The organism is Polynucleobacter rarus, assembly GCF_003072505.1.
Classification (GTDB): Bacteria; Pseudomonadota; Gammaproteobacteria; order Burkholderiales; family Burkholderiaceae; genus Polynucleobacter; species Polynucleobacter rarus.
Genome location: NZ_NTGB01000001.1, coordinates 2,947,071 through 3,004,741, shown reverse-complemented (window position 1 = coordinate 3,004,741; position 57,671 = coordinate 2,947,071). Strand labels below are relative to the sequence as shown.

Genomic DNA, 57,671 nt, shown 5'->3' with positions numbered 1-57,671 from the left:
ATGGAGCAATTAAAAAGTCTAGGTGTAAACAAAATCAATGCTGACATCAGCTTGGATATGACCGCCTATAACCCTTCAGTAAAAGAATCTGCTCCCAATGATGGCGAAGAATCTAAATCTTATAATGTTTCTCCAAATCCTTTGTTGTATTCGTTTCAAACCATTTCTTTTCACCTAAGTGCAACTAAAAAAAATGTAGCTATTTCTTACACTCCCTTGCTCGCTAATTTTAAGGTAAATAATCGCCTTAAAATTTTTCAAGGCGATTGTATCGACTGGAGAAAAAATATTAAGCTTTCCTTATTTCAAGAAGATGATGAACAATGGGCTGCAAATTTTGATGGAAAACTACCAAGTAAATGTAATGATGTATTGTTCAATATCGTATCAATTCCCAATGATCAATTTTTCAAAATGGGCTTTATTTCCGTCTGGGAGTCAGTAGGTGGGACATGGCTAAAAAAACCAAACTTCCAAAACAATAAAGTTCCAAATGATACGCCGCTTATTTTAGAGTTTGCCGGTACATCGTTAAATGAAGCTGTGGTTGATACCAATAAGTTTTCTAATAACGTCATGGCTCGGCATATTTTTTTAACTCCGGCATTAGAGAATAATAAATTACAAGTATCGACGCTTGACGCAATTTCTCAAACACAAAAATGGCTAAAGGAACATCAATTTAATATGTCAGAATTGATATTGGAAAATGGCTCAGGTTTATCTGACATTGAAAGAATATCGTCTCAACATATGAACGATTTACTGAGATATGCCGCCACCTCGAAACATAACGATATTTTTATTAATTCTTTACCCATTGCTGGCGTTGATGGCACGATGCGCCATCGCTTAGTCAATCAATTCAAAAATTTCGTCAATAACGTTTTGCAAAAAAATACCTCACAAAGCACCGTTCCATTACCTGAAAAACTCCAACAAAGTGGTGCTTATATAAAAACTGGTTCGCTTCGTAATGTGCGTTCAATCGCTGGATTTGTGGTGAGTAAAAGCGGAAAAATATACGCAATTTCTAGCATGGTGAATCATATCAAAGCCAATGAAGGATTAAACATTGTGAATGACGCCTTAATCGTTTGGCTGTCTGAAGATGGTCCACTGAAAATCTCTGCCGATACTAAGACTTCCCAGATCCCTTAGCGGCCCGCTTTAATCGGTCTCTAATTGCATCCCATTGACTATCTAATGGTAAAGCTCGAATGTAAATAGTTTGATAGGATTTTTTATCCAGTTCTCTTAACAGACCATAAATTATTTTAGCTAAGTCTTTGGGATTACTCGGTATTGGGCGAACCTGAATGTTTTGTAAACTTGTTAAATCCTCATCCATCATACTCAGCCAAATACTATTTTCATTTTGCTCAAAAACCATCCCTACTAAGGGCTGCTCTATGATTTTTAATGGTGTCATCGGGGCATAATGTGCTAAATGACTGCCAGAATGTGCCACCAGTTTATCAATTACTTTTCCTACTAGAAGACCCGTTTTATCCTCAATATCTTTCACAGTAATCATCCCAGGACGCAAAATCCTGAGACCATGAGTATCGATATTTGTCAGATCAATAATGGTCGACTCAATACCTATCTCACAATCGCCAGCATCAACAATGACAAGATCAAACTCATTTGAAAATGAACGAGTTATCGGACTAAATTCTTCATAAACATGCTGCGCATTGGTTGGAGAAATTTTACCGAATCGATTTGCTGATGGTGCAGCAATACCAGTGCCTAATTCTTTTAATATTTCTATGGCAGTTTTTTGATTAGGGCATCTTAATCCAACGGTCTCATTACCACCAGTTACTTCTTTAATAACACCTTTGGCTTTCTGAAGAATCATGGTTAAAGGGCCTGGCCAAAAAGCTTGGGCTAAACGTAAAGCCTCGTTAGGGATGTCTCTAGCCCATGGTTCAAACTGGTTCAGCCAATGAAAATCCGTGTTTTCTTTTGCTGGAGGAATATGCACAATTAAAGGGTGATTTGATGGGCGGCCTTTTAACTGAAATATTTTTTCAACGGCTTTAGGATGGTCTGCTCTTGCACCTAATCCATACACTGTTTCAGTTGGAAAGCCAATCAATCCATCATGCTTTAGGTGATCTACACTTTTTGAAATATCAATTGATGTGTAACCAATTATTTCAATATTCATTCTATTGGAATACCTAAAATTTCCATTGCAAGGATTGCGTCTGACTTGGCTGACTCAATATTGTCAGCTAAAAAATTAATATGTCCCATTTTTCTAGCCAATTTTGGCTCAGTCTTGCCGTATAGATGTAATTTAGCACTTGGTATAGATAGGACTTTATCCCAAGCAGGTTGAATCATTTGATTGTTTTTATCAAACCAGATATCACCTAGTAAATTTAACATCACCACGGGTTGTATTAAGTCTGTTTTTCCAAGTGGTAATCTGGCTAAAGTCCTCACTTGTTGTTCAAACTGACTGGTAAAACAGGAGTCTAAAGTATGATGGCCTGAATTATGAGGTCTAGGGGCGATTTCATTCACAATCAAGGTACCATCCCCTAAAACAAAATACTCAACGCATAAAACTCCAACATAGTCCAATTCGCGGATAATTATTTTAGTGGCCTCTAAGATTTCATTTTTCTGCTCTTCAGTTAATGACGGGGCCGGTACAATACTTAAATGAAGAATGCCATTTCTGTGTTCATTTTGCGCAATCGGAAAGATAGCAACCTCATTATCAAAGGCTCTGGCCACAATGGCAGATACCTCAAAAGCAAGATTAAGTTTTTTCTCTAAAATGCACTCAACCTGACCTAGTTCAACCCATGCATTTTCTAACTCTTGGGAGCCTTTTACAGTCTTTTGACCCTTACCGTCATATCCTAATCTGGTAGTTTTTAAAATAGCTGGGAACATTTCGGTTGCAATACTCTTACAATCCTCTGGACGCGTAATAAGGCAATAGGGGGCCGTCTGAATCCCCGTTTTATTTGCACAGTTACTTAAAAAAGCCTTTTCAGCAGTTCGATTTTGGGCAATAGATACTGGCTGGCTGATTGGGGCGACATAAACATTTTGTTCAATTAACCAATCTAAGACTTTTGCAGGCACATTCTCAAACTCCGTGCTCGCAGCAACACAAGTTTTTGCAAACTCAGCCAATCCAACCTCATTTAAATAATCTGCCCGAATAAACTTTTGAGCAATCTTACCTGCTGGGCTATCTTCATCTGGGTCAAGAACGCAAACTGGATAGCCTAAATCTTGGGCCGCTTGAGAAAAGTAACGGCCTAACTGACCGCCACCTAAAATGCCAAGCCAACTAGGGGGAAAAAAAGGATTCATTGAAAAAAGAAAACGAATGTTAATTTAATTGCATTGCACGAGCTTTATCAGACTGGGCAATTCTAAAGTCAACCAGTTGATTTGCCAGCTCAGAATTACTTAGAGCTAACATCGCTACCACATGTAAAGCGGCATTCGCGGCTCCAGCTTCCCCAATGGCAAAAGTTGCAACCGGGATACCTTTGGGCATTTGCACAATAGAATATAAAGAATCTTGACCCCTCAGATATTTACTGGGAACTGGTACGCCATATACAGGCACAATGGTCTTGGCGGCCAACATACCAGGTAAGTGGGCAGCTCCACCAGCTCCTGCAATAATTGCAAGAAGTCCTCTTTCTTTAGCTTCTTCAGCATAAGAAAACATCTCATCAGGCATTCTGTGAGCAGATAAAACCTTACATTCGTGTGGAATGTTGAACTCTTGAAGAATTTTAGAAGCCTCTGACATGACTTCCCAATCAGAATTTGAGCCCATGACTACCCCAACTTTAACGGGTGGCATGTCTTTTATCATCGTATCTGTCATGGGACTCGATCCTCAGTAATCTGAATAGAAGCCTACTATTCTAACTGAATACTTCATTCATTCGCTATTAATGCGTTAGCACATCCAATGCTTCTTGATATTTTTGAGCAGTTTTCTCGATTACTTCTTGAGGCAACTTCGGTGCAGGTGCTTTTTTGTCCCAATGACTACCGTTTATCAAGACCTGTTCTAGCCAATCTCTCACAAACTGTTTGTCATAGGATGGCGGGTTTTCGCCTACTACATAAGAACTTGCTGGCCAAAATCTTGAAGAATCCGCCGTCAAAATCTCATCCATTAGAACTAATTGTCCGGCCTCATCTAAACCGAACTCAAATTTAGTGTCAGCAATAATAATACCTTTCGTAGCAGCGTATTTAGAAGCCTCTACGTATAAGCGAATACTTACTTCTTTTATTTTGGCTGCTAGTTCAGAACCTATTTTATCTACCACTTGAGCGTAGGAAATATTCTCATCGTGATCTCCAACATCTGCCTTTGCAGCAGGTGTAAAGATTGGTTCTGGTAACTTCTCGGAATTTTGTAGTCCAACAGGTAAGGTGACTCCACAGACTGAACCTGTAGCTTGATAATCTTTCCAACCACTACCTGATAAATAACCCCTTACAACAGCCTCTACCATAATCGGTTTTAATCTTTTGGTTACGATGGCTCGTCCTAGCACTTGATTCACCTCATCTGGACTCACTACTGACTCTGGAGTAATCCCAGTTAAGTGATTAGGAATAATCCAGGCAAGTTTTTCAAACCAAAAATTAGCCATCTGATTGAGGACTATACCTTTTCCAGGAATAGGATCCTGCATTACCACATCAAATGCTGATAGACGATCTGTGGTGACCATCAGCAATCGATCATCTCCAACAGCGTAAATGTCCCTCACTTTACCTTTTGAGATCTGCGGCAAGGATTTAATCGAAGTTTCAAATAAAGCGCTCATTAACGTACAACCTGAGTAAGTTCTCCAGAGTTATATCTTTGAACCATTTTATCGAGTGAAATCGGTTTAATTTTGCCAGCCTGTCCCTCGCAACCAAAGGCAATATATCTAGCCAAGCATATTTGTTTCGCAGCCTCTCTAGCTGGTTTGAGATAATCACGCGGATCAAATTTTCCAGGATTTTCAAATAAATAACGGCGAATTGCACCAGTCATAGCTAGACGAATATCAGTATCAATGTTGATCTTGCGAACACCATTACGGATTCCCTCTTGAATTTCTTCAACAGGTACCCCATAAGTTTCTTTCATATCTCCACCGAATTCACGAATTTCAGCTAGTAACTCCTGTGGCACACTTGAAGAACCATGCATCACCAAATGCGTATTAGGAATGCGAGCATGAATTTCCCGGATACGCGCAATTGCCAAGGTATCTCCAGTTGGCTTTTTACTAAACTTATAAGCTCCATGACTTGTTCCAATTGCAATTGCTAAGGCATCGCACTGCGTTTGACTCACAAAATCAGCTGCTTGCTCAACGTCTGTTAAAAGTTGCTCACGCGTCATTGTTCCTTCTGCGCCGTGACCATCTTCTTTGTCACCCATCATCGTTTCGAGTGAGCCGAGGACGCCTAATTCTGCTTCGACAGTAACGCCAATAGAATGAGAAAACTTCACAACTTCCTTAGAAACCGCCAAATTATATTCATAAGGAGCGACGGATTTACCATCTGCCATTAAAGACCCATCCATCATGACGCTAGTAAAACCACTTTTAATTGCGGCCATACATACTGCTGGACTTTGGCCATGATCTTGATGCATTACTAAAGGGACATGAGGATAGGCTTCTACCGCAGCTTCTATTAAATGTCTTAGGAAAGATTCTCCAGCATATTTTCTGGCGCCAGCTGATGCTTGCATGATTACTGGGGCACCAACTTCATCAGCCGCTGACATGATGGCTTGAACTTGTTCCAGATTATTGACGTTAAAAGCTGGTAGTCCGTAGCCAAACTCTGCTGCGTGATCTAAAAGTTGTCTCATTGATACTAAAGGCATAATTTCTCCAAATTAATTATTTCACTTTGATAATTTTAAGTGTATTTGTTCCACCAGGTTGTCCCATCGGTTCCCCGATCGTTAATGTAACCATATCGCCAGACTCTACGACGCCCTTTGAGCTCAAAAGATGTTCTACTTGATGCAACGCCACATCCCGATTACTACTTATTTCTAAGTGAAGAGGAATCACATTTCGATACATACAAAGTGCTCTTTGGGTTTTGACTTTTTGTGTCAATGCAAAAATAGGAATATCAATTTTATGGCGACTCATCCACAAAACAGTAGATCCTGACTCAGTCAAAGCTGCAATTGCTTTCACTTTTAAATGAAAAGAGGTAAAAAGGGCCCCTAAAGCAATGGATTGATCGATTCGAGTAAAGGTTTGATCTAAAAAATCCGCGTCTAAACTAACATGTTGTGACTTTTCTGCTTCCAAACAAATAGCTGACATTTGTTCTACAGTTTTCACGGGATATTGTCCGGCAGCTGTTTCTGCTGACAACATCACCGCATCGGTGCCATCTAAGACAGCATTGGCCACATCACTGACCTCTGCCCTAGTAGGAATCGGACTATTAATCATCGACTCCATCATTTGGGTAGCAGTGATCACAAATTTATCTTGTTTATTGGCAAGAAAAATCATTCGCTTTTGTAAAGCAGGCACAGCTGCATTACCTACCTCGACAGCTAAATCACCCCGTGCAACCATGATTCCATCGGAGGCATCGATGATCCCCTCTAAAACGCCTGGCATAATTGCTTCCGCTCTTTCAATCTTCGCAATTAAGCGAATCTCTTTATTCAAGGGCTGGGCAACTACATTCGCTAGAGATCTTGCGAAATGCATATCATCTGCATTTTTAGGAAAACTAATCGCAATGTAATCAACATCCATCTCAATAGCCGTCACCAAATCTTCTTTATCTTTTTCGGTGAGTGCTGGCGCTGTCAAACCACCACCAGCTCGATTAATTCCCTTGTTATTAGAAAGTTCACCACCCATCTCAACCAGCGTGTGAATACAGACCCCAACTACTTTTTGAACCTTTAAAACGATTAAGCCATCATTTAATAGCAGTAAGTCCCCCGCATGAACATCTTTGGGTAGATCTTTGTAATCAAGTCCTACGCGTAGCTCATCACCCAATTTACAATCGGCATCAAGGATAAACTCTCGACCTTGCTCAAGTTGTATTTTCCCATTTAAGAATTTACCAACGCGGATTTTAGGACCTTGTAAATCTGCCATGATGGCAATTTCACGATCAATTTCTTTAGAAAGTGAGCGGATTAAATTTGCACGTTGGCGATGATCTTCTGCCACACCATGCGAAAAATTGAGCCGAACAACATCAACCCCGGCTAGAAGCATTTGTTTCAGAACATCCCTATCGCTGGAAGCTGGTCCTAAAGTTGCAACAATTTTTGTAGCTCGGTTAAGTTTCAAACTGAAACCCTTTCTTGTAAAATTTGAATTGCTGGTAAGGTTTTTCCTTCTAAAAACTCTAAAAAAGCCCCTCCCCCAGTAGAAATATAATCAACTTGCTTTTCGATCCCATACTTTGCAATTGCGGCTAAAGTATCACCGCCACCGGCAATTGAAAAACCTGGACTATGTGCAACTGCTGCAGCGAGCATTTTAGTGCCACCACCAAACTGATCAATTTCGAAAACTCCGACCGGTCCATTCCAGACAATTGTTCCCGCATGAGCAATTATTGAAGATAATTCAGCCGCAAATTTAGGTCCAATATCTAAAATCATGTCATCACTTGCAACATCAGATGCGGCCACAATATTGGCTCGGGCTAAAGGTGAAAGCTCATTCGCCACTACAACATCTTGTGGAATCGGGACGCTAGCCCCCCGCTCAGCCATCATCTGCATAATCGCCTTTGCTTCACCAACTAAATCTGTTTCTGCTAAAGATTTACCGATATTAATGCCAGCTGCTAGCATAAATGTATTGGCAATGCCCCCGCCCACAATTAACTGATCAACCTTGGTTGAAAGAGATTTTAATATGGTCAGCTTAGAAGATACTTTAGAGCCAGCAACAATTGCAACCAGAGGCCTTTTAGGCTCATTCAGTGCCTTTGCTAAAGCATCTATCTCAGCTTCCATCAAAGGGCCTGCGCAGCTCAAAGGTGCAAATTTAGCCATGCCATGGGTGGTAGCTTCCGCACGATGAGCTGTGCCAAAAGCATCGTTAACATAAACATCACAGAGTAAAGCCATTTTCTTTGCTAAGTCTTCGTTATCTTTTTTCTCACCAATGTTCCCACGACAATTTTCAAGTAGTACAACTTCGCCAGGATTGACTTCAAAATTACCGTCTACCCAGTCAGTTATTAACGCAACCTTGCGGCCAAGTAACTCGGCAAGCCGATCAGCCACCGGTCCTAATGAATCCTCCGGCTTTAAAGCTCCTTCGGTAGGGCGCCCGAGATGAGAGGTTACCATTACTGCGGCACCCTCATTGAGACAAGCTTGAATCGCTGGAATGGAAGCTTTGATGCGAGTATCTTCTGTAATTTTTCCAGTTAAGTCTTGTGGAACATTTAAATCTGCTCGAATAAAGACCCTTTTTCCCTTAATTTGATGATTTGCAACTAAATCGGATAATCGATTGAACTTAGGAAAAGTTGAATTTGGCATAGTTTTTATTTGGAGAAGAATCGGAAATGTATAATTTTAATCTAATTGCCATCTTACAACTTTTCAATGAAACCTTAGGCAGAATTTAACTTTTATTGAAATTTAGCAATCCAATTAGCACTGTTTTACAATAGTAAGATATATAACAAAATCTGGGTAAATATTATGTCAATGTCTGATCGTGATGGGTTTATTTGGTTTGATGGCAAACTTGTTCCTTGGCGTGAGGCGAACATTCACGTTTTAACCCATAGCCTTCACTATGGAATGGCAGTATTTGAAGGCGTCAGATGTTACGAGACCGACGCTGGACCTGCAGTTTTTCGTTTAGATCAACATACTAAACGGCTATTTAACTCAGCAAAAATCTTTCAAATGCAGTTACCGTATACCCAAGAGGAAATTATTGCTGCTCAGTTAGAGGTAATTAGAGCAAATGATTTAAGTTCCTGTTATTTAAGACCACTTGCTTGGATTGGTTCTGAAAAGCTTGGTATTTCCCCGAAGGGTAATACCATCAATATGTCTATTTCTGCATGGAAATGGGGCGCCTACCTAGGGGAAGATGGCCTGAACAAAGGTATTCGGGTAAAGACCTCTTCTTTTAGTCGGCATCATGTGAATGTCTCCTTAGTTAGAGCAAAGGCCTCCGGTTATTACATCAATTCAATCCTAGCTAACCAAGAAGTCACCGCTCACGGATATGATGAAGCTTTGTTATTGGATACAGATGGATATGTGTCAGAAGGATCTGGGGAAAATGTTTTTATTGTGAGTGATGGAGTGTTGATTACCCCTGACTTAGCAAGTTGTCTCGCTGGAATCACCCGTGACGCCATCATTAAGATTGCGACTGATTTGGGAATTACAGTTAAAGAAAAGCGTATTACGCGCGATGAAATGTACTGTGCAGATGAAGCTTTCTTCACTGGAACAGCGGCTGAAGTGACGCCAATTCGTGAGCTAGATGACCGAATTATTGGTAACGGTGGACGTGGTCCAATGACAGAAAAAATTCAATCTCTGTTTTTTGATATCGTAAAAGGTAAAAACGACCAATATCGTTCTTGGTTAACGATGGTCTAAATAATTAAGATGATCAAAAATACTACTCCTATTGAAGTGACTAACAGTGATTTACCTTTGCACTGTCCTATGAACCAAACTCCAGTTTGGAACTTACATCCAAAGGTTTTTTTGGATATAGGCCATACTGGAGAAGCGAAGTGTCCATACTGTGGCGCTTCATATCGCTTGAAAGCTGGCGTTAAAGTAGGTCATTAAATTGTCAAAACAACGCGTTTTGATCATCGCCCCAAATTGGATCGGCGATGCTGTAATGTCACTTCCATTAATAAAAAAAATTAAAGATTCTGATTGTCAAATTGATGTTTTGGTTACGCCTTGGGTAGCTCCAGTTTATGAAGCTTGCGAAGATGTAAATCAGGTAATCAGTGGCAACTTCTTGCATGGCAAACTACAATTACCTCTTCGTTGGAAGATAAGCCGACTTCTTAAAAAATCTGGCTACAGCTCTTGTTACATTCTCCCCAATAGTTGGAAATCTTTAATTATTCCTATCTTTGCTGGTATTTCCAAAAAAATTGCATACGTTGGTGAATCGAGAACTATTTTCCTTAGTCGTGCCTTACCTAATCCGGATAGAACGAGTCGTCCCTCTATGGTGGGTCATTATTTATCTCTTGCATCAGAGAAATTATCGGTCGATTCCAACAACCTATCAGATCAATTTACTCCACATCTGACAATCAAACCTCATATTTTGATTGCCTCTAAACAAGTTTTAGCCAATTACCTACCAAATTGTTCACGTTTTTTTATTTTGGCACCAGGGGCCGAATTTGGTCCCGCCAAACAATGGCCATCAAAGCACTTTGGGAATGTGGCGAATCTACTCCTTGATCAATATAAAGATTCTGGTATTTTAATTTTGGGCAGCAAGAAAGATTCAAGCATTGCGGATCAAATTCTCTATGGATTACATTCGCAGCATTTGTCTCGTATCCAAAATCTTTGTGGAAAAATACCCCTGATTGAAGCCATGGGGCTATTGAGTATGGCCAAGGGTTTGATTTCGAATGACTCCGGAATGATGCACATTGGTGCCGCCTTACAAATTCCTCAAATTGCAATCTTTGGCTCTAGCGACCCATCACATACCCCTCCCCTTTCAAAAAAAGCCTCTATTATGTATTTAGGGCTTGACTGCAGTCCTTGTCACCAAAGAAAATGTCCCCTTGGACATACTAACTGTTTAGTTCAAATTTCACCTGATTCTGTTTTTAAACAATTTAATATTGCTTTAGCCACTGAAGGATAAGATATGTTTCGCCAAACTCGCTTGTTTCATGATGTGGATGAAGTCTTAGAGAATTGGTATCTTGCATTACGCGAAGGTGATTTGGAGACTGCTCTGTCCTTGTGGTTCGACGAAGACACTATTACGTGCATCTTACCGGACGGTGTTCGACTTAACGGTCACAGTGAATTACGCGAAGGATTTAAAGACTTAATGGGTCGATCATTAAATCTTGATACGATTACCTCCACGAGCCATTCCTATTTAGGAACCACCTTTGTGGATAGCACTGAGGCTGTTCGTTTTAATGATTCCTCTGTGGATCCTAAATTTTTTATCCACATGACGATTATCTTAGTTCAAGGAGCAATGGGTTGGAGAATTGCTCATATGCATACAAGTATTGTCGATAGCCAGTTAATTACATCACCGGTCTTATCTGGTGACCACGGATTTCATTAATAGTGGATCAGTCCACCATCTCCGCGATTGCAAAATGGCCTGATGTTCCCTATTGCTATGGTTGGCTTTTTTTAGATCGTCGCGGGTCTTTTCGGATTCGTAATGAATATTCTCAAAAGCATCATTTGCCAGGTGAGCTCATTAAACATGCTGGGATGTGCGATTCGATTCGGAAAAATATATACATCGATCCGCACAATCAGTACTTTTTTCAAAATGGCCCCCAAAGGGTTTATCTGAGCTTAGCTTACTGTCCTTACGTTGTTCGGTTCATTCCAAGTCAACAATATGATTGGGTGTTACAAAATCACCTATCTCAGGAAATTCATCCTACTCGATGTTTTTTGGATGAAAAAGGGAATATTCTTTTAGAATTTATTGCTTCCATCATACAATGCTCGAACACCTCTCAATTGAGTTTTACTGAAACTCAAATTCGATCTATCGCACTATTACATGATCATGATTTAAATATTTTTTCCGAATTAAGTCAAATGAATATTGCTAACTGTGGAGTGATTGGAGTTTTTAAATGGAGGAGTTTAGACATCCCAATTGAGCCGATTATTGGCCACGAAGTGGCTAAAGAATTTCATTTCAAACAAACACCAATTCCCGCTTAGGGTCGTCTTTCTAATCGACCGCTTTCTATGAGGTCCTCTTTATAAAGCATTTCGATTTGCCTCTTCCTAGCTTCTAACTCTGACGATTGGTAAAAATTATTTCCGCTCATTTCACTGGCTATTTTCAATTGCTGAATAGCTGCTGGTAAAGCGCCTTCTGCAACATACTTTTCCGCCACGGTGGCATGATAAAGCGCTAACTTGTTTTCCTGTTGATATATTTTTGCTAGGTAATTCCACCATAATGAATCAGATTTATCTGATTTTGTCTTATTCTCTAACCAAGTCATTGCTTCTTTATTTTTACCCCCTGAAAGCAGAGACTCGATATAAAGGACATTTACAGATCGATAGTTCGAATAGGTTTTTAATAATGACTGGGTTGTACTTGAGACTTGATTGAAGTTCCCTTGTAGCATTGCAATTTGAATGCCAGTAATTTCAAAAAATATAGTTGATTTTTTTAATTGAAGATTACTCTGTTCAATACTATTAGCAAACTCTCGGCTTTTTTTCAGTAGTAATGTGGCTTCTTGACTCTTTTTTTCTGCTAATGCTAAATTAGCTAAACCATAATACCCTTGCATATTTTTTATCAAGGACTTCGAATTAGTTTGTTCTTGAAAGAATTGTTTCGTCTCTACAATCTCAGAGGGTCCTCCCTCTTGTTCAATTTTTGCTAAAGTTTGTGCAAGATAGAATTCGATTGAAATATTAGGCTTTCCCGGCTCCTGATCGCGTATGCGATTTTGCATATCTGCTGCACGCTCTAAGGATAGGGGATGAGTGCGGACGTAGGCAGGTATTCCACTATCTGAAATACTGGTTGCTTTTTGCATCTTCTGGAAAAAGCCAGGCATACCACTTACGTCAAATCCGCTCGCTTGCAAAATTTGAAAGCCGATTCGATCCGCTTCTCTTTCTGCACTTCTCGAATAGGACAATTGATTTTGAATTGCTAAAGCCTGCCCCCCTACTGCCATACCTTGAGCAGCATTAGGATTATTTTTCACAGCCAGGGCGGCTAGAAGCATTGCTGCCAAAATAAGTGTAGAGCTTTCCCGACCAAAGCCCATGCCTCTGGCAATATGCTTTTGAGTTACGTGACCAATTTCATGTCCAAGAACTGAGGCAAACTCTGACTCGCTTTCAGCTAGGCCTAGAAGGCCCGTGTGGATACCAATGTATCCACCTGGTAAGGCAAATGCGTTAATGGTTTTATCTCTGACTACGAAGAACTCAAAGCTGGGTGCAAATGGGCCTGAAGCGTCAGCACCTGATATTTTTTGACTTCTTGCACTACTCACTAGGCTTTGTCCTAATTGATTAATGTAATCGTACATTAACCAATTATTTGAATAATCCGGATCTTTCCGAATTTCTCTGATAATTTTTTCACCCAATTTTTTTTCATCTATTTCAGATAGATTACCGGATGAATTATCCCCAAGATCAGGGAGAAGAATCGGCAGGGTCCCGCCTAATTCAGGTTCTACTATTTTTGAATTTATCGTATTATTGGGACTTTGAATTGTTACTTGATTTTGACTATAGGCAACAATAGGGTAAAGTAGTTGGATAAACAATACACTATTAATAACTAAGTAAATTACACAATTTTTCATCATCTTATTTTTTATACGAAGATCCTAATCGATAATGCTTACTCACTTTAATCAAACTGGTGACGCCCATATGGTAGATGTTGGCACCAAAACTCCAAGTACTCGTATAGCTGTTGCTACTGGTCAAATTACAATGCTGCAAAATACCTTAGATTTGATTATTGCAGGAAATCACAAAAAGGGGGATGTTCTTGGAATTGCTAGAATCGCCGGCATTATGGCTGCCAAGCAAACAAGTTCATTGATTCCCCTATGTCACCCAATCAATTTAACTAATGTTACGGTTGATTTCGAAATTTTACTAGAACAATGCTCAGTTCGATGTAATGCCAAAGCTCAAACTATTGGTCAAACAGGGGTTGAAATGGAGGCGCTCACCGCAGTCCAAATTTCACTACTGACAATCTACGATATGTGCAAAGCTGTTGACCGTGGAATGGTAATGGGTGATGTGAAGTTACTTGAAAAAAGTGGTGGTAAATCTGGGGATTGGAAGATCATTTAATCAGACTTTTAATTCTCACCTTGAATAGCAAAATATTTTGTCCTTTAAACTGAATTCACACTAAGAAAATTGAATGCTTCTCGCCATCTTACTTTTTAACGTAGCCGTATCACTTTTTTTGACTACGCTTTTAGTGAGTTTGCTGCATACTCGAAAAAAGAATTCTTACATAAAAGAAATAAGTAATTTCCTTCTGCTTTCCTTAGTTTTTAACTTTTTATTAATTATTATTCGTGTTTCATCTTTTATTTTTGAAAAATCTGACGTTATTGCTTCTCCCTTTTCTAGTAATTTATTTATTGTTAATGCCATACTTTACTTCGGCTCTAGGGCTAGTCTTGCGATTTTTTTTAAGAACGTTCACACAAAATTTGACACTCTTGATACAAAAAAATTTATTCGCATTATCTTAGGCTTACTATTCCTTTTCTTCTTAACCTCATTATTTATTAGCAATTTAACTCATTTAGTTATTTTTGCAATCGTTATTCATTTTATGGGTTGCTATTGGGTCTTTCACGAAATCTATTTATTAAAAAAGTCTAATAAAAATTCTTTCATCAACTGGGCTTTTCTAGCAGTTATTGTTGAAACAACTGTACTGTTATTTGTACTTTTATTTTTAATATACTCTTCATTTAATCCCGAATTTAAGTCATTTAATCTAGCATTTAACGCAATACCTTTCTTTGTTCTTAAAGGCTCATTATTAACTGCGGACTTAATTATTTTTGTATTTATTAATGCTTTTTTATTGGAAGAGGTTTACGAGCTATCAATTCGAACTAATGATGAGAATATTCTGATTAAAAATTTATTGATTCAGCAAACTGCACTCACTGATGCGATTCAAAAATCAAATAAATTTATTGTTTCAGGAGCCCTGTCAGCATCCATAGCTCACGAACTGAGTCATCCCTTGGCTAGTATTCAAACTAATGCTGAAATTTTGAAACTCCAGCTAAATGCACAAAAATTATTTTCAGGTGATATTGAATACACCGTTACAAAAATTTTACGCGATAATCAAAGAGCCGGATCTACTTTAAAGGCTTTAAAAAACTTATTCTCTAACAAACAAGAACTCATTCAATTAAATCTGAATGATATTATTAAAATTTGTTTAGACTTAGTAAGCTCGCTGGTAAGTAAAGAAAATATTCATCTCAATTTACATTTTGATTATTCGATACCCCCAATTACAGCCAATCCCCAAGAGTTACAGCAGGTGCTGTTAAATTTATTAAATAATGCAATTCAAGCTATTCAAAAATCAGATAATATTGATGCTGAAATTACTATTAATACTCTAGTTGAGGGAAATTTTATCGTGTTATCCATATTGGACAATGCGGGAGGATTACCAATAGAAATTGTGGGAACAATTTTTGAGCCCTTTCGAACCACTAAAAAAGAAGGAATGGGGTTCGGTTTATGGTTGTCAAAGTTTATCATTGAGAAGAATTTTGGAAGTATTGAGTTACAAAATACACCTGGTGTCAGTGCTAAGTTCCTTATTAAATTTCCTATTTTTGACACCACCCCCTAACAGGGGATAACAATTATTCTCATAAATTGAAATAATGATTTATTTAATAGTTATTGGAAACATAGAATGAACCCAGATCTTAATCAAAGATCCTTTTTAAGTGATTCTAATCATGTTGTTTTATTAGAAGATGACGATTTTTTACGTGTTGATTTAAAGTCTCTTTTAGAGTTAGCTGGCTACGTTGTTCACTCGTATAGTAATCCTCTCGAGTTTTTAAGCACTCCTTTTAACTTTGCACCTGCAGTAATTGTTTCAGATATGCGAATGCCCGGCTTATCAGGTGTGAACTTACAATCGGCACTTTTAGAAATTAATCGTCTCATACCATTTATATTTATCAGTGGTGAGAGTACTGATTATCAAATTATTCAAAGTATGAAGCAGGGGGCAATTGATTTTTTAATCAAACCCTTTAATAGTGATCAATTATTTACAGCAATTAATAAGGGGATTGAACTTGATAGGGCGTTTATTCGAGAGATCATTTTTCAAAAAGACAAAGCTTTTATTCTAAAAAAACTATCGCCTCGTGAAAGCCAAGTTTATGAACTCTTAAAGAAGGGTTATAGCAATTCTGAGCTTTCACAAACTTTAGGAATCTCTTTAGAGACAACTAAACAATATAAGCAAGAGGTGATGCGCAAACTTGAACTCAAATCTTTGTCTGAACTCATTAAATTTTCTTCCCAACTAAAATAAACTAACTCAATTACTCCAGTGGTTTCTTTGTTGGTCAGATTCTGACATTATTCTAGTTAACTATTTTAACTAGTGATTTAGAAAATAGCGATATCTAGAACTATCTTCTCACTTCAATCATTATTTCTTTCTTTTCGATAAATGCGAAATCCCAAAATGATTTATATTTTGCAATTTTAGGGGCTTCATTGATAAGTAATTTTTCTTTTGCTATCCATGATTTTAATAATAAGGTTCGTTCAATTATTCTTTCATTACTAAAAAAGCCTGGAAGTTTAATGGTTGCGAAATATTTTTCATTAAAACGATTTATTTTTATATCTTGTTGAACCGTTATTTGATCTGTTAACTTATCGCTTTCATTTTGTAAATAAAACTCGAATCTCCATTTTTCCTTTTCTAATGGTTGCATAATTACATACGGAAGTGCTTCCTGTTCAGAACTTGCTCTTTTTAAGTTATTTTTATTTAAATAAATTGAAATTTTATTTAGAGCGTTTAATAAAGCCTTTTCTCGGCATCCTGTTTCTATAATTTCAACCATAGTCGAGGATGTATATTTCCTCAGTTCAAACATATCAAAAGCTTTAATTAATTTATAGCTTGTTTCGTTTAAGATTTGATCCTTAATTTGGTATGTAATGTTTTGCATTTGCCATTTAATCAAGAATTTTTAATTTCAACAATTCCCTCATTCATGGGATATCTTTTTTATTTTTTATCGCTATAAATCTTATCTCTATATGCAAAAAGAGCTAGCCCTAATTCAATCACTAGCTCCCCTAAGATTTGGTAATTTGAATCTTTTTATCTACATTCTGAGGGTAATAACTTAATAGATAAGGTTGAGCCATTTCCTTTACATGACCAAGCACCACCCCATTGTTCTAGAGGTTTTTTATTTCCTAAATCAACCGCAGCAGTTTCTACTCTCGGGTTATTTGATGGATAAAGTATTAAAAGGTTTTTATCTACAGGTGCAACGGCATCAGAAAATTCAATCAAAATTGCCCCAGTATCTTCAATCGTCATTTCTTTGACACTATTGGTCGGTTTAAATTTAAACGAGTTTTTTGTTGCATCAACCATAGAACTTGGACCATTTGCTGCATAGGTCTCAGATACAATAATTTTTGCGCTAGAAGCTAGACTCATACCCTCAGCAACTCTTCCCCTTGCAATGTACTCTTGATATTGTGGCACTGCAATTGAAGCTAAAATTGCAATAATAGCGACTACAACCATTAACTCAATTAAGGTAAAACCACCTTCAAATTGGGATTGATTTTTTACGATTTGTTTCATGCTTTCTCCTTGGTTTAAAGAAAACAGTTTGCCAAATATGCATTTAAATCATGAGCCTTTTCATGTCGGAACTTTCTTTTAATTCCTAAGATGAATCCTACAAAGAAAAAGGGAGAACTAGTTCTCCCTTTTTCTAATTTGAATTGAGCTTAAATCGTAGCTTTAATTACTCTGGTGTTTTCTTTTTAAAGCGTATCCAATAATTAGAACTAGGGCAATGCCTAAAGCAGGAAGAACCCAATGTAAAAAGCTTGGTGCTGACTCAAAAAAGCCAACTAATGAAGGATCAGTTAGAACCATTTCTCCGGCCAATAATCCAAGTAGTGCCGCTCCTAAAACCACAATGAACGGGAACTTATCCATGATTTTTAAAAGTATCGTACTTCCAAAAATGATCAAAGGGATACTCAAGGCTAATCCAATTAAAATTAACGTGATACGAGCTTCTTCAGGGGCTTTATTAGCCACTCCGACTACTGCTATGACGTTGTCTAAACTCATCACTAGATCGGCAATTAAGATGGTTTTAATTGCGCTAAAAAGGTTTGAAGAGCCTTCTATCCCATCTTCATCGTCATCACTCTCAGACAACAACTGAACTCCAATATAAATCAATAAAACTGCACCGATGATTTTTAAATAAGGAAGAGTTAATAACGTAACTGCCGTGAGTGTAAGAATTACACGTAAAATAATAGCAGCTGCGCTTCCCCAGAAAATTGCTTTGCTTTGAAGCTCTTTGGGTAAATTTCTTGATGCCATTGCAATGACTACAGCATTATCTCCAGACAGAATAATGTTCGTAAACATAATCATACCTAGAGCTATCCAAGTACTTTGAGCGGTAATATCGATCACTTTAATCTCCTAATTATTTAAATATTCGGGATATCATAGCCTAAATTTACCTACATATTAAATATGTAGGCAATAAAAAAGGGAGTTTCCTCCCATATTTATTACTTCAGACTCATTCTATATTAATGACTTCAAGATGCGTGCCATTTCAGATGGATTTTTTGTTACCTTGAATCCACACTCTTCCATAACAGCAAGTTTTGCATCAGCTGTATCTGCACCACCAGAAATTAAAGCGCCGGCATGGCCCATTCTTTTTCCAGCAGGAGCTGTAACTCCGGCGATAAAGCCAACAATTGGTTTTTTCATGTTGTCTTTACACCAACGCGCTGCATCAGCCTCGTCAGGACCACCGATCTCACCAATCATGATTACTGCATCAGTATCAGGATCATCATTAAATGCTTTCATCACATCAATATGCTTCAAGCCATTAATTGGATCTCCACCGATTCCTACAGCTGAAGATTGACCTAAACCGATCTCTGTTAGCTGAGCAACAGCTTCATAAGTTAACGTGCCTGAACGGCTAACAACACCAATACGTCCTTTACGGTGAATGTGACCTGGCATAATTCCAATCTTAATTTCTTCTGGAGTAATTAATCCTGGGCAATTAGGTCCGAGCAATAATGTTTTTTTACCGCCCTTGGCTTCTTTTTCTTTCATGCGATTTCTGAGTTCTAACATATCTCGAACTGGAATACCTTCAGTAATACAGATAGCTAAATCTAGGTCAGCTTCTACAGCTTCCCATATTGCAGCAGCTGCACCTGCTGGTGGTACATAAATGACCGAAACTGTCGCGCCTGTTTGATGGGCAGCTTCTTTTACAGATCCAAAAATTGGAATTTGAAAAATTGTTTCACCAGCTTTTTTAGGGTTAACACCTGCGACGAAGCATTCTTTTCCATTTGCATATTCTTGACATTTTTCAGTATGAAACTGGCCTGTTTTACCGGTGATACCTTGGGTAATTACACGTGTATTTTTATTAATAAAGATTGACATATCTATTCCTTAGTTATTCTTATTTAACAGAAGCAACAACTTTTGTGGCAGCTTCGGCCATAGTATCTGCACTAATAATAGGCAAACCAGATTCTGCTAGCATTTTCTTACCAATTTCTTCATTTGTTCCCTTCATACGAACAACTAAAGGTACTGATAGGTTGACCGCTTTACAGGCTGTAATCACTCCAGAAGCAATGACATCACAACGCATAATGCCACCGAAAATGTTTACTAAAATTGCCTTAACTTTTTCGTTTTTAAGCATGATCTTAAATGCTTCAGTAACTTTTTCAGCTGTTGCTCCGCCGCCTACGTCTAAAAAGTTTGCTGGTTCACCACCAAATAACTTGATTGTATCCATCGTTGCCATTGCTAAACCGGCACCGTTAACTAAGCAACCAATATTGCCATCTAGGGATATGTAAGCTAAGTCAAATTTAGACGCTTCAATTTCTGCAGGATCTTCTTCAGCTTCATCACGGTAAGCTACGATTTCAGGATGTCTAAACAAGGCATTTGGATCAAAATTAAACTTTGCGTCTAAAGCCTTAATATTTCCGTTACCTTCAAGAATCAAAGGATTAATTTCTACCAATGATGCATCGGTTTGCATATAAGTCTTAAATAGATTTACTAAAACTTCTTTTGCTTGACCCTGTGATGCTTCTGGAACTCCAATGCCTTTCACTAAGTTACTAGCTTGGTCATCGGTCATACCAATTAATGGATTAACAAATTCTTTAATAATTTTTTCAGGTGTATGAGCAGCTACTTCCTCAATATCCATACCACCTTCGCTTGACGCCATTACTACCACTTTTTGTGATTCACGATCTGTCAGGATACCAACGTAATACTCTTTTTTAATATCAGCACCATCTTCGATAAGAAGACGTCTAACTAATTGTCCTTCAGGCCCAGTTTGATGTGTCTTTAACATCATCCCTAAAATATCAGTCGAATACTTTCTTACTTCTTCTAGGCTCTTTGCGACTTTAACACCACCACCTTTTCCACGTCCACCTGCATGAATTTGAGCTTTAACCACCCATACTGGTCCACCTAGTTTTTCTGCTGCAGCAACAGCTTCGTCGACGTTAAATACGGGTATGCCATTTGGTACTGGAATATTAAATTGGCGAAGTAATTCTTTGCCTTGATATTCGTGGATTTTCATGAAGTCTTCCTTTTAGTGAACAAGTTTTGGTAATGATAAATGGTTTGAATGAAATTAATACGTCAAAATGTGTCAAAGTAGTGTTTTATCAATTTAAGTTTTAAACATCTTCCTTAAATCCATACCATGTAGGATGATATTTTTTTACTACTTCACCATTCACGTTCCAACTGTGACAGCCATTAAACTGGAATGGTAGCTTTTGTTTTGGCACTCGATTTGGATCGTAAGGAACAGTAACTGGAAATACCTCATTCACAAATGCTTGGTAAACAGCAGTTGGTATAATCGAACTCAGTTCATTAATATGGGTACATCCATTGATTCCCCCCATTCTTTCTCTAACGGCATTCCTAAATCCCTTTGACAGGTTAAGACCCACTAATTTCGAATAGTCTGGAAGGATTTGTTCACAGTGACCGGGATAAGGACGTGCCAACATTTCGGCTTCAGCGAACAGAATTTCCATTTTGGTATTAATGGTTAAAAAGATCTTCATGAAGTGCACTGGTTCCCCTTTTTTCAAGTGAACAACCACTAGATTAAAGTCTTTCCCTTTAGTATCAATTACTTGCGCTTCAACATCCCATAGTCCGTCGTCTCTTTTAAAGACTTTAATATCAAATTCACGGTGGTGAATTAACTGACGGTTAGGGTTTTTCTCTATTTGATTTTGTGACATCCCGATAGTCTAACATTTTCAACGGACTAACTGAGATGTTTTCCTTTTACGATACCCATAACAATCTCGTGAGAAAAGCCTCGACTAACTAGAAATCTAATTTGTTTTGCTAACTCGTTTGGCTCTTTAGTGACTTGACCAAACTTTCTTTCCCATATTTCATAACACCTTTGGGGCTCTGATTCTCTCAATTTTTCTATTTCTGTTTTTAATATTTCTGAATCCAACTGATGTTGCTGAAGTACTTGGGAAATTTTGCGCATACCAAATTTTTTGGATTTGCTAGCAATGAAACTTTCGGTAAAACGTTGATTAGATAGATAACCTTTATCTATCAACTTTTTAATAACCTCATCCAACTCCTCCTCGGAGATGGCATGGGGTGATAGCTTTTTTCTGAGTTCAAATTGACTGTGATCACGATTTGACAAATACTTAATTGCTCGTCCAATTAGACTTATTTTTGAACGAGCATTTTCACTATTTTGCACAGATGAATCTTTAAGCTTCTGGTGGTTCTACTTCATCTACCTCAGCGCCAGCTATTACCGACTTTGAAGATTTAGTACTTAGTTTTTCCCTAATTAAGCCTTCAATTTCCTTACTTAAAGCAGGGTTAGCCTTTAAGAAATCTCTTGCATTATCTTTACCTTGTCCAATTTTTTCACCCTTGTAGCTGTACCAAGAACCAGATTTATCGACAATGTCGGCTTCTACGCCCATGTCAATAATTTCACCTTCTCTAGAGATTCCTGTTCCGTACATGATGTCAAATATTGCCTCCCTAAATGGGGGAGATACTTTGTTCTTCACCACTTTTACACGTGTTTCATTACCAATATTCTCATCACCTTTTTTAATACTCCCAATCCTTCTGATGTCTAATCGCATGGATGCGTAAAATTTAAGGGCATTCCCACCAGTCGTGGTTTCTGGAGAGCCAAACATGACTCCAATTTTCATACGAATTTGATTAATAAAAATAATCATAGAATTCGTACGTTTTATCGTTCCAGTTAATTTGCGAAGTGCTTGAGACATTAATCGTGCTTGAAGCCCAGGTAATGAATCCCCCATCTCTCCTTCAATTTCTGCTTTGGGCACTAATGCTGCGACTGAGTCAATCACGATCAAATCAATCGATCCAGATCTCACCAGGGCATCTGCGATTTCGAGCGCTTGTTCCCCAGTATCTGGTTGAGAAATAAGTAGATTATTTACATCAACACCAAGCTTTGATGCATATTGGACATCCAAAGCATGTTCAGCATCAATAAAAGCACAAGTACCCCCCAGTTTTTGCATCTCTGCAACAGCATGTAGGGTTAAGGTAGTTTTTCCTGAAGACTCTGGACCATAAATTTCGATGACTCGACCTCTAGCTAAACCACCAACTCCTAAAGCAATATCAAGCCCTAAAGATCCGGTCGAAACAACTTGGATATCTTGCGCAATTTCAGCGTCTCCAAGTCTCATAATGGAGCCCTTGCCGAATTGCTTTTCAATCTGAGCTAAAGCGGCACTTAACGCTTTTTGTTTTTCGCTAGAAAGTCCGTTAAATTCCGGATTACTTGAAGCTGAAGAGGAGGAGGAGGCAGGATTAGTGACTTTGGATTTCTTATCTTCCATTTTTTTTCCAATCATTCGATTTTCTTTCCCATTTAATGTTATTTGCTTATTTCGATACTGTATATAAAAACAGTTTTTTATACAAGCATCTTTTTCGATTTTTTCTCTTTATTTTTCCTTCATTTTCAATATACAACATGAAGGGGCTATTTTTATCTGAATTGTTCGTAAGATATTTCTTACTGTTTACTAATCATCAAGTCAATTTTTTGATTTCTTAATTTTTTAAGGTTTTTTTTTACAATTTTCCCCTTATTTCATAAGGTTTTACCCTAAATTGAAAGCTTTTTTAATCTTTAACTTGGGATAATGACTTTGCTTTTCCATAATTTTAATTTAACAGTAGGAGTTAAACATGACAGCAACAACTTCAGTTGGTTCAGGTAAAGCTGCGCCAATGTCTGCAGAAGAGCGCAAGGTTATTATTGCGTCTTCTTTGGGCACAGTATTTGAATGGTATGATTTTTACCTATATGGATCACTTGCCGCAATTATTGCAAAACAATTTTTCTCAGGCTTAGATGATGGTTCTGCTTTTATTTTTGCACTGTTAGCTTTTGCAGCAGGTTTTATCGTTCGCCCATTCGGTGCTTTAGTATTCGGCCGTTTAGGTGATTTAATTGGTCGTAAATATACCTTCTTGGTTACCATCGTAATTATGGGAGCTTCTACTTTTTTCGTAGGAATTCTTCCCAACTATGCCAGCATTGGTGTAGCAGCTCCGGTCCTCTTAATTGCCTTACGCCTGTTACAAGGTTTAGCATTAGGTGGTGAGTACGGAGGTGCGGCAACTTATGTTGCAGAGCATGCCCCCGCTGGTAAACGTGGTGCTTATACTTCTTGGATTCAAACTACAGCTACAGTAGGTTTATTTCTATCCCTAATTGTCATCTTGATCACTCGTGAAGTAACTGGTGCAAATTTCGAAGTTTGGGGATGGAGAGTTCCATTTATTCTTTCTGTTCTGTTACTTGCTGTTTCCCTTTATATTCGTTTGCAAATGGCTGAATCACCAGCGTTTCAAAAAATGAAAAACGAAGGCAAACTTTCCAAATCTCCTTTAGGTGAGTCTTTTGGACAATGGGCTAATCTCAAAATAGTTATTTTGGCTCTATTTGGTTTAGTTGCCGGTCAAGCAGTTGTTTGGTATACAGGTCAGTTCTATGCTCTCTTCTTCATGACCCAAGTTCTTAAAGTGGATGCATATACAGCAAACATCATGATTGCCATCGCTCTTCTTATCGGCACACCATTTTTCCTATTCTTTGGTACTTTGTCAGACAAGATCGGTCGTAAATTAGTGATTATGCTTGGTCTGTTGTTAGCTATCATTACTTACTTGCCTAATACGCCAGTCTCAATTTTCAACAACTTAACCCATTACGCTAATCCAAAATTGGAAAAAGCAATGGCAACCTCACCAGCCGCAATCACTGTCGATCCTGCTGAATGTACTTTCCAATTTAACCCAACAGGTACAGCGAAGTTTACTAGCTCATGTGACATTGCTAAGCAGGTGATGGCAAGTAACTCAGCCAGTTACTCTACAATGACAGGTCCTGCTGGAACTGTAGCGAAAGTGAAGATTGGTGAAACAGAAATTGAATCTTATTCTTCTAAAGGTTTAAGTAAGGATGAAGCAAAGGCAAAGGACGGCGCATTTAAAAAGAGTATTCGTGATGCATTGAACGCAGCTGGTTATCCTACAAAGGCTGATACTGCGGAGATGAATAAGCCAATGGTTCTCTTGCTTTTAGTTATCCTTGTGATTTATGTAACGATGGTTTATGGTCCGATTGCAGCTTATCTCGTTGAAATGTTCCCAACAAGAATTCGCTACACATCCATGTCTTTACCATACCACATTGGTAACGGATGGTTTGGTGGTTTACTACCAACAATTGCGTTTGCCTTAGTTGCACAAAACGGTAATATTTACCATGGTTTATGGTATCCAATTATTGTTGCTTCAGTGACTTTAGTAATAGGATCACTATTCTTACGTGAAACTAAAGATGTAGATATCTATGCAAATGATTAATTAATTATTTGTGTATTACTAAAACCGGCTCTTTGTAGCCGGTTTTTTTTAATCTGTTTTTTATACTTGTAAATTTCTGGCTGAAGATGTTTGTAATGCGCTTTTGATTGTCATGTCGAAAGAACATCCTTCTTCCGTTTGTAATGTAAAGATGTGCCATTGGAAAATTTCTGCGCCAATAGCTAAGCAACTACAAGGAAGTGTAGCGGAGATTATTTCGTTTAGTTGTCAGCGTCGTTTAGCCGTCAGCGCTAAAGAAAATTAATTAGGATTTACTTCTATCAGAATTTCATTTCTTCGCCAAAAAGGCAATGTCCATGGGGGATTGTATCTTGCAAGTTTAGGCAACCCAATAGCGGTTAACTTTTCTCTAGCCATCCATGCTTTTAAATAAGTCGTATTTTCAGCCACTGTTTCATCACCAGTAAATCCTGAAAATTTTGTTACTGCATAAAACTTTTCGGGAACTAGGACAATTTTGACTTCGTCATTGTTTGGCTTTGGTAATGTTTCCAAAGTGTATTGGCTTGGCATCACAAACTGAATATTCCAGTTATTTTTACTGTTTGTTGCTTGGATTCCTACGGGTGCTGTCATTTCAATTTTGATGGGCTCAGTGATGACAGGAACTGTCATATCAATTTTCGACTGTTTACCAACACCTGAGTTGTTACCAAAAATAAAATCTGCTATTTTTCGAAACCCGGCTGAAGATGCTTCACTGCGATCACCGGCCACTGTAACTTCGGCAATAATTAACTGGGGATATTTTCTTAATTCAAACGAATCAAAACTTCTTAATTGTTCAAATTTTGGTTCTTCTATAGCCATAACTTCCTGTACATTATTTATCGTCATTAGTGCTAAAAACATAAACAGATGCAAAATTGTCTTATTTGGCATTTGATTCTGTAATTTGACTATCTTAATTTAATGAACTTTGTTTCATAATTTGGATTATATTACATCAGCGTTTGAGCTCGTTACACTTTACCCCATGCCCCACATTAGTGCAATACGGTAAGTAATAAAAGAGGCTAAGTAAGCCAAGGCAAATAAATAACTGAGCATAATCAGTGGAATTTTATAACCACCGGTTTCCCTTTTTACTGCTGCTATGGTTGACAAGCACTGAGGTGCAAAGACAAACCAGGCTAGTAGAGATAATGCTGTAGCCAAACTCCACTGATGAGAAATAATAGGTATTAAAGCCTCTGAGTCCTGTTGAGCATTACTAGATAATGCATATACGGTACTTAGAGAGCTAACAATGACTTCCCGTGCTGCCATGCCAGGTATTAATGCAATACTTATTTCCCAATTAAAGCCAATTGGTTCAAATACTTTTGCTAGTAACTTACCTAGCATCCCAGCAAAACTATACTCAATTGCAGGTCTGGTAGCACCTAGTGGCGCTGCCGGATAACTTGCTAAAAACCAAAGTCCAATGGTAAGCGCCATTAAAGTACCACCGACCCGGTTTAAAAAAATGAGTACTCTTTGCCAAAGTCCAATCAGGATATTTTTAAACCCAGGTAAATGATACTCAGGTAACTCCATCAACAGAGGATGAACTTGAGATTTATTGCCAGTAAAACGTTTTAAAATCCAAGCGATAACTAACGCTCCTACGATACCACTTAAATACAAAATAAATAATACAAAGCCTTGTAAACCCACTCCCATCCCTAAATTTTTGTCAGGAATAAAAGCGGCAATTAATAGTGAATAGACTGGTAACCTTGCAGAGCAGGTCATGAGGGGTGCTATTAAGATAGTCACGATACGATCCCTCGTATTCGAAATCGTGCGGGTTGCCATTATTCCTGGAATAGCACAAGCAAAGCTTGACAACAAAGGGATGAAAGATCTTCCTGAAAGACCGACCGAACCCATTAGGCGGTCTAATAAATACGCGGCCCGGGGTAAATAACCACTCTCCTCTAAAACTAATATAAAGAAAAATAAAATTAGGATTTGAGGCAAGAAAACAATTACACCACCCGCTCCTGCAATGACACCATTTACGATGAGACTTCTAACCCAACCTTCAGGTAACAATTCCCCAATCAAGTCACCAACCCACTCCGTCGCATCTTTAATCAGCTCCATTGGGAATGCGGCCCAAGAGAAAACTGCCTGAAACACTAAAAATAAAATGACCATTAATAAGAATGGTCCCAAAATTGGATGGAGTAAAAACTTATCAAGCCTATCACTTAGGGGATCTAGGATAATCTTATCGAGATCTAAACGCTTTAAGATTCCTTGAACGATTTGATTATCAGCTTCGACTCTAGGGGTGCTATCAAGTTCAACATTTGCCTGTAAAGCTTTTAATCCTTGTTTACTAAAATCCATATTGCTAAACATTTGTCGTAAATTGTCATCTCCTCTTGTTTTGACGCCAATTGAGGTGACCACCGGAAGCTCTAACTCTTCAGATAAACGGGCGACATTGATCTCAATACCTCGTTTTTTAGCTAAATCAATCATGTTTAAAACTACAATACAAGGTAAGCCCATTCTTTTAACTGCGAGTACTAGCCTTAAATTTCTTCTTAAATTAGTAGCATCGAGTACACAAAGAACTAAGTCCGGCTTTTTTTCACCTTCAGCTCTGCCTGCTAACACATTACAAGTTATCCGCTCATCTAATGAACGTGGATACAAACTATAGACGCCTGGCAAATCTAAAATGCGTACAAACTTTTCTCCACTTAAAAATAATTTTCCTTCTTTACGCTCAACTGTTACTCCCGCGTAATTAGCGACCTTTTGTTTACCGCCGGTTAGTAAGTTAAACAAGGAGGTTTTGCCACTATTAGGATTGCCAACTAAAGCAATCAATGGCTCTTTAGGATAAAAGTTGACTTTAGATTCAGACATAAGATTAAAGAGGTTCGACCTCAACCAGGGCCGCTTCATTTTTTCTGAGAGCAAAAGTAGAGGTGCCAACTCGAATCATCATTGGATCTCCGCCAAGAATGTTTCTTCTTAAAACACTCACCTGTTCACCCGGTATGAAACCAATATCTTCAAGTTGATGTATCAATTCAGTAGATTGCGGTAAAGAGTGAATTCTCTTTACACGTAAGATTTGTCCATTAGTTGCTTGATCTAGATTCATTTCTCAAATTTTTTTATATTTAACACTAATTATAATCCAAACGAGAATCGTTATCATTTACAATGGCTAAATCTAGAAATTTAACTTAAAGAAATTTCTAAGTTACATCCGCAAGGCATAATAGTGCCTATTACTTAAAGTCTTGAAATCCCCCCATATATGATTCAGTTACGAAATGTCGTCCTAAGACGAGGTGTAAAGGTTATTTTGGACCAAGCCAACTTAACTATTAATCCAGCGGAAAAAGTTGGTCTAGTCGGACGCAATGGCGCAGGTAAGTCTTCATTATTTGCTTTACTTAACACCTCCCTTCACGAAGATGGTGGTGATTTTAGTATTCCAACCCAATGGCGGATGGCACAAGTTGCACAAAATATGCCGGAAACAGATGAAAGTGCTACAACTTTCGTAATTGAGGGTGATACCGATTTAGTAGCTGCCCAACTTGAAGTAGATGCCGCAGAATTGAGCGGAGATGGTGACAGAATGGCGAATGCCTACATGCACTATTATGATTGTGGCGCACATGACGCCCCAGCGAGAGCACAATCATTAATCCTTGGGCTTGGCTTTAAATTAAGCGAACTGAACAATCCAGTAAATAGTTTTTCTGGTGGATGGCGGATGCGCCTTCAATTAGCAAGGGCATTGATGTGTCCCTCTGAACTATTACTTCTTGATGAACCTACCAACCATTTAGATTTAGATGCATTAGTTTGGCTTGAGGCTTGGTTAAAAAAATACACAGGCACAATGATTGTGATTAGCCACGATCGTGAATTTTTAGATTCCATTACCAATGTAACTGTTCACATCGAACATGCCAAACTAAATCGCTACGGTGGAAATTACAGTTCTTTTGAAGAGCAACGTGCGGAACAGATGGCGCTTCAGCAAAGTGCTTTCTCAAAGCAACAAGAAAAAATTGCCCATTTACAAAAATTTATTGCCCGTTTTAAAGCAAAAGCTAGTAAAGCTAAGCAAGCACAAAGTCGAGTAAAAGCTCTCGACCGTATGGAAAAAATTGCCCCGCTCTTGGCGGAAGCTGATTTTACTTTTGAGTTTAAAGAGCCAGCTAATCTTCCAAACCCCATGCTATCGATTCAGGATGCATCTTTTGGTTATCCAGCTTCCCCTGAAAGTGGCAGTTCAATACCTACCACCATCATTAAACATGTAAGTAAGTCTGTACTTGCTGGGCAGCGCATAGGCGTATTAGGCGCCAATGGTCAAGGAAAATCAACTGTTGTGAAAACTATTGCGAGAACGCTCAAGCCCATCGCCGGAGACATTGTTGAGGGTAAGGGCTTAAATATTGGTTACTTTGCTCAGCAAGAACTCGACGTTCTAAATCCGAGTGATAATCCGCTTGAACATATGATTGCACTGGTCAAGAAGACAACTTCGGAAGGAAACTTAAGTGGTCAACCAACTAGGGAACAAGATCTAAGAGCATTTTTAGGCATGTTTAACTTTAGTGGTGACATGATCTTTCAAACTGTAGGTACCATGAGCGGCGGAGAAAAAGCGCGTTTAGTGCTTTGCATGATAGTTTGGCAACGTCCTAACTTACTACTTTTAGATGAACCAACGAACCATTTAGACCTTGCTACTCGTGAAGCTCTCTCAATGGCCTTGAATGAGTTCGAAGGTACTGTAATGTTAGTGAGTCATGACCGCGCCCTTCTCAGAGCGGTCTGTGATGAGTTTTGGATGGTTTCCAAAGGTGGTATCGCTCCATTTGATGGTGATCTCGAAGATTATCAAAGATACCTACTTGATGAGGCCAAACGTCAAAGGGAACTTGCCAAAAAAGAGGTTCAAACACCCGTTGCAGCAGTCGCTCCTAAAACAATTGAACCGACTCCAGTAGTTAAAAAATCATTTGTTTCTCCAGAGCAAAAAAAGATTCAAAAAGAATTAGAAAAAGTGAATGAAAAAATTGAGAAGCTAACCTTGGAACGTAAGCATCTTCACGAACAACTTGAAACGCTTACGAATCTAGAGGAAATTACAACAACAGGGAAAAAAATTGGGGCGTTAGAAGAGGACTTGTCAAAACTAGAAGAAAGTTGGTTATCTCTTAGTGAGTCATTAGAAGCTTGATTTGAAATTGCACTAAATATTAATGATCACATGCCCTATCTTGTTCCCGCTCTCAATCGCTAAATGGGAGTCGACAACCTGATCTAGTGAAAACTCCTCAGCAATCGCAAAAAATGGCTTTTTGACTGCAAGCCATTTATTAATGTCAGAAATAATCGTCTCTCTTTGCTCAGGGGTAATGGTATAGATTAAGGTAAATTTTAATGTGATATTTTTCGACATTAAAGCACCAATTGGCAACGGCATCGTTGGAGCAGCCACGTAGGCGTACATCACACTCGTGCCACCCGGTTTCAGTATTTGGGCATTCAGGTGTAAGTTCGCACCAAAATCCACCTCAATCACACGATCAACACCTTGTTGATTGGTAATTTCGTTTACCCGTTGCACAATGTCTTCTGTTTTATAGTTGAGGACAAAGTCGGCGCCAGCACGTTTTGCATGTTCCGCTTTGATATCTGAACTCACTGTGGTTAGTACTGTTGCACCACCCCATTTAGCCAACTGAATTGCGTAGTTGGCAACTACGCCAGCTCCTCCGGCCACTAGGACAATTTTTCCTTGTAAATCTCCATCAGAAAATAAACAACGATGAGCTGTCATTACGGGAATACCTAAACAAGCGCCCTCTTGAAAACTCAAGTCCTCTGATAGTGGTACTACCATCCAGTCTTCTAACAAACAATATTCAGCTGCAGTGCCATGAGGTCTCAAAAAAGCCGCATTAAATACCCATACTCTTTGACCAATTTGAAAGGATGTAACGCCGTCTCCCACTTCATGGATTGTGCCAGCTCCATCACTGCCAGGAATCTGCCAACTATCAGTCAATGCCCGCGACGTACCCGACCTTAGCTTAGTATCAGATGGATTCATACCACAGGAAGCCATCTTCACTACAACTTGTTTAGTTCCAGGTCTAGGTAAAGCTAATTGCTCTACTTTTAAAACATCAATAGCTTTACCGAACCCATGGTACGTGGCGGCTTTCATCATCATTAATTAATTGGTTTCATATAAAATTTTCTAAACTTAATAATACCGCTGCCATACTGCAATGCGATAAAGCCATCTTTTAATTTTTCATTCCGTGCATTCACCGTCTCAACGCCGTTAAATTTAACGATCAATTGACTACCGTTTGCAGTAATTTCCATTGTGTTCCACTGACCACCAGCCTTAGGATATGGTGATGTCACCTTAGCAACATCAACAATCGCACCTGTACCGTAGGAAGGATCAGGTCTTGCATCCCAAATATTGACTTCATAGCAACTGACTGCATCAATTTTTTCAGGATTTTGACAACGGATAAAGACGCCGCTATTAGTTTGACTATCAGCCCAAAACTCAGTGTAAATATGGAAATTTTGATACTTCACTTTCGTTACCAAATAGCTAGGTAATTTACTCGTAAGGAAATCCGCCTGAATTGAGCCTCCTTGTAAACGCCAATTGGCATTACCTACTAAATTCCAATCGTTCAAGTTTTTACCATCCTCATACACTTTCTGAACTGTTGGATCATTTGCATTGAAATGACTACACGAGATTAAAAATAAACATGAGCTTGCAAGAGTAATTGCTCTAATAAACTTTCGATACATTATTGTCTCCTTTGTATGATTTATATAACTTTAGTTATCTTACCTCTTACCTGATTAGTTAGGCTTGATTTTTGTTTAAATTAACGTATCCGTAGGACATATTAGTTCGATTCGGACCATCTTTTTCATAGATATTTTTAGCTTGTAGAATTTTGTCTCCAGCTAACTCTGCACGTTGCTTTGCTGAGTAATTATAAATTCTGGCATTGTTTTCGCCAAAAATGGCATTCTTCACGGGCCCGTTTGCCTCGCCTAGTGGTTTATAGCCGTATCTTCTTCTTATTTCCTCAGGGATTTCCAAGCGACGGAATGCTTCAATTTGCCATTGTGGTGAACCTGTCCAAATAGCATCGGTTCCCCAAACGACATTAGTTTGACCAAGCCCCCTAATTAATTGCCCCATCATCACAGCTGATAAACGTGGATCAACAATCGTGGTTTGAGCAAATAACTGACCTACGTCAGCGTAAACATTTTTAACACCGTACTTTGTAGGGACTTCAGCTAAATCAGTAATCCAGTCAATCCGTCCAGTCTTTTCAAATTGCTCCCATGCATCTTCAGCCTTACCCCCACCAGCATAACGATAACCACCGTGGTAAATAATGAAGTTTAGTTGTGGCCAGTCCTTCGCTGCTTTACCTACATCGCTTACATTGACATAGTTCAATAGATGAGGGAATTTACTTTCCATTGAGGGAGGAAATAGTCCTTTGTGGATGCAAACATTTTTTAACCCCGCTTTGACAAATTTCTCATAGGCCGGATATACAAGTTTCTCATCATCAAGCCGCCAAGGGTGCTTTGATAGATCTTTATGGGTGTTATCACCGATCGTGTAACCTTTGAAAGAATCAGGTTTTAGTACTTCGATTGCACGGTCAATTTCATCCATCCAACCGTCATATCCTGGTGTAAAAATAGCATGCGCAAATGCTCTTTTAGAACCAGAGATGGAATTAATGGTGGCTCTAGCATTTGCTTTCATATCATTTGTTAAAAACCAATCCCCTTCGATTTCTGAGGGTGCACCACTGATACAACATACTTTCGTATCACTATCTAAATACATTTCCTTCAAGTAATTTGCAAACTTCAAATCATCAATGGTTTGAGGTTTGTCAACGAGAGCAGGATTCCACCCTGCTTTTCCTACAGCCAATCGTTGTTGTAAAAAGGATTGGATTTTTGTATCATCCCTTAAAAAATGGGTATGCATATCCATGATAAATTGGCCTTTGAGACCACTGGCCCTCTCATTAGCCATCTCTGGAGTAGCCGCTTCTGCCTCAGAAACCGAAAACATTGGCCCATAGGTGTCGTTCATCGCTAAAAAAGCAGTCGCCATTCCAGATGCTGATTTAAAAAATGTTCTGCGAGCCATCCCCTGATTTTTTGCGAGCTTTGCACCATAGGCCTTTACTCGGTTCTCATATTCTTTTTGTTTTTGAGTCTGCGGCTGGGGCATAAACTCGTCACTTGACACGCACTGGACCGGAATCGGCGCAGGAAAGATTGACGATTCTGCTGGTGCTAAGGAAGCGATCTCTTCCGGGCTTAGTAAACTCATAGTCTCTCCATCTTATTGTTAAAGTTGAACATATTAAATATCAATCAAATGCCATCATTTCTGCAGTTATCAATCGGTTATCCAGTTTTTGTAAGCCTGGCAACCATCGAATCGATTTAAAAGCACTATCCAATACGGCGTCATCACCAACTACCCCATTAATGACAGCATTCCCATTTTTTACTGCTACACGAATACCAGCTGGGGGCATACCACTTACTTTGGATAAAGCGTTTAGAATATTTTTTTGTATTTCATCGTCTGATAGTTTTACAGATCGTTGGATTTTCTGTAAATCAGCTTTCATATTCAGAAACTCCGTTTGATTCAATCGACCATCTCGTTGAGTGTCATATTCCTCAAATTTTGTAAAAAAAACCCCTTCTTTACTTAGGTTCTTTTTCTCTAAATAACCTAAACGAAATTGATCTAGAGCAATAAACTCCCTATCTTTTATTTGCAGTTCATCATATTTCTGGGCTGACTGTATCGCTTGTAAGTCAATCTTAGCCATCAATAAAAAATAATGTACTAAGTTTTTAATTTCATCATTTGACAGTTCAGTATGCCCGCCTTTTGCTTGCATTGCAGTGTTCGGAATACCTTCAATTGCCGAATCATACAAATGATTAAATCCCGCACTAAGTCGCTTAGCCCAATCAGCTGATGCCCCAATCCGAGGTGCGCTTGGAGCATCACCAGAATGGCAATGACTACAATTCGTTTGATAGGAGTTAGCTAATTTTTCGATAAACTTTGGGTCTTGTAACTCTGCGCTTGCCAGAGGGTTGGCATTTAAATGCGTGCTTGCACATAAGCCAATCAACCCAAAAAAATATCTAAAATTTTTACGTGAGATACGCAAGCGTAGTCCTTGATAAGTTGCCTAAGTAGTTATGTCTTTAACTTTTTAACTATAAAACTTTTTGAGTAAATAGTTATTAGGGCAATCACTTAGAAAGGATTAATTTGTGGAATGGGAGTTTTGGCTTCGCATTAATAACCACATCGCAATCACAACCAGACACAGTCCTGACATTTGAAAAAAAGTTATTTCTTCACCCAGAAAATACCAGCCCATGAATATAGTAGACAAGGGGCCTAAAATACCAGCTTGAGAAGTGAGAGCAGAACCAATTCTTCGAACTGACAACATAATAAACATCATTGGAATAACCGTACAAAGACCGGCATTGATTAAGCTTAATAAATAAACATTCAAATGCTGGTCGAGTAATTCTTGTGGGTGATGGAACATCATTTGTACCACGCTAAAAAGTGCTGAAAAACTACTTGCAAAAGTAACTAGTCGAATACTGCCAACTTTTTTAACTATTTCGCCGGCAAAAATTAAATAAGCAGAATACAAGCAAGCACTTAAAAAAACCAAACTCATACCAATCCAAGCTGCTTGACCGTTGGTCATTGCATCCTGTAAAAAAGCCATAGTGACACCGATGTAGCCAACTACCATCGATATCCATTGAAACTTCGTGATGGTCTTTTTTAAAAAGAAATAAGAAAAGATGACTACGATTGCGGGAGTGAGATACAAAATGATTCGTTCTAGTCCTACTGAAATATAGTGTAGGCCTAAAAAATCAACGTAACTTGATAAGAAGTATCCGCAAAAACCTAAGCTGGCAACTTGCAAAATTTCTCTAAAGGACAATTTTTGTTGGCCTTTTCTTTCTCCTGAGAAGAAATACACCAGCCAAAAGATAGGGAATGCCATTGCCATACGCAAAGCCAAAAACACCTCTGAGGTGGTGCCGTATCGGTAAGCTAGCTTAATTAAAATCGCTTTTCCTGAAAAGAAAACAGCCCCTAAGCTAGCCATGGCTATTGAAATATAAAACTGTTTTTTACTTAAAGGCACAACCTGAGCTTTCTGATGAATTGTGGAATATCTAAATCATCATACTCTACGACATAAAAAGAGTGCTTTAATTTGAATGATAAGTACAATCCTAACGAGCTGCGATATGTATGATCATGCTTTTTAATTATTTTTAAAAGTTGGATGTAAAACCCAGAGACCTCTTAAGTCTAAAAACAAATAGTTTAAAAATTCAATCAATTATCTTTCGCCTTATTTATCTTCTTTAAAAGCTATTTTTAACTTTAGCAAATTAACGTTTACATTTTCAAAAAATAAACTTTACTTTTTGTAAAGCAATCAGTTTTTTATTTGATAACCCAATATCGCATTTATTTACTAGAAAATTTAATTTAGAAGGCAGCTACAACTCCGTCAGCTCGCGGGTCTGTAGCACCTAGTAAAACTCCATTTGGCATGCGTACTATCGCTCCTGCATGACCTAATGCAGAATCAAAGATGCCCATTTTTTCCACATCATGACCTCTTTTCGTCAACTCTTCAAAGAGCTCTTGAGGGAATCTACTCTCTAACTTCAATGTGTCGGAACTTTGTCCCCAAGTTCTACCTAAAAGCCATCTAGGCGCGGTAACTGCAGTTTGTAAAGGTTGATTAAAGACTGCGTAACGAGTAAAGACAGCTGCTTGACTTTGTGGTTGACCATCTCCACCCATATTGCCATAAACCATCACTCGACCATCCTTGAACCTAGCCCCAGCCGGGTTTAAGGTATGAAATGGTTTTTTCATGGGTAATAAAGCATTAATATGATTTTTATCTAAGCTAAAGGAAGCACCACGATTTTGCCAATTAATGCCGGACGACTCGAGCACAACCCCACTACCGTATTCATGATAGATACTTTGAATAAAGGAAACGGCTAAACCATCTTTATCGATGGTTCCCATCCAGATTGTGTCCCCTGGACCCTTACCCTCTCCCCAGCTCATTGCCTTATCAATCTTAATAGATTTTGCTAAATCATCTAGATTGGATGGATCAAGATACTGTTGCGCCTCTTTCGTCATATAACTTGGATCAGTTATTGCCTGATCTCTAATCTGAAAAGCCAGTTTTGTTGCTTCAACTACAAGGTGCACATGATCGGCTGAATCTGCCTGAACATTTTTTAAATTCGTTCGGTCTAATAAACCCAGAATAATTAAAGAAACTAAACCTTGACTCGGTGGTTGTACATTATATAAATTCCCAAGACTATGTTGCAGATGAAGAGGGTTTTTAATTTGAGCAAAATGTTGCTGTAAATCTTCGAGGGTAATCGGTGATCCTACACTCATCAAATCTTGTGCAATCTGTTGAGCCAACTTGCCACGGTAAAAGCTGTCTAGTCCATCAGCGGCAAGAGTCTTTAAGGTATTTGCCAAACGACGATTTGTCATTACGCTAGTTGGTTTAGGAACTTTACCCTCTTCCAAAAAAGTTTTTGCAAACCCAGGCACGTCTTTTAATTCAGCTAATTTATTGTTCGTGAGTAAACTTTGTCCCTCGGTAACTGGAAAACCTTCCTCTGCGTAACAGATTGCATCACTTAATAAATAATCTAGAGTTTTGTTACCACCGATGGCATCAGAAATTTCTAAAGCTTTTTGCCATCCTGAAACCGTTCCAGCCACTGTATTTGCCGCCATTGCTCCACGAAATGGAATTTTATTTAGGCCTTTATTAAGATAAGTATCAATCGTTGCTAATTTAGCAGATGCCCCAGAGGCGTCAATTGTAATTTGCTCACCATTTGGTTTTAAAACTAACCAAAAGCCATCGCCACCGATACTGTTCATATGTGGATACACTACTGCGATCGTTGCCGCAGCGGATACCATAGCTTCAATCGCATTACCACCATCTCGTAAAACTTTTAATGCTGACTGGCTAGCTAAATGATGCGGTGATGTTGCCATGCCATGATTGGCGCACAATGTATTAATCAAATTAACTCCAATAATTATTGTTTATTCAACTAATAGGATATTACATCCCATTACCGGCTCGCATTTCTCGTTGAAAGATTTCTAAGGCTTGGGATTTCATCGCAATAAATTGCGGATCACTTATTGCTTCAGCTAATCTTGGTTTGGCGAGATCAAAATCTAATAGCGCTGCAATCCTAGTCGGCCTTCTAGTTAGAAGTAAAATTTGATCCGCTAAAAATACAGCATCTTCTAGATCGTGCGAAACAATCATCATTGTAATTCCAGATACTAAATTAACCTCTTGTAATTTTTCCCGAATAAAAAGCGTCATTTCAAAATCTAGGGCTGAAAAAGGTTCATCTAAAAAAAGCACCTCTGGTTTGGGAGCAAGTGCACGCATAATCGAAACGGTCTGTTGTTGTCCTCCAGAAAGTTCGTAGGGATACAACTTTAAATTGAACCGAATATCAAACAGCTCAAATAATTCCTCAACCCGACTTTTAACTTTTTCTTCAGATAAATTTGCTCTTCTTAAAGGATAAGCAATGTTTTCCCAAGAGCTCATCCATGGAAATAATGCATCTCGATAATTTTGAAAAACATAACCAATCGTGGTCTGTTTTAAAGTTTTACCATCAAATAGAATTTCCCCTGCATCAATTTCTGTAATCCCAGAAATCATATTAATCAAAGTTGATTTACCACAGCCATTTGGTCCAAAAATTGAGACTATTTTTCCTTTTAAAATGTTTAAGTTAAAGTCTTCGTACAAAGGAGTTGTTGCAAAACTTTTATACAAGCCTCTAATAGATACATGATTTCTAGGTATTTGAAGCGTATTCAAGATTTTCCACTCCAGTGAATCACGTTCTTTTCAATTAACATGAAAATAATATTTAAGGAGTAGCCAAGAGCTCCTGTTACTAAAATAGAGCTATACATTTCTTTAATATTAAAAACTTGTTGGGCATCAATAATGCGGTGTCCCAAACCATTTTCAGAGCCGATAAACATTTCTGCAACTATAACGATAACTAAGGCAATGGATACCCCAGTTCTTAAGCCAACAAAGGTTTGAGGCAAACTTTCCATAATCAAGATATCTTTAAAAATATAAAATTTTTTAATACCCATCGTTTTTGCTGCCATTAATCTTGTTTTCTTTGCATTCATGACGCCATAAGCACAGTTAAACATAATTACTAGGATGGCAGCAAAGGCAGCGATTGCAATCTTGTTAATATCTGAAATCCCAAAAATCAGCATAAAGAGGGGAATCAAGGCAGACGAGGGTGTTGATCTAAAAAAATCAATCAAAAACTCCACACTTCTATAAGTTTGTACCGAACTACCCAATAACACACCTAGGGGAACTCCAATCCCAGCAGCAATTAAAAAAGCATAGATCGTTCGCAAAACTGTTGTCCACAAGTCTTGAAATATTGCGCCTGATGCAAATGACTTCAACATATACATAATCGTCACATCTGGGGGCGGCAATAAGTTTGGCTGTATCCATTTTGCGGTTAACACTAAATTCCAAAAGAGATACAACATTACTGGACCAATGAATGGTAGCAATCGATGTTTTACAGAAAAAGACATTTAATAATGCCTTTTAAGTTGGTTTGTATATTAAATTGAGTGCAGGAATTTGCTTCTCAAATACTTTTCTTTCCGCAAAGACATCAAACAAGCGCTGTAGCGCTTTTACATCATTGCCCCTGACCTCGTCATAAGAAACATAACCGCTGATTGGTACTTCTTTTGCCAAATCGCCTTCAATCGCTGTATAACCTTTTAAGAATTGATTTGCCTCCAACCCGTTTTTTCTAACGTACTCGACACCTGCTGCATAGGCCTTGAGATATTTAGGTACCATGTCAGCTTTTTCTTTCAATGTTTTAGAAAGAAGTGCTGCTGCCCCGCCAAACCAAGGTAAATTATCTCCCAAGACGTATTTTGATACGACACCTGCGCCAATAGACTTAGAGATTTTTTGTTGTTTACCAATCACGGCAGTAGGCTCAAGAACATATGCACCATCAATCTGACCACTAGCTAATGCTGGCAAAATCTGTGTAATCGGTAATTCAATCACCTGAGCGTTTGTGATCCCATTCCCCTGTAGCACCGCTTTAGCGAGAGTTACATTATTAATACCTGGTCCGCAAGCTACTTTTTTACCGGCTAACTCACTAATTGAAGTGATTGATGAATTAATTGGAACAATAAATTGATCTAATATATATTTTTCATTTGCAAAGTTCATACAAGTAAATTTAATTGACCCAGGCATTTGCGCATCTGCTAATGCTAAGACCGTAATTGCTGTTCCATTTGCACAACCATCTATCCGCCCAGCAATCATTGCATCAACGACTTGGTTTGGACTGGCAAATTTCACGGCTTCAACGTTAATACCCGCTTGTTTAAAATAACCTTTTTCTATTGCTGTAAAAAAGGGTAAACCAGCTGCGATAGGCCAGTATCCAATGCTTAATTTTTTTTCTTGTGAAAGTACTTCTGGAACAATTCCAGCAACTGTAGTTGCTAAACTTGTTTTACCAATAAGGGACAATAGGTCGCGTCTTGACTTTGAATTGATTTCCATTTTGATTTCCATTTAAATTAATTTGATAACTTCAATTTAAGTGATTGCCTGAAGTAAACTATTTTTAATTGCACCAGTAAGCTTCATGCCTATGTTTTATTGTGCAAAATTGGTGCTTACTGTGTGCGATGATGTTGATATCAATTCAATGTATTTATACAATCAAACTATGTGGAAAAACTTTACAAAAGAGCAGTTAGATGCCGCCTACAATAACTCTAAAGCGGTAGCGAATAGTGCTGGAATTATTCAGGCTTGGCAGCAGTCTAGTTTAGAAGTTAAAAATAAGCACACCTTTAAGGCAGACATTCCTTACTCTGATAATCCAATTCCAGCCTTTGATTTTTACCTTTCCCATCAAGATGCTCCGACCATCGCATTTATCCATGGTGGCTTTTGGCAAATGCGATCGAAAGATGATTTTGCTTTTATTGTTCCAATATTATTAGAAAACAATATTAACGTTGCTATGCTTGGCTATCGCCTAGCACCTAGTGTCACGATGGATCAAATTGTGCAGGATATTCATGATGGGATTGATTCAACGATTGCGTTTACTAAAAAAAATCATTTCAAAAATCAGAATTTTTGGTTAGTTGGTTGGTCAGCTGGGGGGCATTTAGCAGCGATGCACCTGCATCATCCAAACATTCTTGGTGTAACTGCCATCAGTGGCATCTATGATCTCGAACCAATGCAATATTGTTATGTGAATGATCAATTGAAATTAGACGAAGAAATGGCATATCGTAACTCTCCAATCAAACAAGCACAGCACCCCACCAAGACTTTGGATGTGGCAGTAGGTTCTGATGAGTTACTTGAGATGCAAAAACAATCTAAAAGTTTCTTTGATTATCGAAGTAATTTAGGCCTACCTGGCACCTTTATACCAGTACCCAATAAAAACCATTACACGATTCTTGAAGAACTAACCAACCCTTCAGGTGTTATCCTAAATCAACTAATCGATCGAATTAGATCAATTAAGCATTGATTTTCTTCGCTTTTTAAAATTGCAGGTTTTTATTAATAAACTCTAAAAGTTGTAGATCGGTGTGATGTGCCCCGATCAAAGAGATTCCAAAACCACAACCATTAATCTTAAAGGCTGGAATATTCACTTGAGGCAATCCACCTAGTCCAGCAATCGAAACTAACTGAAAAGTATCTTTACGGAATTGCTCTAAATCCTCTTGCGAACTAGTTAACATCGGTGCCAGATTACTTGCCGTTGGCACTAAAAATAAGGTATTTGAAGTTAATACTTCATTTAACTGCAATTGAATTGATTTGCGAACATCCCGGGCATTATTTGATGATTCTTCTGAGATTTCTTTTGCAATTAAGATTCGTTGTTTAATGCCAGGACCAAAATTATCCAAATATTGACTAGCCCATGAACCATATTCAAGCCAAATTTCTCTTGCTTGAATCACTCTAAAGGTTTCTGCGAAGTTACGTAATTGCATCCATTCAAAATCATGCTGTTGAATATCGAAATCTTTAAAAATCTCTGAGATGTTTTTCAAGAATATCTGTTGAAGCTCACTAGATAAAACATGAAGCGCTGGTTTTGGGATGATGATTTTATATTCATCTGGTTTTATTTTATCGTCCATTTGACGATTGATGAGTACCTCACCAACATCTAATAATGTCTTAGCATCCCTTGCAAACCAACCCAAAGTATCAAAGCTTTTTGCGAGGGGTCTAGCATGCTCTAAGGATATTGTTCCGTGCGTTGGTCTAATGCCATAAATGCCACAAAAACTTGCTGGGAGACGAACAGAACCACCAGTATCTGTCCCAATTGCAAAGTCTACTAAGTTACCAGCAACCGCAACAGCTGAACCACTCGATGAACCCCCTGGTACTCGCTCTGGAGTAAGTGGGTTCAAAGGGGTGCCAAAGTGAGCATTCATACCTAGGATGCTATAAGTCAACTCATCTGTATGGGTCTTACCAACTAAATTTGCGCCTGCCGATAATAACTGAGTGACGATTGGGGCTGTTTCTGTTGGGACTTCATGCGTTTTTAACCAATCGGGACTACCAAATGAGGTTGGATATCCAGCAACATCCAAGACATCTTTCAAACCGAAAGAGAGATTTTTTAGCTTACCTGTTGAGTTCCCAGCAAGTAACGGCTCTCCTTGCAAAATAAAAGCGGAATAAATATCCTTAGGCATTTCTTTCATCCAACAACCTCATATAAAAAATTGATTATTTCAACGCATCCGATACTAGGAATGGATAATCTGTGTAACCCACCTCAGCTCCTCCATAGAATGTTTCACGGTTATACCTTGTGAGTGGCGCATTAACTTCAAATCGTTTCACTAAATCTGGATTTGCAATGTAAATCCTACCAAAAGCCACCGCATCTGCACTACCATTCACAACTGCCTCTTCTGCTAATTCACGGCTATAACCACCTGCCATAATAACCTTACCAGTAAATAAGCTTCTAAAAAGTTTAGCCGTACTTGGTGCATCGGTGTGCACTTCGTCACTTCCACCAGCAGAAGTTGATCTAGGCTCAATCATATGCAGGTAAGACAAGTTAAGAGTGTTTAATTGTCCAATTAAATATGTAAACAGGGCAACTGGATCAGAATCACTCATGTCATTAAATGTTCCATAAGGGGAAATTCGGACTCCAACGCATTCCGAGTCCCAAACTTGATTTACTGCGTTTAGTACTTCAATCAGTAATCGGCAACGGTTTTCAATACTGCCACCATATATATCTGAACGTTGATTAGACCCATCTTGTAAAAATTGATCTAACAAGTAACCATTTGCTGCGTGGACTTCGACACCATCGAAACCAGCATCTTTGGCCATCTTCGCAGCATGCACAAAAGATTGAATCAGACCACTGATTTCATTTGATTCTAGTGCACGAGGGGTTTCATAGTCCTCTAATTGCCATGATGCTGTATATACTTTGCCGCTTGGTTTAATCGCTGAAGGAGCCACTGGTAAACCTTCTACTGGATGATGTGAAGTATGGGAAATTCTACCAACATGCCAGAGTTGTAAAACAATCTTACCGTGCTGATCATGTACTGCTTGCGTTACTTTTTTCCAAGCTGCAACTTGTTCTGGTGAATGGATTCCAGGTGTGCCAGGATAGCCCTTACCAATTGGCGCAATTTGAGTTGCTTCAGAGATAATTAAACCTGCAGTAGCTCTTTGTTGATAATATTCGCTAGCTAAAGGACTCGGAACGCCCTCAGTATCCGACCTCATTCTCGTCAATGGTGCCATGACAACGCGATTACTGATTTGAATTTTTCCTAATGTTTCTGGGGTAAGTAGCTTCATTGAATACCTTAATAAATGTTATTGTGAATTGAAATTCTAGATGGTGTTTTATTTAAAAAAACTTTGAGAGTATTGATAATTCTTGCTTATTTACTCTTATATTGGGTTGGGCAGTAAGCTCTAGTGATTGATTTACTTCGTAATGCCAAGTGCTTGGTCGCTCGACCTGTTACTCTTTTACGCCACATATGAAATGAAGATCTCTTCATTTCATTTCGCATAATATCAATAACTTGTGACTCAGATAAGCCAAAACTGAGCTGAATAGCATCAAACGGAGTCCGGTCTTCCCAAGCCATCTCAATCACTCGTGATAGCTCTGATTCGGTTAGGGATTTTTGCACTTTCATCATGCAATTTTATTCCAAAAGCTAATATATTGTTGGCAAGTTGAGCTGAGTCTGACCCAATCTACTTCAGTTCAGCTTCTGAAATAGAGGTGGTAAATAAACTTTTACCGAGTTGATCCTTAATCTGGATACGCATTTGACGATCACCACGTTTACCCGAAAACTCTAAATCACAGAAATTATTGGTCGTAACTAAACTATCTTTAACGACCTGAAGGTTATTTTGAGTTTCTTTACTTGCAGTCGTATAAGCTCCTGCTGAACTTGGTGAGCAGGTCAATTCATAAAGTGGATAGGTATTCAGTCTCTCTTTTTTTAACAACACAGAAAAATGTCGATCGCCGGACATTAAGATAACTCCGGGGACTTTTTGTCTCTCTAGCCAGTCTTGGAACTCGTTACTTTCTTTGACAAAATGATGCCAACCCTCATACTTATTATTCAAATTCAATACCTGACTACCTGTAACAATCAATTTCCAAGTGGCTGTTGATGATAACAAGGCATTTTTTAACCAACGCACTTGTCCAGCACCTAACATTTGTTTTGAGTCATCTTCGAGATGATCGCCATCTCGATACCAACGATCATCTAGAACAAAAAACTCAACATCACTACTTTTATATTGCGTAAATACTCCAGGCAAATCAGGTACTCCAAAACTTGGATTTGGCCAATATTGCTTAAATAAGTCCAGAGAAACTTGCTTAAATGGATTGGAGGAATTACTGTCATTCGCCCCATAATCATGGTCATCCCAAGTGGCAATATGGCTACCACTTTGCATTAAAGCTTGTAATTCAGACAAAGATCGCCACTTATCATATCTTGTAGCCATGGCTTTAGAATTATCAAAATCAGTTTCTCTGAGATAGATATTATCTCCCATCCAAAGCGTTACATCCGGCTTTAAATTACCCATTGTCGTAAATATTTGGTTGCCTTGTCCGTATGGTTTACCAGGGCGATCTTCAGCTGCATCATTCGTATAGGCACAAGAACTAGCTAAGACTCTGATAGAAGGTGGATCTTTGCGCCACTGCCAAAGGGTTTCTGTTTGAAAGAAATACGATTTAGAGCTTAATACTTGGCTACCCTTTTTAGCAATAACGCGATATTGATATTTTGTCTCTGGTTCTAAATCGCTTAACTCCCAAATAGAGTTATTTTTCTCAGCGTCTAATATTACTGTTTTTGTGCTTTTAATTTTCTTAGTTAATTTACTGGAGTTACTAATCGCTTCATATTCAATGAAAGTTTGAAATTTTTCAGTGGGTTGAATCTGCGGCAGTTGAGCCCAAATTTTTGCTGATTTCATCGTTACACTTCCTGCCATCGGACCATTCATCTCCAGCAAAAGATTCTTTTTGACTACTTGTGCGCTTGCACTTAGCGAAAAGAGAAACAATAGAGTAAAAATAGTTTGATGAAAACGCATCGTAAACAGATTGTTCATGGGTATAGATTTATTGGAAAAGTGGAGGGTTAAAATCATTTTGAAACTACTAGAAGTATTTAACCTCTAGTAGTCAAAACGAATTAATTACAGATGATGGAAAAAACTTAAGCGCGCAAAATCAACATTTTTAAATTTTCGATAATACGTTCATTACGATCATTCAAAAAATTGAAAATTAGCAAACATAATAAAGCGATAGAAATTCCTAAAGCTGTTGCATACAGGGCAGTACCAATGCCCGAACTGACAGATGCTGGATCAGACATACCTGATTTTGATAAGGCTAAAAAAGTATCCACAATGCCAAAAATTGTTCCTAGCAAACCCATTAGCGGAGCTGCAGTAACAACCGTATCCAAAATCCAAAGACGACTATTTAAAGTATCTTTGGCTTCGAGATAAGCAGCTTCTATTCTGTCTTGATAGTGACTTGGATTTAAGTTTTGGCCCTTAATCTTTAAAATTTCTTTAACCATGTGAGAAACCGAATCATTTTTCAGTAAACCGTCAATTTGACCGATTTCTCCAGAGTTAACAGAACTTAAGACTTGTTTTGAGCGGGTCAAATTTACCGAAGAAAAAATGACTCGCTCAATACTAACCACGATTGCTAAAATCCCTGCCACAATCATCATGCCAAAAGAAATCTGATGCAATAATTCCATTCTTAAAACTCAGTACTAAATGAAACGCTAACAAAACTTGGTGCGCCAACATAATATGATGGTACGCCATAACCTTTGTAGTTTGAATAGGCTGGATTTGAAGTTGCAGAAATACTTGAACCACTACCTGAGTTAGCCAACAAGTAACCTGTATTCAAAATATTTGACCAGTTCAAACGTACTGTTGGGTTCTTTAAGAATGCAGTAGATTCAAAGCGATAACCTGCGTTTAAATCTAAAGTGAAATAAGCATCTAAAGACTCGTCATTCATTAAAGTTGTATAACGCATGCCAGTATATTTACCAACTAACTGAGCCATGTAAGGGCCTTTTGCATACTGACCAGAAAGAGCAAACATCCATTGTGGCGTATCAGGAAACTGCATTCCGTTAGTTGGCAATGTGGTCTGAGTAGAACCATTCAGAGTATTGAAATCAGATTTAAGAATGCTATTCGTAAATGTTGCCGAGGTAAATGCACTAAAACCATTCATTGGCTTCGTTCCCGCTTGGAACTCAATACCAGTTACCGTTGAATTACCAACGTTGTAATCTGTGTAAGAGTTTGTATCTGGGTTATAAGACTGTGCAATACGGTCTTTGAAATCAACATAGAAGGCTGCGAGAGATACGTTCACATCTTTTCCGAAGTAACGATATCCAGCTTCGTAGTTTGTTGAAGTTTCTTCTTTTACTGTTACTGGGTTTAAGGCCAATGCACTTGTTGCAACACCGTTGGTATAAGTTACAGTGCCAGCTACTAAGCCAGACAATACAGAGTTAGATGGTGCACGCATATTTTGTGTAATATTTGCATATAACTGGTTGGAGTCATCTAACTTATAACGAGCACCGACGCTTGGTAAAAACTTTTCATATTTTGCATTAATACTATAATCCATACCTCCGCCAGACTGGCTAGAAGCATAGTTCGTAAAGTCACGATTAATCGATGCATAACGCGCACCAGCAAACAAATCTAATTGTTTGTTTACTTTGAATGTATCTTGTAAGAAATATGACGTTCCTGTAGAAACGGTTACATAATTTCTTGACTCATAAGGTGCGCCGTTTTGATAGAAGGCGCCTGGAGTCATTAACCAAGCATCCGAGATATTACCTTGGTTATCAACTGTAGCAGCAGGACCTGTTTGACGATGATTAGCTTTTTCGTACCAAATACCAGCTAACACTTTGTGATCTTCCAAATCCCAATCAGCTTTTAAAGTAATACCAGGACGTTGTGTCTTCGTTACAGAACCAGAATAAATACCAACAACTTGCGTACCACCACCGTACGGGTTTGCAATACCACCACCGATACTTGAGCCTTGGAAAGAGCCAACAGTGGAGAGAGTCTTCTGTTCTACACCACCAGTACCATAACCAAACCAATAATATGGCTCGGCACTTAAGGTTAACTTATCATCAATTCTTGATGAAAGCTTCGATGTAAACAATGTGTTTCTAAATGGGTTTAAAGAGTAACCATAATAAGTATTAAATTTACTGTTATCAGCTGCAGCCGAGGTACTAAAGTTATTAGCTTCACTTGCTCCGCCACTTAAATGTTGAGGAACTGTTGTGCTGTTATCCATACTTGGATTAGCTGCGTACTGAGCTTTTGTCAAAGTAGCAATGTTGTTATTCACTGCATAGTTATATAGTACGTTAGCAGTTAACTTTGTATCTGTAGATAGCTTCCAATCTAATCCTGCATCAACGTGATCACGGTATGCACTACCTGGTCCCTTGAATTTATCAGCTTGTGAATGCGATGCTGAAATAAAGAATTTTAATGGATTGTCTGTACCTAATTGACCTGAATCAAGGCGAATAAATGTTTTTGTAAAGCCTAATTGACCAAGAGACTGTGTGAATTTACCGCCTAAAGTATCTTTAGGGCCGCAAGAGTTCATGCCGATGTTACCACCTGAAGCACCAACGTGAGGAGCGTCATTATCTACAGAACCTTGAGTAATAAACACTTCACAAAGGTTTTCTGAGTCGGTGTATTCCTGTGGGTAGACAGCAAAGTTTCCTGAGTCGTTTACTGGAGCACCGTTAATTGTGAAACCCATTTGATCAGAGTTAAAACCTCTAACGCGCAAATTACCACCAAACAAACCAGTTGCATCTTGTGAGTAAGTATTTACGCTAGGGAGAATACTTAAAACTTGGTAAGGGTTAGTTGTAGATCTAACTGTATCAATCGCTTCTTTAGTTACAGTACTACGGTTTTTAAAACCATCGTCCTGGATCATATAGCCGCCGCCGATTTCGCCTTGGCCGGTGATGTTGATCGTACCAACATCACTTGTGTTTTGAGCAACAGCATTTTGATTCATTGCTGCCATTAATAAAATAGCGGATGTTATCGCTGAAAGCTTAAATACAGTGCTTTGTGGCTTTTTCATAGGTTATCCTTAAAATGTTGAAAGTAAGATTTAAAAATGTAAATAGGTTAGTTAGAAGAAAGGGTGTAATTCATATTGGCAATAAATTTATGCGTCGCTTCACCTAAAAATGCACCATCCGGAAAGGCTGGGAAACTACCACTTTTGATGGTTTTAAGAGTCTCGCTATCGAGTAAGTTAAAACCAGATGATTCCAAAATTCCAACAGCAATCAATTCTCCAGTTCTAGAAAGCTCAAGCCAAACCTTCACAATTCCTTCAGGTCTTGCAAGACGTGCTTCTCTTGATGATGGGTAGCGTTTGATTTTTTCTAAATAGGCTTTCAAAATTGATTCATATTTTGCAGCGATGCTTATTGCTTGCTGAATAGTTTGGTTAGGAATTGAAGCTACCGGATTACTAGAACTGGTTTGATTTTCAGATCTATTTTGTTTAGTAGGTGATTCTGAAACTTTTTCTGCTAAAGGATCATTAACTAAGGGAGCATCAATTGATTTTTCAACGACTTTTTTCTCAACCGGCTTTTCAATTTTGTTTTCTATTTTCTTTTCTTGAATTTTTTTCTCAACCGGCTTTTCAATTGGTGGAACCGGCACATTTTCGAGTAATGCTATCATTTCCGTCGCTGCTATAACTGGCTCAGTATAGGACTTCGGCATCAACCACAACACAGTTATTAATAAGCAGAGAACTAGGGCACCTGAAACAGAAACTGATTCTCTTTTTTCATAAAACCAGTAAGGACTGAAGAGGTTAGGGGATATTGAATAACTCATATTTATACTTTTCTTTTCGCTGAGATTGTCATTGATTCAACATTATTTTTTTTCAATATATCCATTACATCAATCAGGCTTTGCATTGAAGCCGCCTCATCACCTTGAATAACTACTGTGTAGTTATTTGCATATTCTTGTTTTTTTAGATTGATGACTTTAGTAAGTTCTTCTAGATTTCCTAAAGATTGACCGTCTGCTTGAACGGTTCCATCACGCATCAAGGTCACGATGATTCTTTTTGGAGGGTTCTCTTGGGTGGCTGAAGTAGAGCTGGGAAGCTTTGTTTTAAGGCCTAGAGCAGGTATGACGTTAAGGCTAATTAAGACGAAAAATACCAATAGAAACATCATGACATCAATCATTGGAATGATCTCAATTCGGGATTTTTTTCTGGTTGTTTCGGCAAATCTTTTCATATCAGTAATTTAATTGCCAAATATTACTGAGAGGTTTCAAATTTTTATCAGAATTGTTTTGCTTTTATGAAGATTTGGCTTTTAACTAAAACTTCTTTATTTTTAAATAAATTTGTAATCTTTGATTTTTTCTTCAAAAAAAATAAATCACTTAAAATCAGAACTCACTGATCACCTATTCACCTAACCTCATTCTTTTTTGAATGCACATTTCATTATGAATTTATTTTTCAACAAAAGCTTTCTAGGCTTCTCAAGTAAGATTTTGTTTATTTCAAGCTTGTTGTTTGTTTTTCCGATTAATTCTTATAGTCAAACTTGGCCGAACCAAACAATCAAACTTATTGTTCCTTTTCCAGCAGGCGGTGGGACGGATGCACTAGCTAGAACCATTAGTATTGAACTGAGTAAAGTACTAAATCAAACTGTATATGTTGAAAATAAGCCTGGTGCCAACGGCATTATTGGCGCTCAATTTGTTGCTCTAGCCCCGCCAGATGGTAATACCATTCTTATGACAATTGCATCATTTGCCATCTCACCCGCCTTCAGCAAAAAGTTGCCTTTTGATGTAGATAAAGATTTTGCTCCAGTGAGTTTAGTAGCTAAGTACCCCTATTTATTAACGACTGGCTCTCAGTCGGAATTAAAAACTTTTAAACAATTTTACGAATATGCCAAAAAATACCCTGGCAAATTAAGCTATGCATCCTCCGGTAATGGGAGTGGCCCTCATCTAGGAATGGAATTAATTAATGATCGTTTAGGCTTACAAACTATCCATGTCCCCTATAAAGGAGCCGCTCCTGCGAATAATGATCTACTGGGTGGGAATGTGGATCTCATGTTAAATAACCTGCTTGCCAGTTCCAGTTTAATTAAAAGTAAAAAATTAAATGTCTTAGCTGTGACTACTGCACAACGTTCTAACGCCCTTCCAGACGTCCCAACTTTAATTGAGTTAGGTTATCCAAATATGGAAGTTGTTGGTTGGTACGGCGTTTTTTTACCTGAGAAAACTCCTAAGATGATTGTGAATAAATTATCTGAAGCAATTAAAAAGGTAATTCAAAATCCTGACATTCTAGCCAGACTTAGCCAAGATGGAGCAATCCCCATTGCAAGTACTCCGAACGAATTTAAAGATTTTTTTATCGCTGATAAAAACCGTTGGCTACAATTATCAAAAAAGATTCACCTCGAATTGGACTAAGTTATGCCTTTTTTATCAGTCAGTAACGATATACAAATTCATTATCAAATTGATGATTTCACGAATCCATGGGATGAACGCCCGACACTATTTCTTCAGCATGGTAATGGTCGTAGTGGTGCTTTTTGGTATCAATGGATTCCATTGCTCGCCAGAGATTATCGTGTCGTGAGAGTGGATATGAGGGGACTGGGTCAATCTAGTTCGATTCAAAACCCAAGTCAAGATATACAAATTGAGAATTGCATCAGAGATTTAGTTCAAGTTATTAATGAGCTGAATTGCGGCCCAATTTTATTTTGCGGCGAATCGATGGGTGGAATCCTAGGTATTATCCTAGCTGCGACTCATCCAAACTTAGTTAAAGCTCTTGCACTAGTGTCTACGCCTGTCTTTATTAACCAGGCTATGAAGAGTAAGTACTCCTTAGGTTTTAGTTCTAGGCTAGAAGCAATGCACAAGATGGGCATTAAAGAATGGGTCTATCAAACGAGTGTCTTGGCAAGATTTCCACCCAATACGAACCCCAAATTATTAGAGTGGTATGTAGATGAGTTTTCAAAAAGTGCTCCAGAGGTTCTGATTCAATACTCTGATCTTGTAAATTCTGCCAATGCAACTGAGTTCTTAAAAAATATCCAATGTCCAACACTTGCGGTTATGCCAAGTAATGGCCCCATCACTGACCCTAAGCAATTAGAAATTTTACAAGAGCAAATCCCGCAGTTAGAAATTGGCATCATTGAATCTGATTTCCACATGATTCATCTAACTCACGTCGAAGCTTGTGTAAATCTTGTTCGACAATTTTTAGCAAAGTTGAATTAGTGAAAATTTTTTAATTGGGCTTTTACTTTTTTTTAGGCTCACTGTAATACTTTTGCGCTTGTTGTTTAATTGATAGCCCTCTTGTGCCAGGTATGACATTGATTGTTTCACCTGCAACAATGTTTCCGGTTTGAATCACTCTTAAGTACCACCCAGAGAAGCCACTGGCTATCATTGCTTTTGCAGCGCCAGACCAGCCCATTTTGATATTAAATTTAAAACATGGCTCCCTAAATTTTACGACCTCTAATAGAACCTCTCCAATACTCCAACGGTCTCCAACATAAACTTCCTCTTCGCTAAACCCACTTATTGTTAAGTTTTCGCCCATTGCACCAAAAGTAAGGCCAGAAACATTACTTGAAATACTAGAACGCTGTTCATCCCAAAACGGATAATGCTCCAATGGATAAGCATAGATCGCTTTATCCTCCCCACCGTGAACTCTCAAATCTGCTTGCTCATCAGATTCGATACCTAAATACCTAACTCTCACAGAACTTGGAGATTCTAAAGTGCTAATGGGAGATTTTCCAATTGCGGATGGAATGACCTTATCAGATGGGTTCTCCCCTGAGATGAGGTTCTTAATTTTTCCTGCGGAAATGGCTATCAGTTGCATTGATCTTTAATCCTAAGTCGATCTATCCTAATTATCAGGTGTAACATTCGCTTTGCGTATAATTTCAGCATATCGATTACGTTCTGAGAGTATAAAATTACCAAAGACAATCGACTCCATTGCTTGAGCTACACCACCTTGAGCTGCAAGTTGCTCTTTAATTTTTGTCTCACTGAGTGTAGCAACTAATTCTGAATAGATACGATCTGAAATATTTTTAGGGGTACCGCTACGAATCATCAAGCCCCACCACTGGGTTATTTCAAAATCCGGTAACACCTCACTCAAGGCTTGTAATTGGGGATTAAGAGGGTCACGCTTTAACCCTGTAGTAGCCAATACCAATACCTTACCACCATTTGCAATGGTTTTAGCTGCTGAAGGAGATGTGATAATCATATCCACCTGCCCTCCTGCGATATCTACTAAAGCCTGAGTTGCTCCCTTGTACGAAATATGTGTCATTGGGACACCGACACTCGTGGCAAATAATTCACCCGCTAAATGTGCTGGAGAGCCAACACCTGCAGAACCAAAGGTCAATTTTCCAGGTTTACTTCTAACTAGGCTCACAAATTGACTAGCATTACTTACCCCTAGATGCTTCCCAACTACTAGGACGTTGGCGGTAGTACCAATGAGTGAAACCGGATAAAAATCCTTAACGGGATCATAAGGTAGCTGCTTTTTTAATTGAGGAATGATGGACTGAATCATCGTTGTCGTAAGAAGCCAAGTGTTCCCATCGGCTGGAGCTAATGCAACATATTCTGAGGCAATTTGACCACTCCCGCCTGGCTTAAGCTCTACGATAACGGTTTGGCCTAATCTCTCTCCCATTCTGGATGCAATTACCCTAGCGATTGCATCAGGACCACCACCACTTGCAGTCCCAACTATTAATTTAATTGGTTTATTTGGCCAAGACTGCCCTTGAGCCATGGCTGACATCGCAAATAAGAGAATCGCAATGAGGAACGTGCGCATTAATGATTACTTATATCGAGCTGGTTTAACGCCTGGGGGTGGAGAAAATCTAAATCCTCCTCGCTCTAAGATAGCCTCTTTTCCACCATTCTCAGCAATTTTTTTTCTCTGTGCGTCCTTCGCTGAATGATCTGCTGCTTCTGGATCAACGAGTTTTCGTAATTCTATTTCACACTGTTGTAAAACGTCCTGATAAGCTGGGTTTGTTGCTATATTTACCAACTCTTCGGGATCAAGCTCTAAGTCAAATAACATTGGCTCCATACCAACGTAATACATCAATTTATATTGACCAACTCGGGTCATATAACTACCAGTTGCCGCGCCTGCTGCGTGGTACTCGGACAAGATATTTGCTTTACGTTTTGAGCCATTAGCAATCGCAAATAATGACTCTCCAGGTAATTCTTGATCATCGACGTGGGGTAATTCGCCGACCCCTTCTAAGATTGTTGGAAATAGGTCTACTAAAGTAACTGGCGTGTCACACACCGCATTCTTAGGAACATCTGAACCAGCAAAAATTAAAGGAATACCTGCTGACTCCTCATACATCGTTGATTTACCCCAAAAACCTCGAGCGCCTAAATTGTCTCCATGATCAGAACTATAAATAATACGCGTGTCATCGGATAAGCCCAAATCTCGAACAGCATTCATAATTAAGCCTACATTATTATCTAAAAAGCTTACTAAACCAAAGTATGCTGTAAGAGCGCGACGAACCATATCATCATCAGTAAATCCTTCATCGAAAACCATACAAGATCGCATTGCATCCAAAAATGGGTGATGTGGACGCTCATTGGCTCCATACAATTTTGGCCAAGGAAGGTCTAAATTGGCATACATATCGTAAAACTCTGCAGGGGCTATTAATGGAAAATGAGGGGCTACTAAACCAATGTAAAGTACCCATGGCTTTTCGGGCTTATTTGCCGCTTTTTCTGAAAGCCATTTACATGCTGCACTCGTAATATCACGATCGTATCTTGTGTAATCCGATTCACCTCGACCGGACTCTGGTCCTAAATTTAAAGCACCAGCCCTCCTTGGTAATTCATCTCGTATTAAACCCAATAAATCCCCTAAACCTTCAACCAAATGCATCGGTAGAATTTCTTCATCAAATCCATTCACTTTCGGATTACTTTTGGTGTAATGTAATTTGCCGATTGAAGTAACGTGATGGCCCGTTGACATAAGACGGTGGCCCCATGAAAGTGGATTTCCTTCGTAGGCAATTGCATTATCCCAACACTGAACATCATGAACATAACGTCCGGTGGCTAAACTTGCTCTCGCTGGAACACAAATAGGGCAGTTGGTATAGGCAGAAGTAAAAAGGGTTCCTTCTTTTGCCAAACGATCTAAATTTGGAGTTTGAATAAGATCATGGCCATAACACTTGGTAATTTTACGATTATGCTCGTCAGACAGGATCACAATCATATTTTGTGGCTTCATCTTATCTCCAAATTTGTTTAATTATTTCAAATTATGCTATCACAACAGTTATCAATTGTTGTTGCTGAAACTATAATTAATTGCATAAACTTGCTATGAAATACCTCAAAGACGCTAAAGATATTTGAAAGAGTTTAAAAAACTGGAGAGATAACTGCACAAATCCTACTTTGAAAAAATCATTAGCGATTGGTTTACACCATTTATTAAACAAGCCCAATAGCCTCTTTTAAAATCTTTTAGAACAAAACGATTCTAAGAGTAGATTTATATCGAAAATTAGTTGTATAATACGAAGTTCGGCGAATTAGCTCAGCTGGTTAGAGCGACGGAATCATAATCCGCAGGTCCGGGGTTCGAATCCCTGATTCGCCACCAAACTCATGATTTAAATCAAAGACTTAGGACCCAAAGCCCTAAGTCTTTTTTCATTTATTTTCATCATACACACCTATTACACACTTCATCGGAGACCAAAATAAAATACATAATTAACAATAGGTTATGTACAGCGTTTACAATTAAAAATAAAAGGAGATAATTTATGTTCATTCCAAAGTGCAAAGATATATCAAAAATAATTAGCTACATAGTCATTTTCGGGTTAAGTTGTTCAATCACTTTAGTGCATGCAGTAGACAATAGTGCCATTGACTATGGAATGGATTTATTTCTGAATAAAGGAAATTGTCAAGCTTGCCATGGATGGTCTGGAGATGGTCGTAAAACAGATAATCAAATGCCTGATGGTGCAAATTTGAGAGAGTCAGCCTTAGATAGAGATATGGTTATAACTGCGATCAAGTGTGGACGACCTGGAAATAATATGCCAGCATTTGATCGCTTAGCATACAGTGATGGGAGATGTTATGGCTTATTAAAGTCTCAAATGAGTGCAACTCCTATGCCAGACCCACCAGCAACTTTACAAAACCGAGAAATTGAAGCCATTGTTGATTTTTTATTTGCAAAAGTAATTAAACAAGGAGTTATGAATCAAGAAAAGTGTATTCAGTTTTGGGGAAGTAAACTTCCCCTGTGTGAGCACATAACTCAGTAAAAAAAACTTTCAACTAAAATTAATTTAAAGCAAAGACGAATAAATAGCTGGAGTTTTCTAACTTATCGAATTTCACTGGATGAAGATGTCTACCGCCAGACTGAACCGCTAAATATTGTTTTGGTCCAATTGAATAGGTAACTGGAGCACCTTTTAGGGTTGTTCCAACATTAAACCGCCATAGTTCTTCCAAGGTTTCGTCGTTATAAGCAATAATCCAACCATCTTGTAAAGCTGTAAACAATACTCCACCAGCAGTAACAGTTGCACCAGATCGAATTTCTATATTGGTAACTGCTTTAGCTAATACTTTATTATTTTTTGTATCAAAAGCAGTAACAGCTCCAAAGTAAAGGTCACTTGAATACTCTCTTTTTTCACTGGCTTTCATATCAACATCGCCATCTTTAGACTTTGATTTCACTTCTGCACCATTTTGAGTAAAGCAACCCTCAATTCCAACTCCATAAGCAATATTTTTAATGGGATTAAAAGCGGTAGGTTGATGCGCTACCCCTCCATGCCAAGTTGGACATGCTCTTTTCTTACCATCTCCCCGGAGAGCTCGTGCCTGAGGATTATAAATTTGAATATCTAATTTAGGACTGTACTCTAATGGTTTTCCAGTGGTGGGATGAATGCCAGCTGTCCAATTTAAGTCATTCACATATTTGGTAGCTTTTATAAATTTGCCAGTCACTCTATCTAGCAAATAGAAAAAACCATTTCTTCCAAAATGCGCTACGACCTTACGGTTTTCATTATCGATTTTGGTATCGTATAGCATGTGTATGCCAACCTCATCGTAATCCCATGAATCATTCGGAGTATATTGAAAATGCCACTTTATTTTTCCGGTATTGACGTCTAATGCAACTACAGAATCAGTATAGAGATTATCTCCGGGACGAAATTGAGGATCATATATCGGATAGGGATTACCAGTACCAACGATGTAGAGCTTTGATTCAGGGTCATAAGAACCTGTTTGCCAAATGCCACCACCACCTGTTTTCCAAGCGTTATGATCATCTTTCCAAGTTTCACTTCCAGGATCTCCAGGTTTAGGAACTACATACCAACGCCATAATTCATTTCCTGTTTTTGCATCTAAGGCTGCTACCCACCCCCTAGTTCCACCATCACCTGCGCCATTTTGAACTAGCACTTTACCGTCAGCAACGATAGGGGCAGTAAAAAACTTTTCCATTCTGTCGAATTCGGTTTTTTTAGCAATTTGTTTATCCCAAACAATTTCTCCGTTTTCGCTGTTAATTGCAATGACTCTACCATCTGGTAAATTAGCAATGACCAAATTTTCCCAAAGTGCAATTCCTCGCGTACGAGGAACATTGCCTTTATGGCTAACTCCTGGATCGCACACCCAAACAAAAGTTCCGTAGTTTTGATTTCGAGCATCAATTTTATAAACGGTACCCCATCCATCTGTTGTATACATGAACCCGTTATCAATTAATGGATTCACCTCATTTTCAGGGCCATTTGCACCATTGTCTTGCATTCCACCTAAAGCTAAAGCCCAAACCATCCTTAAATTTTGTACATTTTGACGGTTAATTTGGGTGAGCTTAGAATAACGCGTTGAACCATAATTGCCGTTCATTAACAACCAATTTTGGGGCTCATTGGCAGCATTGATGAGCCTATCTGCATTGACTGTCATGTTAAATTGCGCAGACGCATTTGAAACAATAAAAAAGATGGCTAGAAAAAATACCTTAAATATAGAACTTTGATTTCTGGTAGAAATACTCATGAAGTGCCTCCTAATAATTTTAGTTAACATATCACTAATTAATTAGTTCAGTCATTAAGACAAACCCTTATTTGCATGAACCTTAAAGATTTAGGGGTTAAGCGCTTGGGAGTATCGAACTTTAGCTTATATGATTAGGTTAATACGTTTAAGTTTTTCATCTATCTTCGTGTAGTTTCATTCTATAGGATCGGATGGCCCTCCTTATGCCTAAAACTTTAAAGTATGTCTCAATTCATGCACTTAAACTTCAATCCATTAAGAGTTGGGCTTCATACTGTCAACTTTAATTTAAGGTTTTACTCCTTTAATTTTGTATATCTATGTAAAGATAACTAGGCGTCTTAACAACCATTAAATATCCTTAAATCACAACTACACTCATGATTACTTGATCACC

Annotated in this window: 56 protein-coding genes and 1 tRNA gene (1 of these 57 only partly in view); 17 read left to right on the top strand and 40 right to left on the bottom strand. The window is 38.4% G+C overall.

Annotated features, from left to right (window positions below; genetic code table 11):
- On the top strand, positions 1-1,161 hold the 3' portion of the coding sequence (dacB, locus tag AOC35_RS14735) for a D-alanyl-D-alanine carboxypeptidase/D-alanyl-D-alanine endopeptidase (RefSeq protein WP_108648421.1). 432 nt of this gene lie to the left of the window's left edge; 1,161 of the gene's 1,593 nt are visible here — the last part of the coding sequence; its start codon lies off the left edge, out of view; its stop codon occupies positions 1,159-1,161.
- On the opposite strand, the gene AOC35_RS14730 is transcribed toward dacB, so the two are convergent.
- The 7 genes from AOC35_RS14730 to AOC35_RS14700 all read right to left on the bottom strand — a co-directional run bounded on the left by AOC35_RS14730 (position 1,139) and on the right by AOC35_RS14700 (position 8,569).
- Positions 1,139-2,179 (bottom strand): L-threonylcarbamoyladenylate synthase, encoded by a 1,041-nt coding sequence (locus AOC35_RS14730; protein WP_108648419.1) that lies wholly within the window; start codon positions 2,177-2,179, stop codon positions 1,139-1,141. The two genes, dacB and AOC35_RS14730, sit on opposite strands and share 23 nt — an antisense overlap.
- On the bottom strand, positions 2,176-3,348 hold the full coding sequence (locus tag AOC35_RS14725) for a 5-(carboxyamino)imidazole ribonucleotide synthase (protein WP_108648417.1): 1,173 nt from the start codon (positions 3,346-3,348) through the stop codon (positions 2,176-2,178). The genes AOC35_RS14730 and AOC35_RS14725 overlap by 4 nt, the downstream gene beginning before the upstream one ends.
- Before the next feature lie 19 nt (positions 3,349-3,367).
- Positions 3,368-3,877, bottom strand: coding sequence for a 5-(carboxyamino)imidazole ribonucleotide mutase (gene purE / locus AOC35_RS14720; RefSeq protein ID WP_108648415.1), 510 nt, complete (start codon positions 3,875-3,877; stop codon positions 3,368-3,370).
- Positions 3,878-3,944: 67 nt separating this feature from the next.
- A complete protein-coding gene (locus AOC35_RS14715) occupies positions 3,945-4,838 on the bottom strand; it encodes a phosphoribosylaminoimidazolesuccinocarboxamide synthase (RefSeq protein ID WP_108648413.1) in 894 nt (297 codons plus the stop codon).
- Positions 4,838-5,902, bottom strand: coding sequence for a class II fructose-bisphosphate aldolase (fba, locus tag AOC35_RS14710; RefSeq protein ID WP_108648411.1), 1,065 nt, complete (start codon positions 5,900-5,902; stop codon positions 4,838-4,840). The genes AOC35_RS14715 and fba overlap by 1 nt, the downstream gene beginning before the upstream one ends.
- Positions 5,903-5,918: 16 nt before the next feature.
- Entirely contained in the window at positions 5,919-7,358 is a 1,440-nt protein-coding gene (gene pyk / locus AOC35_RS14705) for a pyruvate kinase (protein ID WP_108648410.1), read from the bottom strand.
- Positions 7,355-8,569 (bottom strand): phosphoglycerate kinase, encoded by a 1,215-nt coding sequence (locus AOC35_RS14700; protein ID WP_108648408.1) that lies wholly within the window; start codon positions 8,567-8,569, stop codon positions 7,355-7,357. The genes pyk and AOC35_RS14700 overlap by 4 nt, the downstream gene beginning before the upstream one ends.
- Positions 8,570-8,734: 165 nt before the next feature.
- On the opposite strand from AOC35_RS14700, the gene AOC35_RS14695 reads away from it, so the two are divergent.
- Genes AOC35_RS14695 through AOC35_RS14675 form a run of 5 tightly spaced genes read left to right on the top strand, consistent with a single transcriptional unit; the run spans position 8,735 to position 11,974 of the window.
- Positions 8,735-9,655 (top strand): branched-chain amino acid transaminase, encoded by a 921-nt coding sequence (locus AOC35_RS14695; protein ID WP_108648406.1) that lies wholly within the window; start codon positions 8,735-8,737, stop codon positions 9,653-9,655.
- Positions 9,656-9,664: 9 nt separating this feature from the next.
- On the top strand, positions 9,665-9,853 hold the full coding sequence (locus tag AOC35_RS14690; RefSeq protein ID WP_108648404.1) for a zinc-finger domain-containing protein: 189 nt from the start codon (positions 9,665-9,667) through the stop codon (positions 9,851-9,853).
- A gap of 1 nt (position 9,854) precedes the next feature.
- Entirely contained in the window at positions 9,855-10,910 is a 1,056-nt protein-coding gene (gene waaF / locus AOC35_RS14685; RefSeq protein WP_108648402.1) for a lipopolysaccharide heptosyltransferase II, read from the top strand.
- A 3-nt stretch (positions 10,911-10,913) separates the two neighbouring features.
- A complete protein-coding gene (locus AOC35_RS14680; RefSeq protein WP_108648400.1) occupies positions 10,914-11,351 on the top strand; it encodes a YybH family protein in 438 nt (145 codons plus the stop codon).
- A gap of 2 nt (positions 11,352-11,353) precedes the next feature.
- Entirely contained in the window at positions 11,354-11,974 is a 621-nt protein-coding gene (locus AOC35_RS14675) for a DUF2946 family protein (RefSeq protein ID WP_159077618.1), read from the top strand.
- Here the strand turns inward: AOC35_RS14675 and AOC35_RS14670 are convergent.
- On the bottom strand, positions 11,971-13,599 hold the full coding sequence (locus AOC35_RS14670; protein WP_159077617.1) for a M48 family metalloprotease: 1,629 nt from the start codon (positions 13,597-13,599) through the stop codon (positions 11,971-11,973). The two genes, AOC35_RS14675 and AOC35_RS14670, sit on opposite strands and share 4 nt — an antisense overlap.
- Before the next feature lie 34 nt (positions 13,600-13,633).
- Between AOC35_RS14670 and moaC the strand changes: the two genes are divergently transcribed.
- The 3 genes from moaC (at position 13,634) to AOC35_RS14655 (ending at position 16,355) form a co-directional block, all read left to right on the top strand.
- Positions 13,634-14,104: a cyclic pyranopterin monophosphate synthase MoaC gene (gene moaC / locus AOC35_RS14665; protein ID WP_108648394.1), complete on the top strand. Its 471-nt coding sequence runs from the start codon at positions 13,634-13,636 to the stop codon at positions 14,102-14,104.
- A 118-nt stretch (positions 14,105-14,222) separates the two neighbouring features.
- Positions 14,223-15,653 (top strand): sensor histidine kinase, encoded by a 1,431-nt coding sequence (locus tag AOC35_RS14660; protein WP_211307533.1) that lies wholly within the window; start codon positions 14,223-14,225, stop codon positions 15,651-15,653.
- Positions 15,654-15,719: 66 nt separating this feature from the next.
- Positions 15,720-16,355, top strand: a complete 636-nt coding sequence (locus AOC35_RS14655; protein WP_108648390.1) for a response regulator transcription factor — start codon at positions 15,720-15,722, stop codon at positions 16,353-16,355.
- A gap of 100 nt (positions 16,356-16,455) precedes the next feature.
- Here the strand turns inward: AOC35_RS14655 and AOC35_RS14650 are convergent, their stop codons facing one another.
- The 8 genes from AOC35_RS14650 to recA form a co-directional block, all read right to left on the bottom strand.
- Positions 16,456-17,007, bottom strand: a complete 552-nt coding sequence (locus AOC35_RS14650; protein WP_159077616.1) for a heme-binding protein — start codon at positions 17,005-17,007, stop codon at positions 16,456-16,458.
- A gap of 155 nt (positions 17,008-17,162) precedes the next feature.
- Entirely contained in the window at positions 17,163-17,660 is a 498-nt protein-coding gene (locus AOC35_RS14645) for a pilin (protein WP_108648386.1), read from the bottom strand.
- Positions 17,661-17,822: 162 nt separating this feature from the next.
- A complete protein-coding gene (locus AOC35_RS14640) occupies positions 17,823-18,515 on the bottom strand; it encodes a TerC family protein (RefSeq protein WP_108648871.1) in 693 nt (230 codons plus the stop codon).
- A gap of 120 nt (positions 18,516-18,635) precedes the next feature.
- Positions 18,636-19,529: a succinate--CoA ligase subunit alpha gene (gene sucD, locus AOC35_RS14635; RefSeq protein ID WP_108648384.1), complete on the bottom strand. Its 894-nt coding sequence runs from the start codon at positions 19,527-19,529 to the stop codon at positions 18,636-18,638.
- Positions 19,530-19,548: 19 nt separating this feature from the next.
- The gene (gene sucC, locus AOC35_RS14630; protein ID WP_108648382.1) at positions 19,549-20,709 is read right to left on the bottom strand and encodes an ADP-forming succinate--CoA ligase subunit beta; all 1,161 of its coding nucleotides are present in this window, start codon (positions 20,707-20,709) and stop codon (positions 19,549-19,551) included.
- Between the two features lie 100 nt (positions 20,710-20,809).
- On the bottom strand, positions 20,810-21,391 hold the full coding sequence (locus AOC35_RS14625) for a DUF2889 domain-containing protein (protein ID WP_108648380.1): 582 nt from the start codon (positions 21,389-21,391) through the stop codon (positions 20,810-20,812).
- Positions 21,392-21,417: 26 nt separating this feature from the next.
- Entirely contained in the window at positions 21,418-21,882 is a 465-nt protein-coding gene (recX, locus tag AOC35_RS14620) for a recombination regulator RecX (RefSeq protein ID WP_108648378.1), read from the bottom strand.
- 10 nt (positions 21,883-21,892) lie between these two features.
- Positions 21,893-23,020, bottom strand: a complete 1,128-nt coding sequence (recA, locus tag AOC35_RS14615; protein WP_108648870.1) for a recombinase RecA — start codon at positions 23,018-23,020, stop codon at positions 21,893-21,895.
- A 355-nt stretch (positions 23,021-23,375) separates the two neighbouring features.
- Between recA and AOC35_RS14610 the strand changes: the two genes are divergently transcribed.
- Both AOC35_RS14610 and AOC35_RS15585 read left to right on the top strand, forming a co-directional pair.
- Positions 23,376-25,061, top strand: coding sequence for an MFS transporter (locus AOC35_RS14610; RefSeq protein ID WP_108648376.1), 1,686 nt, complete (start codon positions 23,376-23,378; stop codon positions 25,059-25,061).
- A gap of 112 nt (positions 25,062-25,173) precedes the next feature.
- Complete coding sequence (locus AOC35_RS15585) at positions 25,174-25,326, top strand: hypothetical protein (protein ID WP_159077615.1); 153 nt, start codon at positions 25,174-25,176, stop codon at positions 25,324-25,326.
- On the opposite strand, the gene AOC35_RS14605 is transcribed toward AOC35_RS15585, so the two are convergent.
- The 3 genes from AOC35_RS14605 to AOC35_RS14595 all read right to left on the bottom strand — a co-directional run bounded on the left by AOC35_RS14605 (position 25,323) and on the right by AOC35_RS14595 (position 28,191).
- Complete coding sequence (locus AOC35_RS14605) at positions 25,323-25,892, bottom strand: SOUL family heme-binding protein (protein WP_108648869.1); 570 nt, start codon at positions 25,890-25,892, stop codon at positions 25,323-25,325. The genes AOC35_RS15585 and AOC35_RS14605 overlap by 4 nt on opposite strands.
- A gap of 159 nt (positions 25,893-26,051) precedes the next feature.
- Entirely contained in the window at positions 26,052-27,950 is a 1,899-nt protein-coding gene (gene feoB / locus AOC35_RS14600; protein ID WP_108648374.1) for a ferrous iron transporter B, read from the bottom strand.
- Between the two features lie 4 nt (positions 27,951-27,954).
- Entirely contained in the window at positions 27,955-28,191 is a 237-nt protein-coding gene (locus tag AOC35_RS14595; RefSeq protein WP_108648372.1) for a FeoA family protein, read from the bottom strand.
- Between the two features lie 159 nt (positions 28,192-28,350).
- Here AOC35_RS14595 and AOC35_RS14590 point away from each other — a divergent pair, with 159 nt between their 5' ends.
- On the top strand, positions 28,351-30,297 hold the full coding sequence (locus AOC35_RS14590) for an ABC-F family ATP-binding cassette domain-containing protein (protein ID WP_108648370.1): 1,947 nt from the start codon (positions 28,351-28,353) through the stop codon (positions 30,295-30,297).
- 12 nt (positions 30,298-30,309) lie between these two features.
- Here the strand turns inward: AOC35_RS14590 and AOC35_RS14585 are convergent, their stop codons facing one another.
- The 9 genes from AOC35_RS14585 to AOC35_RS14545 all read right to left on the bottom strand — a co-directional run bounded on the left by AOC35_RS14585 (position 30,310) and on the right by AOC35_RS14545 (position 39,898).
- Entirely contained in the window at positions 30,310-31,296 is a 987-nt protein-coding gene (locus AOC35_RS14585; RefSeq protein WP_108648368.1) for an NADPH:quinone reductase, read from the bottom strand.
- The gene (locus tag AOC35_RS14580; protein ID WP_108648366.1) at positions 31,296-31,904 is read right to left on the bottom strand and encodes a 3-keto-disaccharide hydrolase; all 609 of its coding nucleotides are present in this window, start codon (positions 31,902-31,904) and stop codon (positions 31,296-31,298) included. Before AOC35_RS14580 ends, AOC35_RS14585 begins: the two co-directional genes overlap by 1 nt.
- 58 nt (positions 31,905-31,962) lie before the next feature.
- Positions 31,963-33,474 carry an amidohydrolase family protein gene (locus AOC35_RS14575; RefSeq protein WP_108648364.1) on the bottom strand — a complete coding sequence of 504 codons (1,512 nt, stop codon included), beginning with the start codon at positions 33,472-33,474 and terminating at the stop codon, positions 31,963-31,965.
- A 40-nt stretch (positions 33,475-33,514) separates the two neighbouring features.
- Positions 33,515-34,339: a c-type cytochrome gene (locus AOC35_RS14570; RefSeq protein ID WP_108648363.1), complete on the bottom strand. Its 825-nt coding sequence runs from the start codon at positions 34,337-34,339 to the stop codon at positions 33,515-33,517.
- 99 nt (positions 34,340-34,438) lie between these two features.
- Positions 34,439-35,353 carry a DMT family transporter gene (locus AOC35_RS14565; protein ID WP_108648361.1) on the bottom strand — a complete coding sequence of 305 codons (915 nt, stop codon included), beginning with the start codon at positions 35,351-35,353 and terminating at the stop codon, positions 34,439-34,441.
- 353 nt (positions 35,354-35,706) lie between these two features.
- Positions 35,707-37,302 carry a gamma-glutamyltransferase family protein gene (locus tag AOC35_RS14560; RefSeq protein WP_108648359.1) on the bottom strand — a complete coding sequence of 532 codons (1,596 nt, stop codon included), beginning with the start codon at positions 37,300-37,302 and terminating at the stop codon, positions 35,707-35,709.
- A 40-nt stretch (positions 37,303-37,342) separates the two neighbouring features.
- Complete coding sequence (locus AOC35_RS14555) at positions 37,343-38,128, bottom strand: ABC transporter ATP-binding protein (RefSeq protein ID WP_245898532.1); 786 nt, start codon at positions 38,126-38,128, stop codon at positions 37,343-37,345.
- Positions 38,125-38,889: an ABC transporter permease gene (locus tag AOC35_RS14550; RefSeq protein ID WP_108648355.1), complete on the bottom strand. Its 765-nt coding sequence runs from the start codon at positions 38,887-38,889 to the stop codon at positions 38,125-38,127. The genes AOC35_RS14555 and AOC35_RS14550 overlap by 4 nt, the downstream gene beginning before the upstream one ends.
- A 13-nt stretch (positions 38,890-38,902) precedes the next feature.
- Complete coding sequence (locus tag AOC35_RS14545; RefSeq protein ID WP_245898531.1) at positions 38,903-39,898, bottom strand: ABC transporter substrate-binding protein; 996 nt, start codon at positions 39,896-39,898, stop codon at positions 38,903-38,905.
- Positions 39,899-39,983: 85 nt separating this feature from the next.
- Between AOC35_RS14545 and AOC35_RS14540 the strand changes: the two genes are divergently transcribed.
- A complete protein-coding gene (locus AOC35_RS14540; RefSeq protein WP_245898530.1) occupies positions 39,984-40,895 on the top strand; it encodes an alpha/beta hydrolase in 912 nt (303 codons plus the stop codon).
- A gap of 13 nt (positions 40,896-40,908) precedes the next feature.
- On the opposite strand, the gene AOC35_RS14535 is transcribed toward AOC35_RS14540, so the two are convergent.
- The 8 genes from AOC35_RS14535 to AOC35_RS14500 form a co-directional block, all read right to left on the bottom strand.
- Entirely contained in the window at positions 40,909-42,099 is a 1,191-nt protein-coding gene (locus AOC35_RS14535; RefSeq protein WP_108648353.1) for an amidase, read from the bottom strand.
- Positions 42,100-42,124: 25 nt separating this feature from the next.
- Positions 42,125-43,231, bottom strand: a complete 1,107-nt coding sequence (locus AOC35_RS14530) for an alkene reductase (RefSeq protein WP_108648351.1) — start codon at positions 43,229-43,231, stop codon at positions 42,125-42,127.
- Between the two features lie 86 nt (positions 43,232-43,317).
- A complete protein-coding gene (locus AOC35_RS14525; RefSeq protein WP_245898529.1) occupies positions 43,318-43,581 on the bottom strand; it encodes a TIGR03643 family protein in 264 nt (87 codons plus the stop codon).
- Between the two features lie 61 nt (positions 43,582-43,642).
- On the bottom strand, positions 43,643-45,037 hold the full coding sequence (locus tag AOC35_RS14520) for an alkaline phosphatase D family protein (protein WP_159077613.1): 1,395 nt from the start codon (positions 45,035-45,037) through the stop codon (positions 43,643-43,645).
- Positions 45,038-45,144: 107 nt separating this feature from the next.
- Entirely contained in the window at positions 45,145-45,705 is a 561-nt protein-coding gene (locus tag AOC35_RS14515) for a MotA/TolQ/ExbB proton channel family protein (RefSeq protein ID WP_108648346.1), read from the bottom strand.
- 2 nt (positions 45,706-45,707) lie between these two features.
- Complete coding sequence (locus AOC35_RS14510; RefSeq protein ID WP_108648344.1) at positions 45,708-48,122, bottom strand: TonB-dependent receptor; 2,415 nt, start codon at positions 48,120-48,122, stop codon at positions 45,708-45,710.
- Positions 48,123-48,169: 47 nt separating this feature from the next.
- Positions 48,170-48,898, bottom strand: coding sequence for a TonB family protein (locus AOC35_RS14505; RefSeq protein ID WP_108648342.1), 729 nt, complete (start codon positions 48,896-48,898; stop codon positions 48,170-48,172).
- Between the two features lie 2 nt (positions 48,899-48,900).
- A complete protein-coding gene (locus AOC35_RS14500; protein ID WP_108648340.1) occupies positions 48,901-49,317 on the bottom strand; it encodes an ExbD/TolR family protein in 417 nt (138 codons plus the stop codon).
- 217 nt (positions 49,318-49,534) lie between these two features.
- Between AOC35_RS14500 and AOC35_RS14495 the strand changes: the two genes are divergently transcribed.
- On the top strand, positions 49,535-50,530 hold the full coding sequence (locus tag AOC35_RS14495) for a Bug family tripartite tricarboxylate transporter substrate binding protein (protein ID WP_108648338.1): 996 nt from the start codon (positions 49,535-49,537) through the stop codon (positions 50,528-50,530).
- Between the two features lie 3 nt (positions 50,531-50,533).
- Positions 50,534-51,358: an alpha/beta fold hydrolase gene (locus AOC35_RS14490; protein WP_108648336.1), complete on the top strand. Its 825-nt coding sequence runs from the start codon at positions 50,534-50,536 to the stop codon at positions 51,356-51,358.
- Between the two features lie 22 nt (positions 51,359-51,380).
- On the opposite strand, the gene AOC35_RS14485 is transcribed toward AOC35_RS14490, so the two are convergent.
- From AOC35_RS14485 to AOC35_RS14475, 3 genes are read right to left on the bottom strand one after another with little or no spacing between them, the layout of a single operon-like run.
- A complete protein-coding gene (locus AOC35_RS14485; protein WP_108648334.1) occupies positions 51,381-51,980 on the bottom strand; it encodes an MOSC domain-containing protein in 600 nt (199 codons plus the stop codon).
- 27 nt (positions 51,981-52,007) lie between these two features.
- Complete coding sequence (locus AOC35_RS14480) at positions 52,008-52,967, bottom strand: Bug family tripartite tricarboxylate transporter substrate binding protein (protein ID WP_108648332.1); 960 nt, start codon at positions 52,965-52,967, stop codon at positions 52,008-52,010.
- Between the two features lie 6 nt (positions 52,968-52,973).
- Entirely contained in the window at positions 52,974-54,434 is a 1,461-nt protein-coding gene (locus AOC35_RS14475; RefSeq protein WP_108648330.1) for a sulfatase-like hydrolase/transferase, read from the bottom strand.
- A 301-nt stretch (positions 54,435-54,735) separates the two neighbouring features.
- Here AOC35_RS14475 and AOC35_RS14470 point away from each other — a divergent pair.
- Positions 54,736-54,812, top strand: a tRNA-Met gene (locus AOC35_RS14470).
- Positions 54,813-54,978: 166 nt separating this feature from the next.
- A complete protein-coding gene (locus tag AOC35_RS14465; protein WP_108648328.1) occupies positions 54,979-55,494 on the top strand; it encodes a c-type cytochrome in 516 nt (171 codons plus the stop codon).
- Positions 55,495-55,513: 19 nt separating this feature from the next.
- On the opposite strand, the gene AOC35_RS14460 is transcribed toward AOC35_RS14465, so the two are convergent.
- Positions 55,514-57,271 (bottom strand): pyrroloquinoline quinone-dependent dehydrogenase, encoded by a 1,758-nt coding sequence (locus tag AOC35_RS14460; protein ID WP_159077612.1) that lies wholly within the window; start codon positions 57,269-57,271, stop codon positions 55,514-55,516.
- Between the last annotated feature and the right edge of the window lie 400 nt (positions 57,272-57,671).

Bases quoted from the DNA above. Each gene is read 5' to 3' on its own strand.
- AOC35_RS14730 (WP_108648419.1), bottom strand. From the start codon at position 2,179: ATGAATATTGAAATAATTGGTTACACATCAATTGATATTTCAAAAAGT.
- AOC35_RS14725 (WP_108648417.1), bottom strand. From the start codon at position 3,348: ATGAATCCTTTTTTTCCCCCTAGTTGGCTTGGCATTTTAGGTGGCGGT.
- purE (WP_108648415.1), bottom strand. From the start codon at position 3,877: ATGACAGATACGATGATAAAAGACATGCCACCCGTTAAAGTTGGGGTA.
- AOC35_RS14715 (WP_108648413.1), bottom strand. From the start codon at position 4,838: ATGAGCGCTTTATTTGAAACTTCGATTAAATCCTTGCCGCAGATCTCA.
- fba (WP_108648411.1), bottom strand. From the start codon at position 5,902: ATGCCTTTAGTATCAATGAGACAACTTTTAGATCACGCAGCAGAGTTT.
- AOC35_RS14700 (WP_108648408.1), bottom strand. From the start codon at position 8,569: ATGCCAAATTCAACTTTTCCTAAGTTCAATCGATTATCCGATTTAGTT.
- AOC35_RS14695 (WP_108648406.1), top strand. From the start codon at position 8,735: ATGTCAATGTCTGATCGTGATGGGTTTATTTGGTTTGATGGCAAACTT.
- AOC35_RS14690 (WP_108648404.1), top strand. From the start codon at position 9,665: ATGATCAAAAATACTACTCCTATTGAAGTGACTAACAGTGATTTACCT.
- AOC35_RS14680 (WP_108648400.1), top strand. From the start codon at position 10,914: ATGTTTCGCCAAACTCGCTTGTTTCATGATGTGGATGAAGTCTTAGAG.
- AOC35_RS14670 (WP_159077617.1), bottom strand. From the start codon at position 13,599: ATGAAAAATTGTGTAATTTACTTAGTTATTAATAGTGTATTGTTTATC.
- moaC (WP_108648394.1), top strand. From the start codon at position 13,634: ATGCTTACTCACTTTAATCAAACTGGTGACGCCCATATGGTAGATGTT.
- AOC35_RS14655 (WP_108648390.1), top strand. From the start codon at position 15,720: ATGAACCCAGATCTTAATCAAAGATCCTTTTTAAGTGATTCTAATCAT.
- AOC35_RS14650 (WP_159077616.1), bottom strand. From the start codon at position 17,007: ATGCAAAACATTACATACCAAATTAAGGATCAAATCTTAAACGAAACA.
- AOC35_RS14645 (WP_108648386.1), bottom strand. From the start codon at position 17,660: ATGAAACAAATCGTAAAAAATCAATCCCAATTTGAAGGTGGTTTTACC.
- sucD (WP_108648384.1), bottom strand. From the start codon at position 19,529: ATGTCAATCTTTATTAATAAAAATACACGTGTAATTACCCAAGGTATC.
- sucC (WP_108648382.1), bottom strand. From the start codon at position 20,709: ATGAAAATCCACGAATATCAAGGCAAAGAATTACTTCGCCAATTTAAT.
- AOC35_RS14625 (WP_108648380.1), bottom strand. From the start codon at position 21,391: ATGTCACAAAATCAAATAGAGAAAAACCCTAACCGTCAGTTAATTCAC.
- recA (WP_108648870.1), bottom strand. From the start codon at position 23,020: ATGGAAGATAAGAAATCCAAAGTCACTAATCCTGCCTCCTCCTCCTCT.
- AOC35_RS14610 (WP_108648376.1), top strand. From the start codon at position 23,376: ATGACAGCAACAACTTCAGTTGGTTCAGGTAAAGCTGCGCCAATGTCT.
- AOC35_RS15585 (WP_159077615.1), top strand. From the start codon at position 25,174: ATGTCGAAAGAACATCCTTCTTCCGTTTGTAATGTAAAGATGTGCCAT.
- AOC35_RS14605 (WP_108648869.1), bottom strand. From the start codon at position 25,892: ATGGCTATAGAAGAACCAAAATTTGAACAATTAAGAAGTTTTGATTCG.
- feoB (WP_108648374.1), bottom strand. From the start codon at position 27,950: ATGTCTGAATCTAAAGTCAACTTTTATCCTAAAGAGCCATTGATTGCT.
- AOC35_RS14595 (WP_108648372.1), bottom strand. From the start codon at position 28,191: ATGAATCTAGATCAAGCAACTAATGGACAAATCTTACGTGTAAAGAGA.
- AOC35_RS14590 (WP_108648370.1), top strand. From the start codon at position 28,351: ATGATTCAGTTACGAAATGTCGTCCTAAGACGAGGTGTAAAGGTTATT.
- AOC35_RS14585 (WP_108648368.1), bottom strand. From the start codon at position 31,296: ATGATGATGAAAGCCGCCACGTACCATGGGTTCGGTAAAGCTATTGAT.
- AOC35_RS14580 (WP_108648366.1), bottom strand. From the start codon at position 31,904: ATGTATCGAAAGTTTATTAGAGCAATTACTCTTGCAAGCTCATGTTTA.
- AOC35_RS14575 (WP_108648364.1), bottom strand. From the start codon at position 33,474: ATGAGTTTACTAAGCCCGGAAGAGATCGCTTCCTTAGCACCAGCAGAA.
- AOC35_RS14550 (WP_108648355.1), bottom strand. From the start codon at position 38,889: ATGTCTTTTTCTGTAAAACATCGATTGCTACCATTCATTGGTCCAGTA.
- AOC35_RS14545 (WP_245898531.1), bottom strand. From the start codon at position 39,898: ATGGAAATCAATTCAAAGTCAAGACGCGACCTATTGTCCCTTATTGGT.
- AOC35_RS14540 (WP_245898530.1), top strand. From the start codon at position 39,984: ATGCCTATGTTTTATTGTGCAAAATTGGTGCTTACTGTGTGCGATGAT.
- AOC35_RS14535 (WP_108648353.1), bottom strand. From the start codon at position 42,099: ATGAAAGAAATGCCTAAGGATATTTATTCCGCTTTTATTTTGCAAGGA.
- AOC35_RS14530 (WP_108648351.1), bottom strand. From the start codon at position 43,231: ATGAAGCTACTTACCCCAGAAACATTAGGAAAAATTCAAATCAGTAAT.
- AOC35_RS14525 (WP_245898529.1), bottom strand. From the start codon at position 43,581: ATGAAAGTGCAAAAATCCCTAACCGAATCAGAGCTATCACGAGTGATT.
- AOC35_RS14520 (WP_159077613.1), bottom strand. From the start codon at position 45,037: ATGAACAATCTGTTTACGATGCGTTTTCATCAAACTATTTTTACTCTA.
- AOC35_RS14515 (WP_108648346.1), bottom strand. From the start codon at position 45,705: ATGGAATTATTGCATCAGATTTCTTTTGGCATGATGATTGTGGCAGGG.
- AOC35_RS14510 (WP_108648344.1), bottom strand. From the start codon at position 48,122: ATGAAAAAGCCACAAAGCACTGTATTTAAGCTTTCAGCGATAACATCC.
- AOC35_RS14505 (WP_108648342.1), bottom strand. From the start codon at position 48,898: ATGAGTTATTCAATATCCCCTAACCTCTTCAGTCCTTACTGGTTTTAT.
- AOC35_RS14500 (WP_108648340.1), bottom strand. From the start codon at position 49,317: ATGAAAAGATTTGCCGAAACAACCAGAAAAAAATCCCGAATTGAGATC.
- AOC35_RS14495 (WP_108648338.1), top strand. From the start codon at position 49,535: ATGAATTTATTTTTCAACAAAAGCTTTCTAGGCTTCTCAAGTAAGATT.
- AOC35_RS14490 (WP_108648336.1), top strand. From the start codon at position 50,534: ATGCCTTTTTTATCAGTCAGTAACGATATACAAATTCATTATCAAATT.
- AOC35_RS14485 (WP_108648334.1), bottom strand. From the start codon at position 51,980: ATGCAACTGATAGCCATTTCCGCAGGAAAAATTAAGAACCTCATCTCA.
- AOC35_RS14480 (WP_108648332.1), bottom strand. From the start codon at position 52,967: ATGCGCACGTTCCTCATTGCGATTCTCTTATTTGCGATGTCAGCCATG.
- AOC35_RS14475 (WP_108648330.1), bottom strand. From the start codon at position 54,434: ATGAAGCCACAAAATATGATTGTGATCCTGTCTGACGAGCATAATCGT.
- AOC35_RS14465 (WP_108648328.1), top strand. From the start codon at position 54,979: ATGTTCATTCCAAAGTGCAAAGATATATCAAAAATAATTAGCTACATA.
- AOC35_RS14460 (WP_159077612.1), bottom strand. From the start codon at position 57,271: ATGAGTATTTCTACCAGAAATCAAAGTTCTATATTTAAGGTATTTTTT.